Below are 54698 nucleotides of genomic sequence, written 5' to 3' on the forward strand. Positions count from 1 at the left end.
TGATGCCGCGCAATGTCTTCCCGCGCCTCGCCCATCCCCTTTGCTTCGCGCGTTTCAAGAAGGGGCGGCGCGGTCTGGTCGGCTTTGCGCTGTACCACGAGGCCGCAGCGGTGGCGCGCCTGCAGTTGCGATACCGGGCGCTCCTTGCTCAAGGAGAGAGATCCGTCTGGGCGGCGGTCACGCGCGCGGCGGTGGAAGCGTTGGGCGGCGAGGCGAGCCTGACTGAAATCTACCGAGAGATAGAGGGCGCGCGGCCGACCGCCAATCGCTACTGGCGCGAAAAGGTGCGGCAGCAGCTGCAGCGCGTCGGCCGCCGCGTAGGGCCGGCCCGATGGGCCCTGTGCGCCGCCCCGCAGTGATTCTAGATATGGAGAAATTCCGATGAGCCGTCGATACGGACGAAACCAGCGACGCCACGCCCGTGAGCGCATCGCCGAGCTGGAGCAGCAGGGCGCCGATTTGCATCGCGCCCGCGCCATGGATCAAGGCCTTCTGGCCAGGATGACCGAGCGCAACCGCGGCCTGGCCGAAATTGTCGACCTGGTGCGAAAGGAACTGCCCAACCATCCCATGCTGCCTGTGGATGAGCGCGCGCGAGACTTTTCCGGCATGGAACATTCCCTCCGACGTGGTCTGCCTGCGCGCGCGGCCATGCAGACGCCCACGCCTATGCCTACGCTCGCGCAGGCTCCGGCGACTGTAATGGACGTTGAGTGCCTGCATTCCGAGGTGGTCGCATTGTTGGCCGACACGGACCTTTCCTTCATGCGCGACAAGGTGCACATGCGCGTGCAACTGGGCCGCGAGGTGACCGCATACGCCATTTCGACCTCGGCGCTGCAGACGATGGATCCCGCGCGGCTGCAGGACCTCCTGCAGCGAGAAATCGCCGGCGCCCTGGCGCGATCGCTGGTTGAGGCCTGGCAGGGCTTCGGCCTGCGGCTTCGGCGGTCGTAGGAGGGCACGATATGCGCGATTACGCAAAGGTCGCCCCGCAGTTCTGGAGCGGACGCACAGGCCGAGCCTTGAAGACGGAAGGGCCCGAGGCGGTCATCGTGGCCATGTACCTGATGACCTGCCAGCACGCCAATATGCTGGGCCTGTACTACCTGAACCCGTCCTACATCACTGCCGACACCGGTCTGAGCTTGGAAGGGGCTATGAAGGGGCTTCGAAGCGCCTGCGAAGTAGGGTTTTGCAGGTTCGACGAGGACAGCATGGTGGTCTGGGTGGTCGAGATGGCCCGATACCAGATCGCCGGTCAGCTCGAGGCCAAGGACAACCGTTGCAAGGGCATCCAGCGCGAGTACGACGGACTGCCCGAAAACCCTTATCTGGCGCCGTTCTTCGGGAAATACGGGGCTGCTTTTCACATGACTTCGAAGCGGTCTAGCGACCGTCCGGAGGTAAGCCCCTTTCAAGCCCCTTCGAAGCCCCTCCGAAGCCAGGAGCAGGAACAGGAGCAGGAACAGGATAAAAATTCTTCTGCGGCGGCGGCTTTACATCCTCCCGCGCGTGATCCTGCGGACGACCTGCCGCCGCCGCTGGTCCTGGAGGGCAAGCCCGCGTCCGAACAGGCCATGGCCATTGCGGTTTGGCTTCGCCAGCGGGAGAAGGACCGCGGCAAACCGCCGCGCGGCGCGCAGGGCAACGACCCGCGCATCGTGCGATGGGTCCAAGCTGGCATCACGAGCCTGCAGCTCACCGATGCGTATTGCCTGGCGGTTGCAGACCGTGACGCCAACGGTGATCCGGGCACGGTAACCGCCGGTTTCCTCGACGTGTTCGTCGACAGGGTGCTGAACCCGCCAGTCGCCGCCAGCCGGCTCGACGGCAAGCCGCGCGTTGCGGCGCGGGCCGCCGATCCCCTCGCCTGGGTGACCAGCGCCAGCGGCATCACGGAGCAGGGCTCCAAGCTCGGCCTGGTCCAAAGCGATGGCGAGCCGTTCTGGCAGTTCAAGGGCCGCGTCATCGAGCGTTCAGGCCTGACCGACGACGACAAAGCGCGGCTGCGTGCCGACTACGGGGTGAACCTGTGACCACGGCCGTCCAGTGCGTCTACTGCGAGCGCTTCACCCTGCGCCACCACCACACCGCCATGGCCGCGCAAGGCCTGGGCCGCTGCGCGCTCATGACCGATCGTCCCGGCAGCTTCGTCAGCCCGTTGTGGCGCCGCAGCTGCGCGACCTATCAACCTGCGCCGGCGGCCAAGGCCGAGGCGCGCATCGAATGGCTGCGCGACGTGCGCGGCGAGGGAGTCTGATGATTGTCCAATCCCACACCCTGGTGCTGCCGTACCCGATCAGCGCGAACCGCTACTGGGCCAGCCGCACGATCACGTCGCGCGGCGGCCAGTCGTTCACCAGCACCTACGTCACGCCCGAGGCGAAAAGTTACAAGGCGAAGGTGCTGACGCTGGCGCGCCAGGCCGGCGTCGTCCAGCCTATCGCCGGCCGCGTTAAGGTCGAATTCACCCTGTTCCCGAACCGCCCGCTGGACTGGCAGAAGCGCATGCGCAAGGACGGCGCGGCATGGGATGACACCGTGCAGTGCCTGGACTTGGACAACGCGCAGAAAGTCGTCCTGGACAGCCTCAAGGAGGTGGCTTTCGAGGATGACGCCTGGGTGCGCGAGATCCACGCGCGGCGGGCCGAACCCGACGAGCATGGCGCGCGGCTGGTGGCGGTCATCACGCGGCTGCACACCTACGACCCGCAGTCCGTGCTGTTCGGCCTGGAGACTGCCGCATGAAGATCAGCGACCGCAACTTGGAAATCACCCGCAGGCGCGAGGCCGGTGAACTGCCCGCGGATCTGGCACGCGCCTATGGCGTCTCCCCGGAGCGGGTGTGGCAGATCGTCACTGCAGTCCAGCGCCACCAGCGTGGCGAACCGCCCAAGCAGCGCCGGCGATACCCAGCCAGCACCGCGGCGCCCGCGCGGCCTGTGGTGCGTCCGCGGCTGCGCCTCTGGCCCGATCGCCCGGCCGGCTCGGAGTGGTACGAATGCGTCGGCGCCGGCTGCATGGGCGTCGGTGCGACAAAGCTGGAGGCCTATGCGCGCTGGCTGTCCGCAAAGCCCGCCGAGCAGGCAGTGGCGGCCAGCGCGACCACCACCAGCACCACCGCCAGCATGCCCACCGGGACCGCCACCAATACGGCGACCGTCCGCGCGCCTGACCCGAAGCCGAAGCCGGCGCCCGAGGCAACCACGCTCACGCCGGTACATGCCAGCCAGGTGCAGGTGGTGCCGGGCGGGGCCACGCGCGCGCCGCTGCGCATGGCCGCCAGGCTGGGCCTGAACGCCGAACGTCTCGGCGCCCAGCCGCCCATGCACTCCATGCACGGCGGCAGCCGCGCGCGAACCGGCGGATTCCATGACCAGGAATGACCAGCTGGCCGGGCAGGCCGGCGCACAGAATTTTCACGATTGCCAGGAGCGCACAGTGTCCGAACCGCTTTTCAAGGGTGCCCACCAGGCGCTCACCTACGCCTTCAACTACTCAGCCGGCATCCTGGACCGGCCGGCCATGGTGAAGATGGCCGACCGCACGCCGCGCACCGGCCGCGGCCTGGCCGGCGTCGATGGCGCCGCCCAGGCTGGATTCATCCTGCGCGAGTTGCAGGCGTTGTCGCCGCTGCACCAGCGCATCCTGGAGGCTCGGTTCATGCCGCAGACGACGCCTTGTCCGTGTTGCCGCAGCAGCGTTTGGGATCAGGACTGGTTTGCCGCGGTGCGCGCTGTGTCAGACGGCGTCATGGCCAGCGGCGTCCTGTCCGGGCACATCGTGCACCGCGCAGTCCGCGACGGCATCGTCGCCCGGTACTTCGCCGCCAAGGCCAACCGCGGCCGCGTGCAGCTGGGCGAGCTGGCTGTGCATGCCGGCATCAGCGATCGCACCGTGACGGACCAGAACGGGAAAGTCACCATCTGGCTACGAGGCTCGCGCGTGGTGCGCAAAGGCGCCGGCGTGGTTGAGGAAGGGAAGAAGGGAGAAGAAGCCCGCGCCATGGAGCTGATTGAATCCGTCCTGCGCGGTGCCGGCATCGTAGGGGAGGATGGGGCTGCTGCTTGACATTTGCGGATCGCACCCGCAAAATCGGCCCCATTCTGTCACTGGTCATCAGTGCGCGTAGAAACCCCGCCGGGATGCCGGACGGGGTTTTTTTATTGATTGGTAATTTTCTCGGCAAGCCTGAAAACGAAATTAATCCGTGTCGCCAACGATTGTCGAATCTCGGCGGAAAACTTGGGATCTTGTTGCACTTGTTCGACGAAATTGTTCGAGATGGCCTCCATAAGTTCCAGTGGATTATTCGTGGCTTTGGACAACACACCCAAAAGCGTCGCGAGTACAACACCGTCGGCAACCGTATTTCCTACCAGTTGATCCTGAACTGAAATTTCGGAAGGTTTGTTGCTGGTCATATCAAATACCTTTGAAAATTGACGTAGGTCGGGGTTTGAGAATATGCGATTTTCTCGCCCAATAGCATCACTAATGCGACATTGCGACATCTGTAGTCAACCAGCCTTATGTCAGTACCAGCTGGCGAACAAACGGGAATGAATAGTAGAAAAGGCTCGCCACCAATTTGCACGCGCACACGATACTCGCGCCAATAGCAAGGAACCATGGGAACGACAGCTCGAGCAATTCCCACGAGGGCTTGTAGGCCTCTCGAAATGCTCTCCACTGGCACTTTAGATAAAAGCGACGAGTAAAGGCGTATTCGCCCTGCATTGTTTCTTTAGGGAAGGATGGCGTCGCATCTGATACTTCGCGGCGACCGTCGTCATCCGTGAGCTTCGAGAGTTGGAACCATGTGTAGTAGAAGGTTCCTCGGCGGCGGTTATCGACATCTATCTGCACGTTGAAGGTCATATTGATGTCGTGGCGCAGGTCGATCCAGGAAACGGTTACCTCGTGTTCGCAGCTCTCGGGTATTTGCCGGAAGACTGTGCCAACCGACTGATCGAGTTGGCTGGTGACGCTTTTTTTCCGCCTGACACTCCAAGGTGCCCATTCTTTGGCGGTAGCCGGAGCCAGGTAATGCCGCGCGGCGAAATACACCAGCACGCAGGACGCTGCGAGCCAGGCTCGCCAAGGCGCAACGGCACTCAGGTCTACGGCACCGACCAATTTGCCGTCGAGGGGAATACCCAAAGCCCAGACCGCCAGAATGCCTGTCGAGACGATCATCAAGTTCCGCCGCGCTTTCTCGGCCACATCATCCAAATCCATCCTCTTTCCCTCAGAGAGTTGCTATCGCTCATGCCATAGGGCGATATTTTCAATTTGTTACGCGTCCTATTATGCCCAAGTCCAAACCCAAAGCGCTCACGTCGGCGCGGAAGTCGCCTGCGCGCTCGAAACGCACGCTGTCGACCGCCGCCCGCCGCGTGGTGTCCGCGGATAGCCCGTTGACGCCCCAGCAGCGCCGGTTCGTGGACGAGTTCGCCGCGGGGGGGCTTCCTGAACCAGACGAAGGCCTACGAGGCGGCCTACCGAGCGCGCGGCGCAGCGGCCGTCAGCGGCGCGTCGCGCTTGCTGAACCAGGCTAACGTCGCGGCGGCGGTGCAGGGCCTGCGCGACAAGCTGTCGGCAAAGCTGGAAGTCACCGCCCAACGCGTCCTCGAGGAGTGGGTGGCGATGGGCTTCTACGATGCCGCCGACCTGGTGGTGCTGGACGCCGACACCGGTCAGCCGCGCAACATCACCAGCCCGCTGGACCTGCGCCTGCTGCCCGAGCGCGTGCGCCGCTGCGTGATCGGCTGGACCTACGACAAGGGCGGCAACTTCATCCTCAAGCTGGCGCCCAAGACGCCGAACCTGGAGCTGATCGCCCGCCACCTGGGCATGTTCGTGGAGCGCAAGGAGCTGCGGCTGGGCGACCTGGACAAGAAGTCCGACGCCGAGCTGGACGCCGCTATCGCGCAGGCCGCTCAAGAAATCGCCCAGGCCGAAGGCATCCCGGTGGAAAAGGTTCTTGCCCAGCTGCGCGCCGGCGGCGCTGGCGCCGGGACCACGATGCACTGATGTCCAATCCGCGCGTGATGCTGGCCAGGGCGCTGCAGGAGCGTGCCTGGCGCGCCAAGCGCAACCGGCTCAAGTACTACCGACCCTACGAGAAACAGAGGGAGTTCCACGCACAAGGCGCCGCATACCGCGAGCGCCTTTTTTCTGCCGGCAACCAGCTGGGCAAGACGTTCTCGGGCGCCTACGAGACGGCCATGCATCTGACCGGCCGCTACCCGGAATGGTGGGAAGGCAAGACTTTCCAGAAGCCGACGGCGGGCTGGGCGGCCTCGGTGTCGTCGGCGCTGACGCGCGACGGCATGCAGCGCCTGCTGCTGGGTCGGCCCGGCGTCGAAAGCGACCGCGGGACAGGCGCCATCCCCGGCGACGCCATCAAGGAGGTGGCGCCGCTGGCCGGGGTGCCGGGCGCGGTGTCCATGATCGTGGTGCGCCACGGCGGTGGCGGCGACGTCCAGGCCGGCGAGAGCGTGCTGGGATTCCGCAACTACGAGCAGGGCCGGGAGAAGTTCCAGGCCGAGACGCTGGATTTCGTCTGGCTGGACGAGGAGCCGCCCCACGACATCTACATGGAGGCCATCACCCGGACCAACACGACGCTGGGCCCGGTGTATCTGACCTTCACGCCCCTGATGGGCATGTCGGCGACGGTCAAGCGGTTCCTGATCGACAAGCACGCCGGCACCGTGGTGGTGTTCATGGGCATCTACGACGCCGAGCACTACACCCGCGAGCAGGCCGACGCGATCCTGGCCAGCTACCCGGACCATGAGCGCGAGGCCCGCGCCTACGGCAAGCCGGTGCTGGGTTCGGGCGCGGTGTTCCCGGTTCCCGAATCCAGCATCGTGGTGCCGCCGTTCAATATCCCGGACACCTGGCCGCGCATCTGCGGGCTGGATCTGGGATGGGATCACCCCACGGCCGGGGCCTGGCTGGCGCACAACCAGGACGCGGACATTGTCTATGTCTACGACGTCTACGCGGCCGCCAAGCAGCCGGTTTCCGTGCACGCGAGCGCCATCAAGGGCCGCGGCAGCTGGATCCCGGTGGCCTGGCCGCATGACGCCCTGCAGGCGCAGAAGGACACCGGCACGCCGATGCGCGACGCCTACCTGGCCGAGGGCGTGTCCATGCTGCCGGAGCGCACGCAGTTCGAGGATGGCTCGAATGGCGTCGAGGCCGGCATCCAGATCATGCTCAACCGCATGGTCACAGGCAGATTCAAGGTGTTCTCGCACCTGGAGCTGTGGCTTTCCGAGTACCGCACCTATCACCGCAAGGACGGCGCCATCGTGAAGATCGACGACGACGTCATTTCCGCATCGCGTTACGGCGTGATGTCCCTCCGCTTCGCACGCAACAACGTGCCCGCAAACTTCAAACGACACCGGGAATCCTGGCGCGCATGAATACCTCCGTTACCGGCTTCCGCCTCCTCGATGGCAGCGACAGCGCGACCGCGCACGCCCGCGATCAGGCGCCGGCCGACGCCGGCGCGCTGTCCGTGTCCCAGCTCGAGCGCTGGCTGGACGAGATCCGCAACCAGCCGAGCTGGCGCCGTGAGGCGGACAAGGCCTGCGACTACTGCGACGGCAACCAGCTGGACGCCGAGACCTTGGCGCGTCTCGAGGAAAAAGGCCTGGGGCCGCTGGTCACCAACTTGATCCAGCCGACGGTGAACGCGGTGCTGGGCATGGAGGCCAAGACCCGCACCGACTGGCGCGTTGGCGGCGACGACGAGCAGTATCAGGACGTGGCCGAGGCGTTGTCGGCCAAAATGCACGAGACGGAGCGGGAGGCCCAGGCGGATACCGCCACTTCGGACGCCTACGCCAGCCAGATCAAGGCCGGCTTCGGGGTCGTCGAGGTGTCCCGCAACAGCAACCCGTTCAACTATCCCTACCGCGTCACCAGCATTCCGCGCTCCGAGATCTACCGGGACTGGCGCAGCCGCGCCCTGGACTGGAGCGATGCCCGCTACGTGGTGCGTAAGAAGCGCTACGACGCCGACCACATCGCCGCTTTCTTCCCCCAGCACCGGGAGATGATCCTGGCCGCAGCAGGGTGGCGCGACTGGGCGGACTACCTGACGACCGAGGCCCGCATGTCGGCGGACTTCTTCAACGACATCGGGCAGGGCACGCGCACAACGTGGGATGACCTGGATTGGCGCGACGTCGAGCGCAGGGTGGTGACGTGCTTCGAGGTCTGGTATCGGGTATGGGTTCGCGGCCTGGTGCTGGCGCTGCCCGGTGGGCGTACTCTGGAGTTCAATGAGCAGAACCAGGTGCATCGCGCGCTGGTCGCGGCCGGCGCCGTCCAGCCCAAGGTCGCCATCTACGACAAGATCCGCTGCGCTTTCCACATTGGCCCCATCCGCGTGCAGGACCAGGCCACCAACCGCCGCCGCTTCCCCTACATCCCGTTCTTCGGCTACCGCGAGGACCTGACGGGCGTGCCCTACGGGATCATCCGGGCCATGCTGTCGCCGCAGGACGAGGTCAACGCCCGCGCCGCGCGCATGATGTGGCTGATGAACAGCAGGCGGACCTTCATCGACTCGGACGCGCTGGACGAGAAATACAACACGATGAGTGACGCCAACCGGGAGCTGGGCAGGTCGGACGCCTTTATTGTGACAAACCCCAACGCGCACCGCGTTGGCAGCAACATCAGGGTCGAATCCAATCTCGACCTGTCCCAGCAGCAGTTCCAGATCATGCAGGAGCGCAAGCAGGCCATCCAGGAGGCGGCAGGGGTGTACGCCGCCATGATGGGCCAGTCGTCGAGTGCCAGCTCCGGCCTGGCAATTCAGTCGCTGGTGGAGCAGGGCGTCACCACGCTGGCGAAGATCAACGACAACTACCGCGCCGCCCGCCGCGGCGTGGGCAATGCCTTGCTGGACCTCATCAAAGAGGACATGACCGACCAGGCCGAGATCCTGGTGGATAACGGCACGGTCAAGCGCAAGGTGATGGTGAACATCCCCCGCAAAGATCCGGTCACCGGCCAGGCCTACAAGGAAAACGACGTCCAGACGGCGCCGGTAAAGGTCGCGCTGTCGGACGTGCCCAGCACCCCGACCTACCGCGCGCAGCAGTTCGCGGCCTTCTCCGAAATCCTCAAGTCCATGCCGCCCAACATGCAGGCGCTGCTGATTCCCTTCGCGCTGGAAATGTCCGATTTCAGCAAGCGCAAGGACATGGCGGCGTTCCTGCGGGCGCAGCTGGGCATCCAGGCCGACCCGAACTCGCCCGAGGCCCAAGCGGCAAAAGAGCAGGCCAACCAGGCAGCGAACGCGCAGGCCGAGGCTGCGATGCAGGACGCCCAGTCCCGGATCCAGGAGCGCCAGGCCCGCACCCAGAAGCTGCTGGCCGAGGCCGAGCGCATCCGTAGCGAGGCCGGCGCCGCCGGCGACAGCGACACGGTCGGCGAGGTGGATGGCGCTCTGGCGCGCTACGAGGCAGAAATGCAGAAGCTGCGCCAGCAGCTGGCAGACCGCACGATCGAGTGGCAGACCCGGCTGCAGCAAACCGAGATGCACGAGGAGGCCGAGACGGTACGGGCCCGCATCCGCGCGGAAGCGCAGACCGGCGGCGCCCAGCTGCAGGAGCGGTTCCAGCAGCTCACCGACGAGGTCGACCAGGTGCTGGCGCGCCTGGGCACACGCCAGGCCACGGCCGCATAACGCGACGAAACAGATTCCCCGCCCTGGGACACGGGCAAAGCACAGGCCCCCGCCGAGAAATCGCCGGGGGCTCTTTTCGTTTCAACCCACGGACCTATCCGAAAACTAGGAGCAGGAAGACATGACCACGGAAACCACGACGGGAAACCCCATCGACAACCTCGATGCGGTCTTGCGCGACCCCCTCAGCATGACGGACGACGCGCTGGCAGCGCTGGTCGGTGGCGACGATGCCACCACCGCCGCCGGCCAGCAGTCGGCCGCCGATGACGCCGCGGCCAACGCCGCCGGCGCCAAACCCCAGGGCGATACCAGCGGTGCAGCGCCCGGCACCGGCGAGGGTGGCGCACAGCATCAGGGGGCGACCCAGGATGCTGCAGGCGCGCAAGGCGAAGCCGTTGTGCAGGCGAGGGACGGCAAGCACGTCATCCCCTACCAGGTGCTGCAGCAGGAGCGCGAGCGCGCAATCCGTGCCGAGCAGATGGTGCGGGACCTGACCACCAAGCTGGAGCAGGACCAGGCTGCCGCCCAACAAGGAAAGGCCACCAAGTCGCTCGATCTGGACCAGATCGTCGACCCGCAGTTGCTGGAGCAGCTGCGCGAAGAAGCTCCCGACGTGGCGCGCCGGATGGACAACCTGATCGACCTGGCCAAGAGCCTGAGCGAGCAGGTGGACGCCGGCCGGCCCGCCGCCGAGGAAGCGGAAACCGCGCGCCGCGAACAGCAGGTGCAGGCGCTGGTGTCCGTCGAGGATGCCATCCAGTCGATCCCCAAGCTCGCCCATCTCCGTGATTCCGCCCCGGAACAGTTCAGCGAAGTCGCTGCCATCGACACCATGCTGCGCGTCAATGCCGCGTGGAAGGACAAGCCGCTTCCCGAGCGGTTCGATGCGGCGCTGCGCATGTACGAAGCCGGGCACGGCGCGATCGAGCTGCCCAGCCAGGCCAACAAGGCCGCGGCGACGCAGCAGCCAGCCGATCCCGCCGCGCGCGTTGCGCAGGCCGTTGCGAAGGCGACGGCTGACGCATCGGGGCCTTCCACGCTTTCCGATATCCCTGGCGGCCAGCCGGCCGCCGTATCCGAGGCAGACGCCATTGCAGCGCTGTCGGGCAGTGCCCTGACCGATCGCTTCATGGAAATGTCGCCGGATGAAATCGAAGCGCAGCTGGCGCGCCTCACTTCGTAAATCCCACGAACTGGAGGCTATATGTCCCAAACTACCGTTCCCGTTGGCTCGCCGCTCGCGCGCAAGGTTTTCGGCGCGGCGCTGTTCGCCAACACCCAACGTCAGCCCTCGCTGATGAACAACCTGACCGGCGCGGCGCCCAAGCAGTCGGCCGCCGAGGCGAAGCTGAAAGGCCAGACCAGCCCGGACATGCCGCTCGTCCGCGTGACCGACCTGACGAAGTCGCAGGGCGACCAGGTCAGCGTCGACCTCATCAACCAGACCGGCGGCAAGCCGATCATGGGCGACAAGCAGGCCGAGGGCAAAGGCGATCGCCTGGATATGTCCAGCATGGACATCCGCATCGACCTGGCCACCAAGGTGGTCGACGCCGGCGGCAAGATGACCCAGCAGCGCACCGTGCACAACCTGCGCGGCCTGGCGATGGCCAACCTGCAGGGCTGGTTCCGCCGCTTCAACGACCAGTCCACCATCGTGCACCTGGCCGGCGCCCGTGGTTCCCAGGTCGGCACCGACTGGGTGGTGCCCATGGCGTCCGATCCGGACTTCGGCGAAATCATGATTAACCCGGTCAAGGCGCCGACCTTCAATCGTCACTGGGTGGCCGACGGCACGTCGCTGGTGCAGGGCGGCCAGGCGCTGAACGCGATCGACACCACCGACACGTTCAAGCTGGAACACCTGGACCACCTGGGCGCGATCATCGACGACATGGAGTTCAAGCTCCAGCCGATCAAGATTGCGGGCGATGCCGCCGCCGATGACGAGCCGCTGTACCTGCTGCTGGTGACCAACCGCATGTGGCAGAGCATCCTGACCAACACGGCGGCCAACAGCCTGCAGTGGCGCACCTTCCTGCAGAACGCCTGGAACCGTGCCTCGTCGTTCACCGGCCCGAAGAAGCACCCGCTGTTCACGGGCGAGGCCGGCATCTGGCACAACATCCTGGTGCGCAAGATGGACCGCGCCATCCGCCTGAACCCGGGCGATTCGGTCCAGTACTGCACCCAGGCCGGCCAGGCCACGGCCGCGGAGTCGGCTGCGACGATCCCGGCGCTGCAGGCCGGGTACGCCGTCGACCGCGGCATGCTGCTGGGCGCCCAGGCGCTGGCGCACGTCTACGGCAAGAACCAGGGTTCGGACACCTACGCCAACTGGATGGAGAACCGCTACAACTTCGAGCGCAATCTCGAGGTGGCGGGCGAAGTCATGTGCGGCAAGGCGAAGCTCCGCTTCTCGGTGCCGGACGCGCGCGGCAACAAGATTCCGACCGACCACGGCGTGATGGTGCTGGACACCGTCGTCAACCTCAACACCTGATCGGCGGCGGGCGGCCAGCCGGCCGCCTGCTCCGGTGGAACTGGAGAAATTCATGGATCGCTACTCTCCCGACTACAACTCGAAGCCCCTGCACACGCAGGCCTTCGGCAATGCCTGGGTCGAAACCTACGGCTACCGCGGCGCGGCCGGCGCCACGGACAAGGTCTACCTGGGTGTCATCCCGGCCGGCGTCGTCGTCACGGCCGTGCGCTTGGTCACCGACGCCGCGGGCGCCGGCGTCAAGGCCGATCTGGGCTTCGAACCCTACGACGCCAGCGACGGTCCGGTCGCCGATCCGGACGCCTGGCTGGCCGGCGCGGACATCGCCGCCGCGGGCAACGTCGATTCGACCGCCCATCCCATCCTGTTCAAGCGGCCGGTCAAGCTGGTTGCCACGATCAGCGGGGCCGCCTTCACGGGCACGCCGCAGCTGACGGCCGTGGTCAACGGCCAGATGGTGGGCGTCGCCTAAGCCTCTTTCGGGGTGTCCCGCCGCCTTGTGCGGCGTTTGGGGCCGGGTGGTTCTCCACCTGGCCCCGCCTTTTTTGGGGGTCTCATGGACCAAGACAATCTCATCCCGATCAAGTACATCGGGGCGAAGGATCAGAAGAAGGACACGGTCGCCGGCACCGGTCTGGTGTGGGAGCACGGGCAGATTCATTTCGTGCCGCCGCTGATCGCCATCAAGCTGACGCCCTACAAGGACGTCTGGTGCGAGGCGTGGGAGGAGGCGGAGGAGAGCCCGGGCGCCGTCGGCCTGGTCGTGACGACGCAACAGGTTGCCGGCGATGGCAAGCTGCCGGCGCAGAGCCAGCTGCCGCCCTTCAATATGCCCAACCTGCAGGGCATGAAGAAGGAAGACCTGGCGACGTTCGCCCGCGCCCAGTTCAACCATGAACTCGACGCGGCCCTCAAGAAGGACGAGATGATCCAGCAGATCGTCAGCCTGGCCAACTCGCGCGCCGCGGGCGAACCGACGTAATGGCCGCTCTCGCAGACTTCGAGCGGTTCGTCGCGCCGTTGATCGAGGGCGCGCCGGCGCCGGCGATCGAGGACGCCATCGTCGATGCTGCCGTGGAATTCTGCACCCGCACCCGCGTGCTGCGCGCCTTCCTTGATCCGGTCACCTTGGTGCCCGGCGCAACCGAGTACGAGCTGGATCCGCCTGAGGCTGATACGCAGATCGTCGACGTGCTGGCGGCCTGGCTGCCCGAGGGCAAGGTTGATTCGGCCACCCGTGCCGAACTCGAGGAGATGTTCTCCGACGGCTGGGCTTGGCGTCAGGTGGGGACGACCGCCGAAGTGCGGCGCTTCTACAGCCGACTGCCGGGCTTCGTGCAACTGGTGCCGGCCGTGACGGTCAAGGTGCCGCGGGCGCTGCGGCTCGAGGTTGCCTACGCGCCGACCCGGGCCGTGCGCGAGCTGCCCGACGTGCTGCTGAACCGCTACGCCGAGCAGCTCGCCAGCGGCGCGCTGGGGCGCCTGCATCAGCACAAGGCGGGCTATGCGGATCCGGGCCGTGCTGCTGGCTACCTGCAGGAATTCGATCAGGCCTGCACAGACTTGGCCGACGACGGCGCGCGCGGGTTCGCCAAGCGCCGGATGCGCACGGGTGGGGACGAGTTCAAATGAAAGTTGCCGAAGTCATCAGCCGGGCCCGGACCATCCTGCAGGACGCCGATGCGATCTACTGGGAAGCGGACGAGCTGCCCATGTGGGTGAGCGATGGTCGCCTCGAGGCGTACCGCCTGCGCCCCGATCTGTTCGAGGTCTCCGAGGATTTCGTCTGCGCCGAGGGCGCGCGCCAGACCCTGCCGGGCGGCGCGCGCATGCTGTTCGATGTGCCGCGGAACGTGTCCGCCGCGCGCCAGCGCGCCGTCACGGTGGCAGACGCCGGCGCACTGGGCCGCGTGCGGCCGAACTGGCGCAGCCAGTCCAAGGCCCAGGAGATTCGCCACTTCCTCTATGACGAGCGCAGCCCCGGCCAGTTCGATGTGTACCCCCCGGCGCGCGCCGGTGTGGTGATCGAGCTGTCCTACGCGAAGCTGCCGGCGCCGGTCACCAAGGACGACGGCGACAAGGAGCTGGCTGAGGAGGGCGCTTACGCGCCCGCCCTGGTGGACTACGTCCTCTATCGCGCGTTCCTCAAGGAGGCCGACACCGTGCCGGCCTTCCACCAGCGCGCTGCCCAGCACCTGGCCGCCTGCCAGGCCACCCTGACCAGCGACGTCACCGCCAAGGCGATGACCAGCCCCAACGAGCAGAAATAACGCATGGCAACAGACAAGATTCGCCTGGTGCAGGGTGACACCGCGCCGCAGCTGCAGCTGTCGCTGACTGACCAGCGCACCCGGCGCCCGCTCGACCTGTCCGCCCCGGGCACGACGTCGCGCCTACTGTTCCGCGAGGTGGGCGGCGACACCGTCAAGGCGACGATGCCGTGCTTCGCGATCGCCGGCTACGTCGACCCGGAAACGGGCGATGTCGACAGCCGGCCGCCCTATGACGTGGCGGGCCGCGGTGGCCGCCTGGCCATGGATTGGTCGGTAGATGCCCTGGACACCGCGGGCGAATTCGAGGGCGAGGTGGAGGTGACCTTCCCCGATGGCCGGATCCAGACGGCGTTCGCCATTCTGAAATTCCAGGTGCGGGAGCAGTTCTAGCGTGGCCGGCCCCATTCATCTCGAGTACGAGATTGTCGCCGCCACGGTCGACGCCTCGGGCACTCTGGTGGCGCGCGTGGATGCGGTGGCGGACCCGTTGGGCCTGAACCCCATCCTGGCTGACCTCGGCCTGGCCGTGGACTTCTTCCGCCTGGTGCGGATCCTCAACCGCCACGACCTGGCCGCATCGGTGGATTGGCATGCGGTCGGCGCAGTTGGTGCGCGCCGCGATGCTGCTGCGGGTACAGACCTGGTTGCCGCCGGCGTGGCGTTTGGCCAGCTCGACGCGGCCGGCGCGCGTGATCTGTTTGTCCTGGCCTTCGTGCAGCGATCGGCCGGCACAGCGCTGGACTGGACGCGGCAGCAGGTCACAGCCGTTCGATTCGACGCCGCGGTGGCGGTCGACGTTCTGGCACTGGCGGTTGCCCGCGAGCGCAGGGACGCCGCCGCGTCCCATGACTCCGGCCAGGTGGTGCTGGAGAACTACGCCCTGGACTATGCCGACGACTACGTCGGCGATGCCACTACCTTCTGAAAGGAATTTCCCCATGAGCAGCATGCTGAACAGCTCCGGCGCCATGAATCGCGGCGACCTGGAGATCATCGCCTATCGCGGCCGCACCGGGCAGACGGAGCGCTTCGTCATCAAGAACCTGTTCACCGATGACGGCCTGGCTTACCTCGCCGCGCGCGCCGCCGGCGAAGCGGTCGGGGTGATTTCCCACATGGCGCTGGGCACCAGCACGGCGCCGGCAGCGGGTGCCGACAAAACCCTGGGGGCCGAGATCCCCGGCAGCCGCGTGCCGGTCACCGTCTCCGGCACCGGCCCCCAGCGCCTGTACACCGCGACTTTCGGGGAGGGCGTGGGGTCCGGACCTGTGACCGAGGCAGGTCTGTTCAACGCTGCCACGGCCGGCACGATGACGAATCGCTCGGTGTTCGGGGTCAAGAACAAGGAGCCCGAGGACGTGTTTACGATCAACTGGACGCTGGCGCAGCAGCGCGGGTAAGCCATGCCGCGACTGCTCACCCTCCGCCGCAACCTCGCGCGCCTGCTGACCCGGAACGAGGTCGATGACAACTTCGTCAATGTCGCCTCGGACTTCTCCGGCTCCGTCGACCCGGCCAGCCTGCCGAGTGCCTACGTTCTGCCGTATATGCGCTGGGCCGACACCGGAACGGGCTGGCTCAAGCGTCGCAATGGCGCGAACGACGGCTGGGTATCGGAGCAGCGTTTGCTGCGGAAGACCGTCCAGCCGTTCGATGCTGCCGAGCTGCCCAGGGTGGACAGCGGCCCGATCTATGTGAAGGGGCAGGGGATGGCCGAGTGGGACGCGGCCACAGGGGCGTATCGGGTGCAGCAGTCGACGGTACCCGTCGGCTCGGTGGCATGGTGGCCCCTGCGGACGTCCATCCCCGCCGGCAGCATCCCCGCCGATGGGCAGACCGTCAGCCGCGCCACCTTCCCCGACCTGGCCGCCATGGTCACGGGTGGGAAGGTGCCGGTGGTGGCGGAGGCCGATTGGATTGCTGACCCTCTCAAGCGTGGGGCATACACCCTTGGAGACGGCAGTACCACCATTCGCATGCCCGACCTGAATGGCCAGGCATCCGGCTCACTCGGAGCTCTATTCCTGCGCGGTGACGGCTCCCAATCCTCGGGATCCAACGGCCTCATTCAGCGCGACGCCATGCAGCGAATGGTTGGCGAGTTTGGCAGCAGCGCCGACACGGGTTTTGTTAACCCCACCCGTTCCGGTGTTCTCACAAGGGGCATTGACGTTCCATTCAGCTTGGGATACGTGACGGGGACCGGCTCCCGCTTGGCCTTCGATTCTTCTCTGGGGGCCCGAACCGCCGCCGAAACGCGCCCGTCGAACGTTTCCGGAGTCTGGACCATCCAGGCGTTCGGCGCCGTCACCAACCCTGGCAGTGCCGACGCCGCACAGTTGGCCAGCGACTATGCGGCCCTGAATTCGGCCTTTCAAACCCTGCGCGCCCAAGTGTTTGGCGTGGGGCAGACGATGCAGAACGTCGCCCCTAACCGGGCAATCGGCGTCACCTATACCAACTCCACCGGCCGCCCAATCGTGGTTTATGTGGCCGGAGACACCAATACCAGCGCGGGCGGCAATATCGGCATCACCATTGGCGGCCTGTTTGTGACCAGGTCCATTTGGGCATCCACCGGCATAGCGCTGGCGGTGTCGGCCGTCATCCCTCCAGGGATTCCCTATGTTGTTAATGCCTCTGGGGTTGCGCTCTCACAGTGGCAGGAGTACCGATAGATGCAGACCTTCAAAGACACCGAGACTGGTAAGTTCTACCAATTCGAAGACGACGTTTTCGCGGATAATTCACCCGGCTACTACGTGTTCCGCTCGCCGTTCGGATTGATGGACGTGCCGACTACGTTGGCGCCGGCCTCGTTGGATGAGATGCCCGCACCGCCTCCGGTGGACCCCGCGGCAGTCTCGCGCTACCAGGGCCGCGAGGCTATGCGCTTGACCCTGTTCCCCAAGGAAGGGCAGCCCGATTGGACGCTGTTCGACGCCTTCGAGGAGCTGCTGAACGATCCGGCCACGCCGGCCTATTACCGGCGCGCCTGGGACGAGTTGCAGGCGTTCGAATGGGGCAGCGCCATGCTTCACGCGGCCGCGGACGTGCTGGGGCTGACGCGGGACCAGCGGCTGGACCTTTTCCGCCTCGCCGCGGCCATCAAGGCCTAGCTGGTAGACACACACAGGAGAAATAATGGCTGAACCTACCAGCGCGATCAGCGCGGCATTGCCCACGGCGTCCGCATTGCTTTTCGGCGCGATGCTGCCCGGGGTGGATGGCGGCGCGCTGATTGGCGCATTCGCCGGCGCGGCCCTGTTCATCGTCCACAGCAACGAGCTGGGCGTCGCCAAGCGTCTGGTCTATGGCTTGGTGTCCTGGCTGATCGGCTACTTCGCGGCGCCGGAGCTGGGCCGCCTGATCGGCGTACAGGAAACCGTCGTTACCGGCTTCGGCGCCGCCGCGGTGGCGGTGACCTTCGCTATCACCGCGATCAAGAAGATCGAGGCCGCGGATTTTTCGTTCTGGAAGCGGGGAGGCTGACATGCACCCTTCGGATATCGGCAACGCCGTCATGGGCCACCACCTGGTGGCCTTTCTTTTTGTGCTCGCCAATTTCGCCACCGCGCTGCGCCTGGCCTGCTACCAGCGCCGCGGCGCCCGGTACCGGCTGGGCATGTCCGTGGTGGCCTATCTGATGGTGGTGCTGACCGGCGGCCAGGCGCTCGACGTGCTGGCGCGGCAGGGCAGCGTCACCCATTGGCAGTTGGGCCTGGCGCTGCTGCTGGCCTTCCTCGTGTTCCGGGCCCGGGGCAACGTCGCCAACATCGCCAAGCCGGCGCGCGCGAGGTAGGCATGCGGGAAGCGGAAAAGGCGTTCACGGGCATGCTGCCCCGGATCGAACCGCGTCTGCTGCCTGCTGGCGCCAGCCAGGACGTGCTGAATGCGACCCTGCAGCGTGGCTCGCTGGTGCCCTACAAGACGCCGGCCAAGGTGGCCGACCTGGCCAAGGTGGGCACCAAGCTGGCGATCTACCGCTTCGGCCGCTCGATCGACGACGATGCCCGCTACTGGTTCCACTGGCTGAACGACACCGACGTGGCGCGCGGCGCCATCCCCGACGATGCCCAGGAGCGCACATACTTCACGGAGGCCGGGCAGCCGCCGCGGGTGACGGATTCGACGATGGCCACGACGAACGAGGATATGCCGTCCGCCTGGTACCGGCTGGGAATCCCCGCGCCGACTTCGCGGGCGACGGTGACGGTCGCCCTGCAGCCCGATCCACCCTCGGGCCTGGAGAGGCAGTCGTGCCTGCTGGCCTACACCTTCGTGTCTGCCTGGGGCGAGGAGGGGCCGCCCAACCAGGTGAGCGATCCGTTCAACGCGGCCACCGATGACACGCTGAACGTCATCAACATGGAGGGGCCGCCGGCCGGCGAGTACAACATCACGCTCAAGCGGCTGTACCTGTCGACCACGGATGCCACCGGCACTGCCGTCCTGCGCTTCTGGAAAGAGGTGCCCGCCGGCGCGGTCACGTTCTCCGACAAGGTGGATTTCACGCTGCTGGGTGAGGCCTTGCCCGAGCGCGCGCTGGTGCCGCCGCCGGCGGACCTGTTTGGCCTGTTGGAGCACCCGGGCGGGTTCATGATCGGGTTTTCGGGCAAGCGGGTGTACCGGTCGGAGGTGTTCAAGCCCTTCGGCTGGCCGTACTACTCGCCGGTCGCGGACGAGATCGTGGGCGGCGCCATCATGGGCCAGGCCACGGTCGTATGCACCAAGGGCGACACCTATCTGGCGACTCAGGCGGATCCGGTCACCCTGACACCGGTGCGCCTGGACGGCAACCAGCCGTGTGTTGCGAAGCGCACCATCAGGGCGTTCAAGGGCGGCGTGGTCTATGCCTCTCCCGATGGCCTGGTCATGGTCGACCAGGCGGGCAGCGTGGGCGTGGTGACCGAGGACCTGCTGACCCGGGCGCAGTGGCAGGCCTACCGGCCGGCGTCGATGCACGGCAACGTGCACGACAACCGGTACTTCTGCTGGTTCGACACGGGCGCCGCGCGCGGCGGGTTGATCTTGGACCTGACGCGCGGCGCCATGTCGCTGACCCGGACGGACGTGTATGCGACGGCCTCCTATTCGGACGGCCGCCGGGACGAGCTTTTCCTGGCGCTGCCCGATGGCAACGTGCACAAGTGGGACGGCGGCGACGTGCCGCTGGCAATGCGCCGGGTGAGCAAGAGGTTTATCCTCGAGCGCGCGCAGAACATCGGCGCCGCCCAGGTTGTGGCCGCGGCCTACCCGGTTACGTTCCGGCTTCGGGCCACGATCGAGGCGGCCGGCGGCCCGATCGAGGTGGAGCTGCAGCACCAGGTGGCAAACGGCCGGCCGTTCCGGCTGCGCGGCAACTACCGCGCGCGCAGCTACGAGTTCACGGTGGAGGGGAGCGCCGCCATCTCCGAGGTGACTGTTGCCTCTACCTTGGGCAACGTCACGGCGGTCTGACGATGGCGACCTCTGCACGATCCGGCCTGCGCTACGCGGACCTGCCGGTGATCGAGTCCGCCCGGCTGCCGGACAACCCGGCCGCGACACGCGCGCTCGAGCAGATGCGGCTGACGCTGGCGACCCGCTTCGGGCAGGGCGGACAGCCGGTCGACCGCGCCGTGACCTGGGGCGACCTGGTCGAAAGCGGCATCGTCACGATGCGCGGCGCCGACGGCAAGCCGATCCTGATAAAGAACCCCGGGGGCACCTTCCAACCCAGCACGCCGCCCGTCATCGACGGCATCCCGCCCGCGCCTACCGGCTTCAAGGCGACGCCGGGCCTGGGCACCGTGGTGCTGGAGTGGGACAAGCCCAACTTCGCGTACTTCGGCTACGCGGAGATCTTCCGTGGTACGACCGACAACCAGGCACAGGCGCAGAGCGTCGGCCAGACCACCGGCTGGGTGTACGCGGATCCCGTGGGCGGCGCCACCGCCACGACCTATTTCTACTGGGTGCGCTTCGTCTCTGTGGGCGGGAAGGTCGGGCCGTTCAATGGTATCGGTGGCACGACCGGCGCTGTCTCCCTGGACCCGGCCTACCTGATCGACGTGCTGTCCGCCGCCGGCGACCCCAAGGCGCTGCTGTTCGAGATCCCCGAGCCGACGGAAATCAATGGCGTGCCGGTGCCGGCCGGCATCTACATCCGTGACCTGTACGTCGCCAACGGCTCCATCTCCAACGCGAAGCTGGGCAACGCCTCGATCACGGACGCCAAGATCGCCAACCTGTCGGCGGCGAAGGTCACGTTCGGGGAGATGAGCGGCGATCGCATCGCGGTGGACAGCCTGAACGCGGACCGGCTGACGGTCGCGTCGCTGTCCGCGCGCCTGGCCGTCATCACGACCGCCTACGTCAAGACGGCGAACATCGAGGACGCGGCGATCACCAACGCGAAGATCGCCAACCTGAGCGCCGACAAGATCACGGCCGGCGTGCTGAACGCTGCCCGGATCGCCGGCGGCTCGATCACGGCCGACAAGCTCAACGTGACGGCGCTGTCGGCAATCACCGCCACGATCGGCCTGCTGCGCACCGCGGTGAGCGGCGCGCGCCTGGAGATCCGCGACAACTTGCTGATGGTGTTCGACGCCAACAACGTGCTGCGCGTGCGCCTGGGGATCTGGTAATGCCCATCGGGATCGAGACCTACGCGGGAAATGGTGCTGTTCTGACCTCCTACCTGAGCAAGATCGGCCGTCAGTATGGGCAGGTTTCCACCGGATCGTCCAATGGCTCGCACAGTGACGCGCGCCTGGCCGAGGGTGGGGAGCGCTGGCTGGCGACGCTGCCGCAGGGAAGCCCGGCCGGCATGAACGCGCCCTTCGTGTGGTTCAGCGGCAGCACCACCATCAGCTGGCAGTTCCTGGATGGCATGCCCGGTGACCGGGCTACGGCCACGATCATCTACGGGGTGCGCTGATGCCGGCCGGCTTTCAACTGCTGTCAGGCGCCAGCGAGCTGATCGTGGACAGCGCGTCGATCAACATGTTCCTGCGCCACGCGGGGGTGGCCAGCAACTCGGCGACGGTCGCGGCTATCAACCCGGTGCTTTTCTTTCGACCGCTGGGCGAGCCGTGCTTTCTGACGTGGGCGAATCACTCGGGCAGCGTTCTGGATTTCGCCTTCAACCGGCCCGCCGAGTATTACGTGTTCGACCGGCCCGCGGAGTCGAGCTACCTGGACGCCTTCAACGAGTCCGGGGTGCAGATATTCACCGCAGCGCAGCGGCCGCTGAACGTCATCGGCAGCGTGATCGTCCCGGACTACTACACGGCATACCGCACGGCGTTCCAGGACGGCTGGACCTATAGCGGCCTGGTGTCTGGCAAATACGCCTACAACCAGGCCTTCGTGCGCCAGGGCTACAACTCGCTGACTGCCGTCGGCGGGTGGGAGACCTATCTGATGCCTGAGGCACTGCAGGCCACTGCGAACGGCTTCTGGGCTGGGTTCCCTGCCTATGGCACCCGGTTTCTGGGCTGGAGCCCGACCCGCACCAACACCTTTATTTCATATGCCCCCAGCCCGCAGGTGTCGATCATCGACGTGGCTGGAATCCTCTAACCCTTGCCGGCAAGGACGACATGCAAAAGGAAATTGAAAACGCGATCTTCTCCAACGTGGGGAACCGCCTCACCGCGGAGCTGGCCATGGGCCTGGTCATGACCGTGCTGCAGGTGGCGCAGCGCTCGGTGGAGGAGGCGCGAGCGGCCGGCCTGTCGGCAGCGGCCGCCATGGCGCCGCCGTCCGCCGCCGCGGCTGGGCCCGACAGCGCCGGCAACATCGACCCCCGTTATGCCCGCGACGCCGCTCCCGCCAAGCCGCCGGCGGCGCGTCCGCGGCGGGCGGCCGCGGCTCCCCGGACTTCGAAGGCGCGCCGATGAGCGCGCCTTTTTTTGACCAAGGCACGGCCATGCGCTGGATGCGCAACAACGCCGGCGCCGTCGACTTCCTGCGCACGGCGTTCGACGTGGCGCATTTCTGGGACGACCTGATCGACCGGGACAAGGTCATCGGCGACGCCGACATCAACCGGGCCATGTTCCAGGCGCTGGTGCTGCTGCCGCGCAATGCGTTCTACCAGGCGAATTTCGCCAGCCTGAATGCGGTGCTGGCGAATGCCGCGACCAATTGGAACATCGCCACCGACCTGGAGCGCGCTGGCGGCGTGGCGGGCAAGCGGACGGCCTATGTCCTGCGCGCCTCCTACGTCGACCTGGTGACTCACTGCGCGCTGCTGGTGGGCGGCATGGACTGGGCGCGCGCGGTGGGCGTGGAGCTGCGCGGGCTGGCTGAACCCTACGCCGAGTACTTGACCAACCTGGAGGCCGAGAAGGCCGCACGAGGTGACTGAAATGGGCTGCATGTCCACGGAAGTGAAACAGGATCCGGCCGTCGGCCGGGCCCAGGAAGCCAATGCCCAGATCGGCATGCGCGCCCAGGATCTCGCCGAGCGAAATTTCGAGTGGAACCGCCAGCTGACCGAGCAGTTCGCACCGATCTACCAGGGGCTGATGAACAACGCCCTGGGCGAGGCGACGAAGAACTCGCAGCGCGGTGACGATCAGTGGAACCAGTACAAGAGCGTGTTCCAGCCGATCGAGAACAAGATGGCCGAGGAGGCCATGAGCTACGACAGCCCGGAGGAGGTCGCGCGGCGCGAAGGTCTGGCCGCGGCCACGGTCGGCCGGCAGTTCGACAACACGCAAGCGCAGACGTCGCGCGAGATGGCGCGCATGGGGGTGTCGCCCACCAGCAGCCTGGGCAGCGACGCGATGACCGACCAGGCCAACACCCGGGCCCTGGCGACGGCCGGCGCCATCAATAAGGAGCGCAACGACACCAAGCTGCTGGGCATGAGCCTGCGCGAGAACGCGGCGAAGTTCGGCCGGAACCAGACCGGTACTGGCATTGCGGCGTCGCAGGCGGCGCTGCAGGCGGGGAACTCGGCCACCGGCGTCATGGGCGCGCAGTCGGCCCAAGGCAACGCCGCCGGCACCGGGCAGGGACTGCTGGGGGCGGCCAGCGGAGCCTACGGCGCTGCCGGCCAGATGGGTCTGGCCCAGATGAACATGCAGCAGCAGGCGAGCCAGGCTGGCCAGGCTGGCCTTGGCTCGCTGCTGGGCACGGGGCTGATGGCTGGCGCAATGATGTTCTCGTCCTCGAAAGCCCTCAAAGAAGAAGGTGAACCAGTCGATGACGAGGAGGCCTTGAGCGGGCTGACCAAGGTGCCGGTTGAAAGCTGGAAATACCGCCAAGGGGTAGAAGACGGAGGGCGTCACATCGGCCCCTACGCCGAGGATATGCAGGCTCAGTTCGGTGACGACGTTGCACCCGGAGGCGTCGGGCTCGATATGGTCAGCGTCAGCGGCCAGCACCACGCGGCGATACGAGCCTTGGCGAAGAAGGTCAAGCGGTTGGAGCGGGGGCGGGCGGCTGTCGGCCTGGCAGACGTCGCGGATGGAAATGCCGCAGAGACACATGATGAAGAGGGAGCCGGCGTATTGCCGCCGGCATTGGCCGGCGATCTGTCGGCGGGCCTGGTTGGACTGGAGAGGATCTGATGGCGATGAACGGAAGCTTTGCGGGCGGCCTGGCCGACGGGCTGCGCAACGGGATGGCGATTGCCCAATCCTATGAGCAACAGCAGGACCGCCAACGAGCGCGGGCGGAGTACGAGAAGAAGCAGCGCATCGACAAGCAACTGGCGGACGCGATGGCCGGACGGGATACCTCTTTGCCGCAGGGCGCGGGCGCGATGGCCTCGCAGCCTGTTCAAGCGGGTGATGCCGTGTCCACCGGACCCGCGCTGGGCGATGCTTCTGGACTGCAACCCGTAGCGACGAGTTACCCCGTTACAGAATCGCCGATTGGTGCCCAGCAGCTCGGCCTGGCTGATGTGGCCGGAAACAGTCAAGCCTGGGCTGCAGTGCGGCCTGGCGCCGGAGGGCGTGTGGCACAGCCTGCGGCGGAAAAAAAAGCCCGGAATCCGCTGATTTCCTCGGTGGCGGGGAATTCGGCCAGATCGCCGACGGACTGACGCGGGCCTACCGCAAGGCCTTGGAGCTGGGGGAGCCCGGACGTGCAATGCAGATGCTGGCTGACCGGGAGCGCTTCGTGGGCCAGCACCGCGAGCAGGCCTTCGCCGCCGCGCAGGGCCGGTACCAGCTGACGGGAGATGCCAATTCGTTCGTGCCCTTCGTGAACCGCTTCATGCCTGGTGGCATCGAGGTGAAGGCGATCAACCGGCGCGCGGAGCAGGCCGGCGGCGCGCCGCTGTATGACTTCGTGGGGGTGGACACGGCGACGGGCAAGCCGGTGCAGCAGCCTATCAGCGAAAGCATGCTGCAGACGTTCGTGCGCAGCATCAGCGATCCGAAGGCGCAGCAGGCCATGGTGGCCCAGCAGGCCAAGCTGCTTTTCGATGCCGAACAGAAGCGCCGCGAGCAGGTGCTGGCGAGCCAATTGCGAAGCGACGAGGAACTGCGCAAACCGCGCGTCCTGGGCAAGGACCAGACGTTGTACCTGCCCGACGGGAAGGGGGGCATGCACGTTGGCGCCCAGGGCACCGAGGCTGGCAAGCCCAAGATGACCACGTCCGACAAGGATTTCGCCAACCACGTCATGCGCCTGTTCAAGGTCGACAGCATGGAGGGGCTGGGCGAGGACGAGCGAAAGCGCGTTGGCGGAATCATTGCCACTGGCGAGAACATCAACCGGCTGAACGCTGGCACGCCCGCCGGCGAGGTTCTGACCGCGGGGAACCTGGCGGCCCTGGCCCAGCAGGTGCAGGCCGGCACCGCCGAGATCATGCCCATTCAGCTGGGCGATCGCCAGTTCGGCTTTGGCGTTGAACACGAGGGGCGACTGGTTCGCCTGCCCGTGTCGGTCGTTCCCAAGGACGTGCAGGACAAGATCCGCGCGCGGCTGCAAGAGAGCCCCGCACCCGGCGGCGGCCAAGCGGCGCCATCCGCGCCCGCGACCCCGACCCGGCCTGTGCAGGGACCGGCTGGCAGCCCGACGCCGGCGACGCCCGCGCGCGCGTCGGCCGCGCCGTCCACTGCCGCGACGACGCCACCTGACAGCGCCGAGGGCGCTCAACTCGATGCGGCCCGCGCTGACCTGCGCCAGGCCGAGGCGCTTGTCCGTCAGCTGCGCACGAAGCCTCCCGGCTTGAAGGCTGGCCAGGACGCGCGCGCCAGGCATGCCGCCCAGTTGCAGCAGGCGGAGCGCGATGTCGAGCTGGCCCGCGTGGCCGAGCGCGCAGCTGCCGAGCGCTGGGCCCGGGCTACCGAAGGATCCGAAATCACGCGCGCCGCAATGGGCCGCACCACCGCTGAATAGAGGGAACAGATGGAAAACTTTGAAAATCCCGCTGACGGGATCGAGTTCAAAGACAACGTGGCGGCGCGTCGCGATCAGGTCCGCGCCGACCTGGATGTCCAGTTTTCGGACGCCGGCGCGCCGGCGGGCGCCGCCGGCAAGCCCTTGCCGTTCACTTTCCGCGTCGCCGATTACACGCGACCGCAGCAGGATGGCGGCGGCATTGAGTTCGTCGACTTCCCGAAGACGCTCGCGGGCGGCGCGATCAAGGGCGCCGGCAGCGCCGTGCGCGGTGTGGGGAAGGTCGCCGAAGGCCTGGGCCGTGTCGGCGTGACGGCGGTGAATCAGGCCTTCGATGCCGGCCTGGAAGTCCCCACGAACCCCCTGGAGGGCGCAGCCGATGCTACCCACCGGCTGGGTGAGCGCGTGCTGGATTCTCGGACGGCCGAGGCGAAGCGGCGTGAGGCGGATTCGCAGCCGGCTGGCGATCTGGACAAGCCGGACACCTGGACGCTGGGGCGCGACCCGTCCGCGTCGGGCCTGGCGCTGCAGGCGCTGAATGCCGGCGGCTCGAGTGCGCTGCCGGTGCTCGCGTCGATGGCCGCAGGCCCTGCTGGGATCGGTGCACGCATGGCCGCGGGCGCGGCTGCCGGCGGGGCCATGGGCGGCGGCAACGCGATCGAGCAGGCGCGCGAAACCATCGACGGGTTGGACGATCAGCAGCTGGCCGCGGCGTCGTCTGCGTATCGGGATCTCATCGCGCAGGGTGTCGCTCCGCAGGAGGCACGGGCGCGGGTGCGCGCCGACGCCGAAAATGCCGCCTTCGTGCGCACGCTGCCTGTGTCCGCTGTTGGCGGCGCGGCTACCGGCCGGATCCTGTCGCCGGCCGGCCGCGTGCTGGGCGACCGCGGCGTCGTGGCGCAGACGTTGGGCAAGGCGGCCTTGGCGGGCACCGAGGAGGCCATCCAGGAAGTGGGCGAAGGGTATGCCACCCAGAAGGGGATCAACGCAGGCGCGGGTATGCAGCTCGATCCGCTCGCGGGGTCGTTCGGCAACGCGGCGCTGGGCTTCGTTGCCGGCATGGGGCCGGGCGCGGTGCACGGCGCGACCGAAGGCGTGCGTCATCGCAGCATGCCGACGGCGTCGAGCCTCGAGGCGGGCGACGTGCTGCACGCCAGCGGCAAGCCCTATGTGACGGCCAGCGCCGCGCGCCAGCGCGCCGAGGAGCTGGGAGAGGGGGGCGCAGGTGCTGCGCTACGAAAACGGCTTCATCGTGCGGCCTGCCGCCGCGGCGGACCCGCAGGTCGCTGGCGCCGCGCCGGCGGCTGTCGAGGGCGCCAGCAGCGCCGAGGGCGCGCCGGCCACCGCGGACGCGGTGAGTGCTGATGGCCAGGCCTCGGGCTTTGCGCCGCGCCAGCAGGTCTACCTGCGGCAGAACGGCCGCGAGCTGCCCGTCGAGTTCCTGGGCGTGGAGAGCAACGCCGCGACGGCGCGCCCCGGTGGCGAGCAGCTGGCCCGGATCCGAACTGCCGACGGCCGCGGGCGTTTCGTGCGGCTGGGCGAACTGTACGCGGAGCCCATGGCGGGCAACTCGCTGCGCCAGGCAATGGACGGCCCGGCGGCGCTCGAGGGGCCGGAAGCCTTGCCCGTCTTGGACGGCCCCATCCAGCGCGAGGCATTGCCGGCGCCGGACGGGTACGCCGCTGGCGAGGGCTTCGTCGCCCGTGAGTCGTGGCGCATGCCGGCCAATGCGCCGCGCGGGATCCGCAACAACAACCCGGGCAACATCCAGAAGGGCGTCGGGTTCGCCGGCGAAATTGAGGGTAACGATCCGCGTTTTGCCACGTTCGACTCGCCCGAGGCTGGCATCCGCGCCACGGCGGTCAACTTGCTCACCTATCAGCGCCAGCACGGCCTGGACACTGTGCAGGGCATCCTGAATCGCTGGGCACCGCCGTCCGAGAACCAGACGGGCGAGTATGTGCGCGAGGTGGCGCGCGCCATCGGCGTGGATCCCAACCAGCAGCTGGACCTGAGCGACCCCCAGACGTTGACCCAGCTGACGGCCGCGATCATCCGTCACGAGAACGGCATGCAGCCGTACACGGCGGCTCAGGTAGAGGAAGGGGTGGGCGCCGCACTGGCAGGGGCGCCAGCGCGCCGGGCGCTGCCGGCGCCGGTGTACCAGGTCGACGGCGAGGGCGTGGCGGCCACCGCCGGCCAGCGTGACGCCGAGCTGGCGCGCCAGGCCGCTATGGGCATGACGCCGGACGTGATCGCCGCCGGTGAGCGCCACCCCGGTGCCGCAACCGATGCCGCCGCTCACGAGGCTGCCACGTCCCCAGCGAACGACAGGCCGGAGCCGACCGACGCCCAGAAAGAGGCCGGCAATTACAAGGTCGGACACACGCGCATCGCAGGGCTCGATATCTCGATCGAGAACCCCGAGGGATCGGAGCGCCGCGGCACGTCCCCCGACGGCAGCGCCTGGGCCAACAAGATGGCCGGGCACTACGGATACATCCGCCGCACGAAAGGCGCCGATGGGGACCAGGTCGATGTGTTCGTTCGGCCCGGCACCACGCCCGATTTCTCGGGGCCGGTGTTCGTCATCGACCAGGTTGATCCTGCCGGTGGTCGGTTCGACGAGTCCAAGGTGATGCTGGGCTACGACACCCGCGAGGACGCCGAGCGCGCCTACCGCGACAGCTACACGCCGGACTGGCGTGGTATGGGCAAGGTCACCCAGATGGACGTGCCCACCTTCAAGCGCTGGATCGACGAAGGCGATACGACGCGGCCGGCCGCCGATTCCGGTCTGGGTACGCTGGTGGCCGAGCCCGACATTACCGCCAAGGGTGGCCGGCCCTTCCTGACCCGTGGCGCGGCCCAGCGCGCCGCCACGCTGCACGGAAATGCTGACGTCGAACCGGCGGAGGGTGGCTTTGTGGCGCGCCCGCGCACCGGCGAGCCCCCGCGCGAGGCGCCGGCACCGTCCGCGGCCGACTTCGCCCGTGGCGCGCGGCGCGACTTCCTGCAGATGGTGCGCCAGGCCGGCGGCATCCGTCCCGAGTTGGCCGCCGATATCTACGGCGATCGCGCCCACCTGGCGAATCGCCGGGTGCCGGGCCTGTTCCGGCAGGGTGGGATGGACGCCGATCGCCTGGTGGAGGCGATGCAGCAATCGGGTTACCTGCCGATGGATGGCGACACCGTCGACCTGGCGGGCACCGCGATGGATCGCGTGCGCGAGGCGATGGAAGGTGAGGCCGTCTATTCGCTCGAGCAGATGGACGAGGCCGCCCGCCGCGCGTATGCTGAACAGCAGGCCGAGCGGTTCAGCGATGCCAAGGATAAAAACAAGCTGGCCGAGGATCTTTTTGGCGCGATCGACGCCATGCCGGCCGACACGACCATGCAGGAGCTGGCGGCGCAGTTCGATGCCGCGGTCTACCTGAGCGAGCAAGGAATTACCGATGTCCCTACCCAAGAAGCCATCATCGAGCGAGCCTCAATCCAGGCCGACGGAGACCCCGGCGTCTTCGAAACCGCAGTTAAGTCCCAAGCAGCAGCGCTTGGTCGACGGGACGATGGCAATTCTCAACGCCCTGCGCAACAGTCAGGAGCGGGAGGCAATGGAGCAGGCGCAGGTAGTGATAGCCAAGGCAGCCCGCAAGGACTGACCCTCGAAAGCCCGACGCCTGACGGGCTACGGGCGGCGGCCAACGAGCAGGCCGCCCAGCAGCAACAAGCCACCATTGAGGCCCGCGAGGCCGACCGGCGCGCTACGGCCGATGCCGCGCGCGACGACTTCGCCCTGACCGGCAGCGACCGGGCCGCCGACCAGGCGGCAGCGCGGGGTCAGCAGGAACTGGTGCCGGCGGCCGCGGTGCCCGCCACCGCCGCGCAGGAGCAAGGCGCGCCCGCAGCCGGCGATGCGCCGACTGCCCGCCCCGGTGGCCGCATCGAAGATTTCGGCGAAACGTTGCAGGGCGCCCGCAAGCACCACGCCGAGCAGTACGCCGAGCGCATGCGCCAGGCCGAGGCGCTGCCGATCCGCGATCATGCGCTGGCCGAGACCTGGCCGGAGCCGAACTACGCGAAGCTCCTCGAGGACGGCGCCGATCCGTTCCTGGTGGCGCTGGTGCACGCCAGCCGCGACGAGGTGCCCAGCAAGCCGCGCAAGGGGTGGAAGCTCAAGGGCTGGGCCGACCAGGTGCAACGGCTGCGAGAATTCTCCGGCGAGCTGCTGGGGGGGCGGGATCAAGGGCGCCGACGTGCGCGCCATCCTGGACAAGTCGCAGGATCTGCGCGACGTCTACGGGCGGGCCCAGCTGTACGAGGCCGTGGGCCATGACAGGTCCCTGCGTGGCGTTTCCCTGCGGTCGGCCGACTACAGCGTGTTCGCCGGCGAGAGGTTCGACTCGCCGCGCCGGATCTGGACGGTAGAGCGCAAGGCGTCCACCGGCATGGGCAACTGGCCGGAGATCACCGCCAAGGGCGACAGCGCCGCGGCGGCGATCGCCGACTTCAAGCGCGCGATGGATGAGCTGGCGGGCGAGCCCGCGCCGGCGCGCGAGGTGCGCTTCGATATCTACTCGCGTCCGCGCATGCCAGGCTTCTACATCGGCAAGAAGGTGGGCCGGACCTACATCGACTTGCAGCACTTCGACGACGTCAAGGCCGCTCGCGCCTATCTGGCCGACAACAAGGAGCAGCTGACCCAGCGGCTGGACGAGTTGAAAGACGTTCCTGCGCATCGGCGCGAGACGAACGCGCCCCGGGTGGGCGTGGACCACCGTGATGGCGGTGACGTGACGCCGGCGCAGTTCAGCGACGCCTTCGGTTTTCGAGGAGTGCAGTTCGGCAACTATGTCGAGGGCGGCCGCCGCCAGGCGGATCTGAACGAAGCCTACGATGCCCTGATGGATCTGGCTGGTGTCATCGGTGTGCCGGCGCGCGCGCTGTCGCTGAACGGCGAGCTGGGCCTGGCCTTCGGCGCGCGCGGCGCCGGCGGCAAGGATGCGCCCATGGCCCACTACGAGCCCGGCCAGGTGGTCATCAACTTGACGAAGAAGCGCGGCGCCGGTTCGCTGGCGCATGAATGGTGGCACGGCCTGGACAATTATTTCTCCCGTCGCGGCGGCACGTCGGCCGGCTACGCCTCGGAGTCAGGGAGCGCAACCACCGGGATCCGGCCGGCGATGGCCGAGGCCTTCGGCGCGCTCAAGCAGACGATCGGCCTGATCGGTATGCGGGAGCGGTCGCGCAAGCTGGACGAGCGCAAGGCGAAAGACTACTGGTCCACCGGCCGGGAACTGTCCGCGCGGGCCTTCGAGAGCTACGTCATTGCCAAGCTGGCCGACCAGGGCGCCGCCAACGACTACCTGGCCAACGTGGTGCCGGAGAAGGCATTCGGCGACGAGCTGGCCTACCCGTACCCGACCGCAGCCGAGATCCCGCAGATCCGGGCGGCGTTCGATCGCTTTTTCCAGACCGTGGAGCAGGTGCCCGGTGACGGCGGGCGGATTGGCCTCGAGAGTCGGGGCGACGGCGGGCAGGGTGTCGACCCTGCCGAGGCGCGGCGCCAGGCGGCCGACTTCATGGGCAAGCTGCCGGGCGCGGCCGCCCTGCGCGTGTCTGTGGTGGAGCGCGTCGATCAGATCCCCGAGGGGGCGAAGCCGTCGGCGCTGGCAGAGGGGGCGTACTATCCGGCTGGCGACGGCGGCCGGATCTACCTGGTCGCGGAGAACCTGCCCACGGCGGAACGCCTGCAGCAGGTGCTGGCGCATGAGGTTGTCGGCCACTTCGGGGTCGAGGCGCTGCTGGGCGACCGCTTCCGTGACGTGCTGGCCGACGTGCGCCGCCTGGCTCGCGCGCCGGATGGCGCGCACATCCCGCGTGACGCGGGCCCGGACCATGCGCACTATGCCACCTTCGAGGCGGTGACGGCACGCTATCCGGACTACTCGGCCGCCAACCGCGCGCGGGAAGTCCTGGCGCGCATGGCGGAGCAGGGCAAGCGCCCGGTGTTCCTGGAACGTTTCTACGGCATGATCCGCGCCGCGCTGCGGCGGCTGGGCTTGAATCTGCAGCTGAACAACGCCAACATCCGCAAGATGGTCGTCGACGCCGGCCGGTTCCTGCAGCGTGCGCCGGCGGCGCGCGTGAGCGCCGGCATGCAGGAGGCGGCGGCTTCGATGGCGGCAAGCCGCGGGAGCGATGCGGGCGGGGCCGGCGTGACCGTGCTGACAGGACAGGAGCTGGGCGCGCCCAATCAGGATGCCAAGGAGCTGCGCGACGCGGCGCGGGCCTGGGCGACGGACAATTTGAAGGGGAAGGATTTCGTGAACCGGGCGACCGGTTGGAAGGTGCAGGTCAGCCAGCGCGGCATCAAGGAGTCGCTGTCGCGCAGCGCCCGCATCAGCAAGATCCAGTCCATGGCGGCACTTCCTGGCCTGATCGAGCAGGGCATCCTGGGCCATTCTGAGGCCAACCGCAACAAGCAGCGCGACCCGTTCACCAGCCAGGTGCATACGCTCTATGCCCCGGTCGAAATCGCAGGCCAGGACTACCTGGCGCGCCTGGTCGTGAAAGAAAGCGCCAACGGCCACCTGTTCTACGATCACGACCTGTCCGACGTGGTGGAAGCAAAGCGCCCCGACAACACGTCCGCCGTAAGCATTCCCGCTTCCAAAGCGGGCGCAGACCGGACGCCGTCAGGGCGAACCTTTACGGTAGAAGATATCGCGGCGATCGTCAACAGGGAGGGGCGCGCCGGCTGGGTGTTCGACCCCGGGGCCATGGAGTCCCGCCGTCGCCAGGAAGAAGCCCCGCCCGCCGCGGGGCTTCGTTCTTCTGGCCCTGTGGAATCCCGCGCAGCTGCGGCGACTGCCGGCGCGCCGCCGGCGCAGCCGGGCGCGGCCCGCGAGCCCAAGCGCGGCGCCAAGGTCGAGCGCCCTGGCGAGACGCTGTCGGACATTGAGCGGCGCCAGCGCAACAAGTTCCTGGGGAAAATCGGTGCCTGGGCGGAACAGGAGCCCATCAAGGCGCGCCTGGCCAAGGCGTCCGATCGCTGGCAGGCCAAGCTGGTGCAAGGCATCTTCGATCAGTTCGCGCCGCTCAAAGGGATCAGCGCCACTGCCTACATGCAGGCGCGGCTGTCCAAGGGCGCCGATGGTGCCGCCGAGTATCTGGTGCGCCATGGCGCGGTCAAGCTGCAGGATGGCGCGCTGGACACCGCCGGCGGCAAGGGGCTGGCCGAGATCCTGGCCGACTTGAATGGCGAGCACGATCATTTCATGGCCTGGATCGCCGCCAACCGCGCGGAGCGCCTGGCCGCCGAATGGCAGGTGCGGTTCGACAATGGCGTGACCGAGCGCTTCTCCAGCGAGGCCGCGGCGCGCGCCGAGGCGGCGAAGTGGCCCGGCGCCAAGGCCGAGCCCGCGTCGCGCGAGCGGCTTTTCTCGCCCGAGGATATCGAGGCCGGCAAGCGTCTGGAACAGGGCAAGATGGCAGACGGCCGCGACCGCGCCACCGTCTACCGGGAAGCCCTGGGCCAGTTCAACGAGCTGCAGCGTTCCGTCCTCGACGTGGCGCAGGAGGCGGACCTGGTCGATCCCAGCTCGCGCAAGCTGTGGGAGAGCGAGTTCTATGTGCCGTTCTACCGAGTGATGGAGGATGACGCCACCGGTACCATGGGGCCCGGCCAGATCGGCGGCCTGGTGGGCCAGCACGCATACAAGCGCCTCAAGGGCGGCACGGACAAGCTGGGCGACCTGGTCGCCAACACAGTTTCCAATTGGTCGCATCTGCTGTCCGCCAGCATGAAGAACCTGGCCGCGCAGGGCGCGCTGCAGGAGGCGGAAAAGCTGGGTGTCGCCACGCGGGTGCGCCAGGCCGAGCGCGGCAGTGTGCGCGCCATGTTCGCCGGCCAGGAACGCCACTACCAGGTGTCCGATCCGATGGTGCTGAACGCGCTGACGTCGCTGCATTACGTTGGCTCCAATGACCCATTCACCAAGGCGGCGCGCAAGTTCAAGCACGCGCTGACGGTGGGGGTGACCATCAGCCCGACCTTCCGCGTGCGCAACTTGCTGCGCGACACGATCCAGGCCATGGCGATCGACAACAACCTGTCCACCAATCCGCTGCGCAACCTGGTGGACGGGTGGAAGGCGACCGGCGCCGAGAGCGACACCTGGCGCCGGCTCATGGCTGGGGGCGGGGCAGTGCGCTTCGGATCCTTCAACGACGGCAACGCCCGCAACGTGAAGCGCCTGGTCGACGAACTGGGCGCTCATCCCGACGACGTCATCACGTCGCCGGCCGGCATGGGCCGGGCGCTGCGCAAGGCCTTCGACTGGTACCAGGAAACCGGCGACCGGTCCGAGACGATCAACCGCGCGGCGATCTACCAGCAGGCGCGCAAGGCTGGCCGCAGCCACCTGGAGGCCAGCTACGCCGCGCGCGACCTGATGGACTTCACCGCCGGCGGCACGTTCTCGGCGGTGCGGATGTTGTCCCAGGTGGTGCCGTTCTTCAACGCCCGCCTGCAGGGCATGTACAAGCTGGGGCGCGGCGCAGCCGCAGACCCTGCCCGGTTCGCCGCGGTGACGGGTGCTGTAGCGATGGCGTCGGCGCTGCTGTACTTGGGCATGAAGGACGACGACGACTACAAGCAGCTGCCGGACTGGGCGCGCAATTCGTTCTGGATCACGAAACTGCCGGGCACCGATCATTTCGTCTACATCCCCAAGCCGTTCGAAATCGGCGCCCTGGGCAGCGTCGTCGAGCGCGGTACCGAGCTGGCTTTCGGCGGCGAGGATTTCCGCCTGCGCGACTTCGGCCGGACGGTGGGCGCCATCCTGAGCGAGCAGCTGTCGATGAACCCGGTTCCGCAGCTGGTCAAGCCGGCCATGGAAGCCGCGTTCAACTACGACTCTTTCCGCGAACGCGACATCGACAGCGTCGGGCAGCAGCGCCTGCCGGCCGGCGATCGCTTCACGGCGTCGACCTCGGCCGGGGCGGTGGCGCTGGGCAAGGCATTGGGCCTGTCGCCGCAGCGCTTGGAGCACCTGGTGCGCGGCTACTTCGGCTGGCTGGGCACGCAGGCGCTGAACGTGTCCGACCACCTGGCGCGGCCGCTGTCCGGCCTGCCGGAAAACCCGCGTCGCGACCTGAGCCGCCTGGATAACTGGTTCGTCGTGGGCGACTTCGTCAAGGAGTCGGACCCGCGCTCGAGCAAGTACATCCAGCGGTTCTACGACGAGCAGCGCGAGGTCAACCAGGTCTACGCCGCCTTCTCGCAGGCGCGCGAACTGGGCGACCTCGATCGCGCCCGCGAGCTGGCCGGCGACGACCGGATGCGTCTGCGCGCGTTGTTCAAGGCTGCCGACAGCCAGCTGCGAGACGTCAACCTCAAGATCAAGGCGCTCGAGCGGGCCAGCATCCCGGCTGACGAGAAGCGCACGCAGCTGGACCTGCTGTACCGCGCCCGCAACCGCCTGGCCGCGCTGGCCGACCAGCACGCCCGCAGCGCGCGCCCCTGACGCCAGCCTTTCCGATTCACCTGCCGCGCGCCCTTGGGCGCGCTTTTTCATTGAGGAGCAACCATGCCCGGATTCAACCTATCGGCGCGCAGTCTGCAGCGCCTGGATGGGGTGCACCCCCGACTTGTCGAAATCGTCAAACTGGCGATTCAGCGAACGACGGTGGATTTCACTGTCGTGGAAGGGGTGCGCACGGCGGAGCGCCAGCGCGAGCTGGTCGCCCAAGGCGCCAGCCAGACGCAGAACAGCCTGCACCTCAAGCAGCAGGATGGCTTTGGTCACGCCGTCGACCTGGCGCCTCTCGTCGGCGGCACGATCCCGTGGAACGACTGGGAGCAATTCCGCCGCCTGGCCGACGTGGTCAAGGCCTGCGCGGCCGAGCTGGGCGCGCCGGTGGAGTGGGGCGGGGACTGGAAATCGCTCAAGGACGGTCCGCACTTTCAGCTGCCGCGCGGCTGGAAGGCAGCAGCATGATGAACGCCGGCGCGAAAGTGGCCGGCCTGCTGCTGGGCTGGCGGGGATACGCCGCCGCAGTGGTGGTGGGCGCAATTGCCGCCGGTGGCGCGGCTTGGACTGTGCAGGCTTGGCGCTACACGGCACAGCTGGCGGAAATGCGCGCCGACCACGCCGAGAAACAAGCCGCGCAAGCCACGACTACGGTTGCAGCCCTAGAGGCCGTCAGAAATGAAGAAAGGCGGCGCATGGCCGCCTTGGAGATTGCCCGTGATGATGCCCAGAAACAGGCCGCTGCCGCGGCTGCTGACGCTGCTGGCGCTCGTGATGAGCGCGACCGGCTGCGCGCCCGCGCAAACACGTTGGCTCGCGCCGCAGTCGCCCGTGACCCCACCCTTGCCGACGGAAGCCCGTCAGGAGCCGCTGCCGTCGATCTGCTCGCCTACATGCTCGGACGGGTTAGCGAACGAGCTGCGGAGCTTGCGGGAATTGCAGACCGTGCCCGCATCACAGGACTGACCTGCGAGCGGGCGTACGATTCACTGGGCGTCCGGCCTTAGGTGGCTTGCGCCTCGTAGGCGCGCTGGGTCTGGCGCAGGTCTTCGGTGTACCAACCGGTGAGCCATGCCGCAGTCCGCGCCGGATGCCCGAAATCTTGCTGGTCCGGTCGGATGTTCAGGTTGTCACGCCGCGCTTGACGGCCCATCACCTGGAACGCGGTGCATTCGTCCATCAGGGTCGGCTCGTGATGCCCGATATCGGTGATCTGGCCCATGGCATGGCGTACCACGTTCAGATCTTCCGCAGGCAGTTCCAAGCTGGCAACAAGATGGAACAGCGTGTTGTACGTCATCTGGCGGCTATTCTCGCCGTCGGTGGTGTACTTGCGCCAGTGCTGCTCGCTGACGTGGGCCAGTTTGGCCATCTGCTTGCCAGACAGGCCGAGTTTCTGCTGCAGTTGCCGGAGGGCCGCCGGGGTGGGCGGGGTGTAGGTGCTCTGGATGTTCATGAGAAAAGCCTCGCAATGTGATTGTTGACCGCCCGGGCGGCCTCGAGAGCGGCCTGGGCGTGATTTGCGCGGGACTGCTTGCGCGGAGCCATCATAACAAATGGGATCATGAAAAGTCAAGATCGCGCATTTGGGATCATGCGAGGACCGTATCTGTGCCGTTGTTGCCCTGGCCTGCGGCACCGTGGGCGAGGCGCGAAGTTGGTCGAGGAGGCGTGGCCGAAATGAAAAAGCCACCCGAGGGTGGCTTGATCAAGACGCCTACTGGATCTGCTAGAACCGCGTTTCCTTCGCGTGCAGGCGGCTATACGCGCTGGGGCTGGTCGGTTGAACCTTGTAGGTCTCCAGAGAAACTACACCTGCGCGGACCAGTCGATCAAAATTCTCACTTACTTGGGCCAGTCTTTCCCGATCTTCGGGGGTGCGTGTGGCGAGTTCTTTGAGCATGACTTCGGTAGTCTTTTCGCTGAGATGCATGGCGTTCCTCAAATTTTCCGGTAGTGAAGAAAAAAGGGGCCGGATTGCTTTTCGGCAAATTCGATCAGCAGCTCGGAGTACTGCCGCATCGATCCCCTCAATTTATCATCACTGCCGTAATTTTCAATCCGTAATTTAAGGCCGTTTTGTAGCCTGTTGATGCCGATCATTCGGCCGTGCGAGTGCCAGATCCTGTTGTCGCTCAGGTCTCTGGCGATCTGCTCCGCCCGTTCCTGCTTCTGTTCCACGGTGACTTGCGAGCCCGGGTTCGTCGTGGTGTGAGTGTCCCAGTCCTTGAACTTGTACTTGACCAGCCACTCTTTAAGCAGACTGACGGAAAGATCTCTAGCTTGTTCGTAACGTCTAAGTGTAGCGAGGTCCAATCGTTGCAACATCATGAGCTCGGCGTCAGTGAGCCTGCTTGCCGCCGATTTATCGATGAATTCTTGGACCTTGTCGATGTAGCCGAGAGCAGGAACTAGATCTCCATTCTGAAGGCTGACCTGGGGGTCAATCGGACCGAGCGAAGATGTGTAGTCCATGAAGATCTTGTCGCCCGACATGCAGAAAATGGTGCCTGCCGACATGGCTGAGCGGGGTACCGCAAAAAATACCTCATCGAAGTGATGGCGGACAACGTCGACCATCTTTTCGACAGCTTCGACGATACCTCCTGGGGTATCCAAGACGATCGTCAAACGCCTCGGGAATTCGTACTTACCCATGTCTCGCGCTGCAACCACGTTCTCAACGCTTTCGATGAATAGTCCCAGTACAGCGGGATGAATCGGGCCGAGGTAGGCGAGAATCGGGCACTTGAAGTGCTCCTCTAGTTGGCCGCAATAAAAGTCAAGCCCGTACCCAATGTGAGTGTCTAAGTTTGCCATTTGTCTCGTATCTATTTGTCTATAGGAGCGAGCCTTGTGCGGCTTTTCCTTACGTAGGGATACTGTCACAACCAGACAAAATTTATCACGTAATGCCGAATGACATCCTGCGCCCATGTTGCATCCCCAGTTCGCAATGGCTAACTCGTCCATTGCATCCACCAGCCCTGGTAGTAGCGCACGCCGGCGATCTCCTCGAACCCAGCAACCATCATGCCGCGGTCAGACCCGAAGGTGAGGAGCTGGGGTTCGAGCAGGTCAGGGATGGCGCTCGGAACGGTGGCACCGAATTTGGCCAGGGCCTCCATGGTCATGCGCGGGACATGCCTGTTTAGACCCTGGTGGAGCATGGAGTACATCCGGACCGTGCCCACTACGGGTTGGCCTGGGTCGTTGTCGTGGCGGCGTTCGCCGAGGTGGTGTGTCCGGAGGACGGTGCATTGGAGTCGCACGGTCTTGCTCTAAAAATACTGTATGGACATACAGTGTAAACAGTCCTAGAATTCGCGCAATTCGGCCCCGATTTCGGCCGAAAGGGGACGGAGCATGGCCGACGCAGCAGACTGGCAGCAGCGGGACGAGTACTACTGGGCAGGGCCTGGCGGGTGGACGATCTGTCGGGTGTTCGTCGACGGGTGCTGGCAGCATGAACTGTGGGCTGCGAACGGCATGCGCCAGGGGATGGAGTTGACGCTGGCCAAGGCCATCTTGCTCTACGACAAGGTCAAGCCGGCGGCATAGGCTGGACGGGGTCGATGGCGTCGGGCAACTGGTACTTGGAGCTGCCCACTTCCTGGCGCACGGGGTGCCAGGTGAAGGCCGCTTCGGGTAAGCCCTGCTCGAGCAGCGCAAGCGCCTGCGCGGTGGGGAATTCTGGGTCCATCCAGTGGATGGCCAGGTCAGGCGGCAGTGCCAGCGGCCGGCGGTCATGGACATCGATCATGCCGCCCGCGGCGTCATTGGTGACGATGGCGAAACCGTGGGCCTCGTCCTTCTCGGCGTCCGGCCTCCAGTTGCTCAGGCCGGCGAAGAACAGGGGCGCATTGTCGGTGGCGTGGATGTAGTACGGCTGCTTGGGCGGCTTCGGCCCTTCGGCGAGGGGCTTCCATTCGTACCAGCCATCCGCCGGCACCAGGATGCGGCCGCGCGCGGTGAGCATCTTCCACGGCCAGGCGCCGGCGAGGATCTTGTCCAGCCTCGCGTTTGACATGAGGTACTTCGAATTGTGCGGGCGCCAGCCCCAGTGCAGGCGCTCCAGTTCGAAGTCGCCGGCCAGGCGATGCATTGCCATCGGCCGCGTACCGGGCGGGATGTTGTAGCGCGGGCCGGCCGGGTCGGCGAACACCCGGCGCGGGTTGGGGAACATGCGCTCGACGTAATCGAGCGGCCCGGACTTCTGGACGATGCGACCGCACATGATGTGCTCCTGGCCAGCACAGTGGCCGGTAAGGGGCGCGATGAGCCGCCCTTTGGTCTGGTCTACTGGGTTAGTGCGACAGGCGAAGGTAGGGCAGCGTTAGATTGTCCCATTTGGCGGCATGCTCCGACAACCACACTATAGATCGCAACCAGGGATTTTCGCGCTCCTGCTGGTCGCGTGTTTTTGGCTCCCCAACAAGGTCGCCAAAGCGCCATTCCATCAGTTTGGCGTGGCGGTCCAGTTCCATGCTGCCCGCTGCTTCGGAGCCTGGGTGGAGCATGGCCTCGAGAGGCGGCGACAGCACATACAAGCGGCTGTTCGCTTCATGCAGGAACTTATCGATCTCCGCGTCGGAGAACAGGAACTTCGCTTGAGCTTGCGACTGCCTGAAGGCCTCCTGCGATTCGACCGTAAACCAACCGCTCTGCGTCGCTTCCGATAGCAGCTTAGAGACATCGCGATACGTTTGAAGGCGCTTTTCGAACATGTCGTACTTCAACTTGTTCCGTGCGGTGCGCGCGCTCTGATGTGCGATGTACGCGGCTACAAGGCCTATAAGGGGCGTTCCGAAAGCTTGCACCAATGCTGCCGGCGGTGAGGATGTTAGCCAAGTGCCAAAGTCCAAGTGAACCCTCGCGAAGAAGTGGTACCTACAGTGTGTGCCTGTGAAGGCACTGTGCGGCCTACTGGATATTAGATGCTGTCTAATATTCCATCCAAAACGCGCCAATGAAAAAAGCCCCCGCTTACGCGGAGGCCTTTGAATTCTTTGGTGGCGCATCCCTGATTCGAACAGGGGACCTGCGGATTATGATTCCGTCGCTCTAACCGGCTGAGCTAATGCGCCATCCCTATCGCCGCCGGTTTCAATGAAAGCCAAGCAACGAAGAACGAAATTCTAGCACGGAAAATTTTAGGATTGCAAGTAGGGGACGGGCTTTTTTGTTTGGGCCCGCGTGCCGTCCCGCGCAGGCCCCCCTGACGCGCCCTCAGGCATCCCGCGCCAGGCGGATGCCGGAGAACTGCCAACGCGCTTCCGGCGGGAAGAAATTACGGTAGCTTGGCCGGATGTGGCCGCGCGGCGTGGCGCAGGAGCCGCCGCGCAGCACGTACTGGTTGCACATGAACTTGCCGTTGTACTCGCCCACCGCGCCGCCATCGGGCTTGAAGCCCGGGTAGGCATCGTAGGCGCTGGCGGTCCATTCCCAGGCATCGCCGAACAGCTGCGCCGGGCCGCCGCTGCTCAATCGGGCGGGCGCGGGACGCGGATCCAGGTGGCCGTTTTCCAGCAGGTTGGCGCGGTTCGACCAGGCGCCGTCGGGCAACTGCCGCGCGGCATGCTCCCACTCGGCCTCGCGCGGCAGGCGCACCCGGGCCCAATGCGCATAGGCATCGGCTTCGTAGTAGCTGATGTGCGTGACCGGCGCCTGCAATTCCAGCTCCTGCATGCCGCGCAGCGTGAAGACGCGCCAGTCGTCGCGCTGGCCTTCCCAGTACAGCGGCGCGCGCCAGCCTTCCGCGCAGACCCGTTCCCAGCCCAGCGACAGCCACAGTTCGGGCCGCTTGTAGCCGCCGTCGCGGATGAAGGCCAGGTATTCGTGCTGCGTCACCAGGCGGTCGGCCAGGTGGAAGGGCGCCAGCAGCACGTCGTGCGCGGGGCCTTCGTTGTCGAAGGCGAAGCCCTGTCCGTCGTGGCCGATGCGGACCACGCCGCCGTTGTAGCGGGTCCAGCCGGCGGGCGTGCCCGGCGGCAGCGCCGGCGAACCCGAGGCCACGTAGGCCGGCTTGAGCGGGTTGGCGGACAACAGGTGCTTGAGGTCGGTCAGGATCAGCTCCTGGTGCTGTTGCTCGTGGTTCAGCCCCAGCTCCAGCAAGGCGTCGAAGGCCGGATCGTTGCCGCCCAGCCGCGCGATCAGGTCGTGCATGGCCTGGTCGACATGCTGGCGATAGCGCATCACGTCGGCCAGCGGCGGCCGCGTCAGCAGGCCGCGCTGCGGCCGAGGGTGCTTGGCGCCGATGGCGTTGTAGTAGGAGTTGAACAGCATCCGGTACTGCGGGTGGAACACGGGGCAGGGCGGATGGAAGTGCGTTAGCAGGAAGGTCTCGAAGAACCAGGTGGTGTGCGCCAGGTGCCATTTGACCGGGCTGCAGTCCGGCATGGACTGCACCTGGCAGTCCTCGGGACTCAACGGGGCGGCCAGCGCCGTGGTGGTGGCGCGCACGGCATCGTACCGGTCGTGCTGGCCGGCCTGTCCGGCGGCGTAGGGGCCGTTGGCCGGGTGGGTCAGCAGGCAGGCAGGTTCCATGGCGATCCTCCAGGGGCGGGTTGAGGGGGCGCGACGTCAGGCACGGGCGCTGAACACCGAGAACCAGCCGCGGGTGTCCGACCAGTGGCGGATGTCGTGGTAGCCCGCGCGTTGCAGCAGCTCGGTAAACGTTTCGGGCGTGAATTTGTACGAATTCTCGGTATGGATGCGCTCTTGCGCGTCGAAGCGCCGCTGGCCGCCGGGCCAGGCCACGGTGACGGGCCGTCGCGCTTCCAGGTGCATCTCGATGCGCGACTGATCGCTGTTGAACAGCGCCACGTGGCGCCAGTCGTCGACGTCGAAGTCGCTGCCCAGCAGGTCGTTGACGTGGCGCAGCAGGTTCAGGTTGAAGGCCGCGGTCAGGTGCAGGGCGTCGTCGTAGGCCGGCTCCAGCACCTGCCTGGGCTTGACGCGATCGACCCCGACCAGCAGCCCGCCGCCGGCGCATTGGCGCTGGATCCGCCGCAACATGGCCAGCGCGGCGTCCGGGTCGAGATTGCCGATGCTGGAGCCAGGATAGAAGAACAGCCGCTGCTCGGCGCCGATGTCGGCGGGCAGCGCCAGCGCCTGGGAGAAGTCCAGGCCGATGGGCGTGATCCGCAGGTCGGGATACGACAGGCGCAGCCGCCGCGCCGCGGCTTGCAGGTAGTCGGCGGAAATGTCGATGGGGACGTAATGGCGCGGGCGCAGGCTGGCAAACAGCCGCTCGGCCTTGACGCAGTCGCCCGCGCCCAGGTCGATCATGGCCTGCACCGGACCGATGTGGCGCGCGATGTCCTGGCCGTGCCGCGCGAAGATCTCGGCCTCGCAGCGGGTCGGGTAGTACTCCGGCAATTGCGTGATGGCGGTGAACAGCGACGAGCCGAGCGCGTCGTAGAGAAACTTGGGATCGATATGGGCGGGATGATCCAGCAGTCCGTCGCGCAATTCCTGCTGCTCGGCGTTCAGGGGCTGGGGTTGCGGCGCCAGGAACCGCGGGGCGGCGCCGGCGAGCAGGGCGGAGGGAGAGACCATGCGTTCAGTTCCTTTTTGAGGCTGATGAAGCGCATTGCAAAAACACATTGTGGCCGCCAGAGGGGTTCCGGTGTCAAGTTAAGCCACTGAAATGCAATGGACTTTTACGAAATTGGCGGGGGCGGAAAGGCCGTCCGCACACGGGGACGGTACCTATGGCCGTCACCGCGCCTGCCGGGCTCAGCAAGCGCCGCGCCACTGAAATATCGGTTAACGGCTGGTTGCGAAAGCTCGGGCGCGCGGCGGCGGGAATGGCCACAATGGGTTCACGGCCTGGCGGCAAGCCGCAAGGCCCCCTGAGCAACCCGCGACAAGGAGCGACTATGAATCGAAAGCACCAACGCGCCGAAATGGCCCTGCACCGCGACCGCGTGAACGACAGCCTTCACGAGTTGCTTGCCGGTACGGAAGACCTGTTGCGTTCGACCGCCTCATATACCGGCTCTGAAATCGAGGCGGCGCGCGCGCGCCTGACGCGCCAGCTGGCCGAGGCGCGCGAATCCGCGGGCGACTGGGAAGGCGTGGCGCGCGAGCGCGCCCGCCGCGCCAAGGCCTACGCCGATGAATACGTGCACGAGCACGCCTGGAAATCGGTGGGCGTGGCGACGCTGGTGGGCGTATTGCTGGGCTGCTGCCTGCTGGCCAACCGGCGCTGAGTCCCCGTGCCATGAGGCCGCCTCCGGCCCCGCCGCCGGGCCCGCCCGCGCCGGCGGCGCAGGGGCGGACCGCATGGCGATGCGCCGTGCGCGCGGCCGCGCTGGCCTGTTGCGCGGCCCTGCTGGCCGCCTGCGCCAGCGTGCCCGATGCGCAGGAACGCGCTGCCCGCAAGGCGCAGGCCGGCCTGTCCGCCGATGCGTCGCAGGCCAGCTACCGCCGCGGCCACGACATCGCGGCGGATCCCCGCAATGCCAAGGATGACTTCCTCGCGCGCCACCTGGCCGTCGAGGAAGCGGTCAGCGGCGCGCCGCTGGTGGCCGGCAATCGCGTGCGACTGCTGGCCGATGGCCCGAGCACCCACCAGGCCATGTTGCGCTCGATCGCGCAGGCGCGGCGCTACGTGCACATGGAAACCTATATCTTCGACGATGACGAGGAGGGTGCGCGCTTTGCCGAGGCCCTGATCGCGGCGCGCAACCGCGGCGCCGACGTCGCGTTGATGGTGGACGCGGTCGGCACCCTCAAGACGCCCGATGCGCTGTTCCAGCGCCTGCGCGACGCGGGCGTGCAGGTCGCCGTCTTCAATCCGGTCAGCCCCGTCAGCGGCAGCCGCGCCGGCTGGTCGCCGAACCAGCGCAACCACCGCAAGGTCCTGGTGGTGGACGGCAAGGTGGGCTATCTGGGCGGCATCAACGTCAGCGCCGTGTACGCCTCATCGCCCGCCGGCGGCAGCGGCGCGTCGGGCGGCGTGGGCAGCGGACCCGACGCGAAGCGGACCGACGCCCAGGCCGCGCCCTGGCGCGATACGCACCTGCGGATCGAGGGGCCGGCGGTGGCCCAGCTGGAAGCGGTGATCCAGGATGGCTGGCAATCGCAGGCCAAGGAACCCCTGCGCGGCGGCGGCACGGACATCGCGCCGGCCACCGGGCCGACGCGGGTGCGGATCCTGGCCAACCAGCCCGATCGCAGCGACGGCTACACCGTCTACCTGACGCTGATGTCCGCGTTCGAGAGCGCGCAGCGCTCCATCCACATCACCATGGCGTACTTCGTGCCGGACCCCGCCTTCGTCGACGTGCTGGCGGCGGCCGCGCAGCGCGGCGTGGACGTGGTGCTGGTGCTGCCGGGCTTCAGTGATTCCTCGCTGGTGTTCAATGCCGGCCGCTCCCATTACGGCAAGCTGCTCAAGGCGGGCGTGAAGATCCACGAGCGGCGCGACGCGCTGCTGCACGCCAAGACCGCGGTGGTCGACGGCGTCTGGTCCACCGTGGGATCGAGCAACATGGACTGGCGCAGCTTCGCCCTGAACTACGAGGTCAACGCGGTGGTGCTGGGGCCGGAGTTCGCGGCCGAGATGGAGGCGCTGTTCCAGCGCGACGTGGCCGAGTCGGTGCGCATCACGCCCGAGGCCTGGCGGGCCCGGGGCGTGGATGACCGCTTCATGGAGTTCTTCTCGCGCATGTTCGAGCGCTGGCTGTAGGCCGGGCGACGCGTGCCGCGGCGGCCCATCCCGCGCTCAGGCCGGCGTGCCCTGGGGCGGATGCGCCATGACGTATTCCTGTGCCAGCGCGGTGCTGATGTCGTGGGTCGGCTGGAACGAGTCGGCGCGCGCCATCGACCAGCCGGCGCGGAACACCTGGTGGCGGAACTCGCCGCGCAGCAGTTCGCCCGGCGCCAGTTCCGGGAACAGCGCCGACAGCAGCCGGATCTCGCTGGACGAGATGCGGCGCGCGATATGGTGCGGGCGCAACTGGTTCGGATGCGTCAGGCCGGCGGCGGCCAGCAGTTCGGCCAGCGCGTGCAGCGTGTTCTTGTGGAAGTTGGCCACGCGCTGGGCCTTGTCCGGCACCACCAGGGCGCGCTGGCGCAGCGGATCCTGGGTGGTGACGCCGGTGGGGCATTTGCCGGTGTGGCAGGCCTGGGCCTGGATGCAGCCGATGGCGAACATGAAGCCGCGCGCGGCGTTGCACCAGTCGGCGCCCATGGCCATGACGCGGGCCATGTCGAACGCGGTGATGATCTTGCCCGAGGCGCCCAGCTTGATGCGGTCGCGCAGGTTCACGCCGATCAGCGTGTTGTGCACCAGGCGCAGCGCCTCGCGCAGCGGCGTGCCGACGTGGTCGACGAATTCGACCGGCGCCGCGCCGGTGCCGCCCTCGGCGCCATCGACCACGATGAAGTCGGGCGTGATGCCGGTTTCCAGCATGGCCTTGACGATGGCGAACCATTCCCACGGATGGCCGACGCAGAACTTGAAGCCGACCGGCTTGCCGCCGGACAGCTCGCGCAGGCGGGCGACGAACTTCATCAGGCCGATGGGCGAGTCGAAGGCCGAGTGGCTGGCGGGCGAGTTGCAGTCCTGCCAGGGGGCCACGCCGCGCGCCTCGGCGATCTCGGGCGTGACCTTGCCGGCTGGCAGGATGCCGCCGTGGCCCGGCTTGGCGCCCTGCGACAGCTTGATCTCGATCATCTTCACCTGCGGCGTACAGGCGTTCTTGACGAAGGCCTCCTCGGAGAAGGCGCCGTGCTCGTCGCGGCAGCCGAAGTAGCCCGAGCCGATGTTCCACACCAGGCTGCCGCCCGGCTGGCGATGGTAGCGGCTGATGCCGCCCTCGCCGGTGTCATGGGCGAGGTTGCCCTGGCGCGCGCCTTCGTTCAGCGCCAGCACGGCGTTGGCCGACAGGGCGCCGAAGCTCATGGCCGAGACGTTGAAGGCCGACATCGAATACGGCTGGGTGCAGTCGGGGCCGCCGACCGCCACGCGGAAGTCGGTGTCGCCGATGTGGGTGGGCGACATGGAATGGTTGATCCATTCGTAGCGGTCGCCGTACACGTCTTCCTGGGTGCCGAAGGGCCGCTTGTCGATCTCGCGCTTGGCGCGCTGGTACACGATCGAACGCTGCGCGCGCGAGAACGGCGAGGCCTGCGTGTCATCCTCCAGGAAATACTGGCGGATCTCGGGCCGGATGAACTCGAACAGGAAGCGCAGGTTGCCCAGCACCGGATAGTTGCGGCGGATGGCGTGGCGCGTCTGGATCAGGTCGTACACGCCCAGCAGGCCCAGCAGCACCAGCGGCACGGCGGCCCACAGCCACCAGTACGAGTCCGTGAACACCAGGATGGTGGTCGCGGCGGCGGCCACCAGGGTCAAGATAAAGGCCGTGAAGCGGCCGGTGATCCATTGCATGTCCTGTCTCCGTAGGGCGGAATGCAGCAACCATACACCACGGCGGCTGTAAAACCGGTGAACGGGCAGGCGCGTGCCGGCATGGTGCCGAGATCCCGAACCCGTCCGCAAGCCGCGCCAGTGCTGGCGCTGCGGGGCGAGGACGTAAAAAAGCCCCCTTTCGGGGGCCGTTGCTGGAACAGTGTTTCTCAGCAGCTGGATGCCGACGGCGTCTTTTCCACCGCCAGGCCAAAAAGCGGACGCAGCCGCACGCCTAGCGCGCTGCCGGCAAAGGCCGCCGGCAACCACAGCCAGGCATGCAGGCTGCCCGACAGGATGCCGCTGAAGTAGGCGCCGATGTTGCAGCCGAAGGCCAGGCGCGCGCCGTAGCCCAGCAGCAGGCCGCCGATGACCGCGCCGGCCAGCGAGCGAGCGGGCACCTTCCAGACCGGCGCGAACTTGCCGGCGGCGCTGGCCGCGGCCAGCGCGCCCAGCATCAGGCCGATATCCATTACCGTGGTCACGTCCTGGCGCAGCGGCGCGCCGAGCGCGGCCTGCTTGCTCCAGTAGGCCCAGGTGGCCACGTCGCCGCCCATCGCGTCCAGCGCCTTGGCGCCCCACAGCGCGAACGCCGAGGTGATGCCCCAGGGCCGGCCGGCCAGCGCCAGCGTGGCGAAGTTCAGCACCACCAGCGCCACGCCGCCCCAGATCAGCGGCCACGGGCCTTGCAGCAGCGAGGCCGGGCGCGCGGTGCGCGAAGCGAACGAGATCACGTGGCCGTGGCGGCGCTTTTCCAGCACGGTGGCGATCCAGGCGATCAGCGCGAACACCGCCAGGTTGGCGATGATGGCGGGCGCCAGGCCCCAGGTCTTGATGAGCGAGGTCGGCGCCAGCGCGGGCAGGGTCGACCACCAGCCGAAGTTGGCGGTGGCGATGACCGAACCGATGATGAAGAACAGCAGCGTGACCAGCATGCGGGTATTGCCGCCGCCCACCGCGAACAGCGTGCCCGAGGCGCAGCCGCCGCCCAGCTGCATGCCGATGCCGAACAGGAACGCGCCCAGCAGCACCGACACGCCCGGGGGCGAGACCAGGCCGTTGACCGGCTGGCCGAACAGCGAGCCTTGCGCCAGGAACGGGAAGAACAGCAGCACGCCGATCGCCAGCATGAACATCTGCGCGCGCAGGCCGGCGCCGCGGCGGTCCGACACGAACACGCGCCAGGCCTGGGTGAAGCCGAACGAGGCGTGGTACAGCGCCACGCCCAGCAGCGCGCCGACGATCCACAGCGCGCCCTGGCGCCAGCTGACGGTCTGGTTCAGGTACAGGGCGCCGGCCAGCACCAGCAGCAGCGCGATCCAGAGCGGCTTGCGGTTGATCTGGATGGGCGGCAGCGCCGAAGGCAGGGGCAGGGCGGAAGTGTTGGTGCTCATGGGAGAGTCCCGGGGATTCGATAAGGGAAAAGCAAACGGGCGCGTCGCCGCACCCGTCATCGTGGATAAAAGTCTAAAGCTAGCAGGTCATTTCTCAAAGCATCTATTTGTGCTTCTTTAATAACCAAAAATTATATAAAACTGCGCGGCTCAGGAGATCGGGTGCGCGCTGATCCAGGCCACCAGCAGGCTCACGGTCAGGACGGACAGCACCGTGGACACCAGGATGGCGCGCGAGGTGACGCGGGCATCGCGGCCGTACATCTGGGCCAGCATGAAAGGGCCGGTGCCGATCGGCAGGGCGCTCATCAGCACCGCGGTCCAGGCCCACAGCGGCGGCATGGAAAACACCTGGAACGCCAGCAGCGCGGTCACGGCCGGCTGCAGCAGCAGCTTGCCGGCCACCAGCCGCAGCACGCCCGGCCCCGGGCTGGCGGTCTCGGTCTGCGCCAGGAACAGGCCGATGGTGACCAGCGCGCAGGGGCTGGCGGACGCGCCCAGCAACGACACGTAGCGATCCAGTCCCTCGGGCAGCGCCAGCCCGGTGCCGGCCCACGCCAGGCCCAGCACCGGCGCGGCCAGCAGCGGATTGCGCATCAGCGCGCGGCCGACCTTGACCAGCGTGGCGCCCAGGCCGGGCGCCTGCTGGCGGTCGAATTCGATCAGGGCGATGGCGAAGCCGAACAGCACGCTGGCCGTCATCAGCGTGGTGAACGCGGCCGGCGCCAGGCTTTCGGCGCCGAACAGCGCCAGGCACAGCGGGATGCCCATATAGCCGGCGTTGGCGTAGGCCGCCGCCAGCCCCTCGATGCTGCGGTCCGTCAGCCCGCGCGGGCCGCGCTTGCGCGGCAGGAACGACAGCGCGAATGTGACGGCGATACCGCCGGCGAAGGCGCCGACGAAGCCCCAGTGCGCCATGTGCGCCAGATCCACCTGCGTCATGGCGCGGAACAGCAGCGCCGGCAGCGACAGGTAGACCACGTAGCGGTTCAGCGCGTCGGTGGCGGCCGGCCCCAGGATGCGCCAGCGCGCCGCCAGCCATCCGGTCAGGATCAGTGCGAAGACCGGCAGGGCGGCGGTGATGACGGCATTCATGGCGGCGGGCGAAGTGGGCGCGAAAGGGCGCTCATTCTACTTGCCGCGCCGGCGCGGGCGTGCGCGCCGAGCGCGTCACCAGCAGGATGCCCAGCGCCGCGAGCGCCATGCCGGGCCAGGCCAGCGGCGGGATCGGCTCGTCCAGCACCAGCAGCGCGATGACGGCGGTCGAGGGCGGCACCAGGAAGAACAGCGCCGACACGCGCGACGCTTCGCCGTGGCGCAGCATGGCCAGCAGCAACGTGATGGCGACCAGCGAATTGCCAATCACCAGGTACGCCAGCGATCCGAACAGCGGGCCGGTCCAGTCGATGTGCATCGGCTCCAGCCAGAAGGCCAGCGGCGCCGTGACCGCCAGGCCCACGGCGTATTGGACGGTGTTGGACGTGACGGGGTGGGTCTGCACGCCGAAGCGCTTTTCATACAGCGTGCCGCTGGTGATGCAGAGCAGGGCGGCCACCGCGAACACCAGGCCGAGCGTCGAAGCCAGGTCGACCGAGGCCTTGGCGATGATGACCAGCGCGGCGCCCGACACGCCCAGTCCCAGCCCCGCCCAGCGCCGCGCGTCGACGCGTTCGTGCGCGATCACCGGCGCCAGCAGCCCGATCAGGATGGGCTGCAGCGACGTGATCAGCGCCAGTCCGCCGGCGGACATGCCCTGCTTGAGAGACAGGTAGGTGAAGCAGAAGTAGCCCGCCTGCAGCAGCAGGCCGACCATGGCCAGGTGGCCCCAGGCGCTGGCGCCTCGCGGCAGCGGCGGCCGCAGCGCCAGCAGGAAGGGCGCCAGCAGCGCCACCACACAGGCGTAGCGCAGCGCCAGGAACGTCATCGGGTCGGCATAGGCCAGGCCCACTTTCAGCACGACGAAGCCGCTGGACCACAGCAGCAGGAAAAGCGCGGGCGCGAATTTCAACCAGGCGGGCGTTGCGGCTTGCGGCATGATGGAGGTCAGCTGCGGATTGGGCCAGCCGCGATGGTACGCCTGTTTCGCCAATGCGCCATCCCTGCGAAAATGCCGGCAAAGGATTCATGTTCAGCGGCAACGCGAAGGAAAACAAATGGCTAGCGAAAAACCGGCGGTACGTATCGCCCTGGGAACCTGGGACCGCCTGCGCGACGACGCGTCGTCGGTGCGCTATGACGTGTTCGTGGTCGAGCAGAACGTGCCGCCCGAGGTCGAGATGGATGACGACGATGCGGTCTCGGTGCACGCCGTGGCCTATGCCGCCGACGGCACGCCGCTCGGCACCGGTCGCCTGCTGCCCGATGGCCACATCGGCCGCATGGCCGTGCACAAGCGCGCGCGCGGCCTGGGCGTGGGCGGCCAGTTGCTCGACGCCCTGATCGGCCAGGGCCACGGCGACGGCCACCGCATGCTGGTGCTGCACGCGCAGACCCACGCCAAGGGCTTCTACGAGGCCCATGGATTCCAGGTGGAAGGCGAGGAGTTCATGGAAGCCGGCATTGCGCACGTCGTCATGACGCGGGTACTGGCCTAGGCGCGGCAAGCGATCGGCCGGCCGGCCGTCGCGGCTGGCCTGCGGTGGCTGGCTTGTCATGGCCAGCCAGCCGCGGCGGGCTTGTATCCGGCCCGGAAAAGAAAAAACCCCGAACGCTTTCGCGAACGGGGTTTTTCTTGGCGCATCACGACAGGTACCTCGTGATGTAATAATTGGTGCCCAGGAGAGGACTCGAACCTCCACACCTTGCGGCACATGGACCTGAACCATGCGCGTCTACCAATTCCGCCACCTGGGCGCTGATGTCTTACCTTCCGCGTCGCTTTCCGATTTGCTTGTTGTCTTTCGACTTCTTGCTACCGGCTGCGTTTCGTTTCGTGTTCAACAGCAGAGGAACGAGATTATGCATACTTTTTTGGAAGTGTGCAAGTCATGCAGCATTTTTTTCACTTTTTTTTCGATGCGGCCGGCTTCGCTATAGTGTCGCCCTATGTCACGCCCCCTCTGCCTGCGCTGCAAGCGCCCTGAATCCCACTGTCTGTGCGCCTTGATCCCGGCGTTGACGCCGCGCGCCCGCGTGGTGGTATTGCAGCATCCCAGCGAGGCGCGCCACGCGCTGAACACGGCGCGGCTGGCGGTGCTGGGATTGGGCGGCGCGCGGCGCCTGGTGGGCGAGCGCTTCCAATATGAGCAGTGGGCCGAGCCTGGCTATGCGCCGCACGTGCTGTTTCCCGGCGAGGGCGCCGAGGTGCTGGCGCCGGGCTGCGCCGCCGCGACGGGCGCGCCGGTGCAATTGATCGTGCCGGACGGCACCTGGACCCATGCGCGCAAGCTGCTGCACATCAATCCGCAGCTGGCCGCGTTGCCGCGCGTGATGCTGCCGCCCGGCCTGACCACGCGCTATCGGGTGCGGCACGCGGATATTCCGGGTGCGCTGTCCACCATCGAGGCGGTGACGCACGCGCTCAATGCGCTCGAGGCGCCTCGCAATTTCGATGAGCTGCTGCGACCCTTCGAGGCATTGATCGATGGCCAGATCGCGGGGATGGGAGCGGATCTGTATGCGCGCCATCACCTGAATCGCAAGGTGCCGTGGCGCTGATTTGGCGCTGAGGTGGCTCTGAAGGCTGTCCCGGCTCGGCAGGCGAAAGGGGAGGTTCCGCCCGAGGCTCGCCGCGGCGCGGGTATTTAGACCGTGTAATTTGGACTGTATAGGACGAAGCGTGGAACGAAGCGTGGAACGAAGCCGCGCGGCGCGGGGCCGCTCACGCTGCGCAAAGAAAAACTGCACGAGCAAAAAAGCGCATGAGCAAAAAGCGTGCGAGCAAGAAGTACGAGTAAAAAGCGCACGAGCAAAAATCCCGCACAAAGCAAAAACCCCGGAAATCTTGTGATTTCCGGGGTTTTCAACTTTTTTGCCAACGCTGCCTGTTTGATTTCACGGCGACTTCAACATCGTCGCGAACCAAAGCAGCCTCAGCTGAAATTCCGTGGTGCCCAGGAGAGGACTCGAACCTCCACACCTTGCGGCACATGGACCTGAACCATGCGCGTCTACCAATTCCGCCACCTGGGCACTGAGACATTCCAGTCAGAACTTTGTGATACGCTGCCACTTCGATTGCATGAGGTTTTTCTCATGTATTCAAAGCGCAATTGCAAAACCACTTTACAATCCGTCTGACCATTTCTGCTTCAGTGTTCAGCCTTGGGCGAACCACAGAAGCTGCGCATTATATACGGAAAAATTAGCTTTGGCAAAACGATCGAATAACGAATCGAACAACAACAGATCCACTCCGTTGCCGGAAGCGCCGCCAGACTTCGACCCCGATGTCCCGTCCCGTGAAGCCATCCTGAAAGCGCTGCGATCCGCGGGGGCGCCGTTGTCCCCGGTGGAACTGGCCGAGCGCATGGGCGTGGAGCGTCCCGCGACGATGGTGGGATTCGAACGCCGCCTGGGCGCCATGGAGCGCGACGGCCAGCTGATGCCCAACCGCAAGGGCGTGCTGCTGCTGGCCACCAAGCTGGATTTCGTGGCCGGCAAGGTGCTGGGCCACCGTGATGGCTTCGGTTTCCTGTTGCGCGATGACGGCGGTCCGGACCTGTTCCTGTCGCCGCGCGAAATGCTCAAGGTGCTGCATGGCGACCGCGTGCTGGTCAAGCCGTCGGGCGAATACCGCGGCAAGCCGGAAGGCACCATCGTCGAAGTCATCGAGCGCCGCACCAACAAACTGGTGGGCCGCTTCCTGCACGAGCATGGCCTGTCCATCGTGGTGCCGGAAGACCAGCGCATCAAGCACGACATCCTGATCCCGCCCAGCGACACCAACGGCGCCCAGCACGGGCAGGTGGTGGCAGTCGAGATCATGGCGCAGCCCACCCGCCACACGCAGCCGCTGGGCCGCGTTGCCGAGGTGCTGGGCGAGATCGACGATCCCGGCATGGAAATCGAGATCGCGGTGCGCAAGTTCGACGTGCCCGTCGAATTCTCCGAGGGCGCGCGCAAGCAGGCCGCCCGCCTGCCCGACGTCGTCCGCAAGGGCGACCTGAAAGACCGCGTCGACCTGCGCGACGTGCCGCTGATCACCATCGACGGCGAAGACGCGCGCGACTTCGACGACGCCGTCTACTGTGAGGCGGTCGAACTGGGCACGGGCCAGCGCAAGCGTCCGGGCTGGCGCCTGCTGGTGGCCATCGCCGACGTCAGCCACTACGTGCGTCCCGGCGACGCGCTGGACGAAGACGCGCTCGAGCGCGGCACCAGCGTGTACTTCCCGCGCCGCGTCATTCCGATGCTGCCCGAGTCGCTGTCCAACGGCCTGTGTTCGCTGAACCCGGACGTCGACCGCCTGGTGCTGGTGTGCGACATGGTGATCCCGGCCTCGGGCGCCAAGGCCGGCACGGTCACGGCCTACCAGTTCTACAACGCGGTGATGCACTCGCATGCCCGCACCACCTATACCAATATCTGGGCGGCGCTGCAGCAGCCCGGCGGCCCGGCGGCCCACGCCATGCGCGCCGTCATGCCGCAGGTGCAGAGCCTGTACGAGCTTTACCACCTGCTGTCGCAGAGCCGCAAGAAGCGCGGCGCGATCGATTTCGACACGGTCGAGACCAAGATCGTCTGCAATGAGCTGGGCCGCATCGAGCAGATCGTGCCGTCGGTGCGCAACGATGCCCACAAGCTGATCGAAGAATGCATGCTGGCCGCCAACACCTGCGCGGCCGACTTCATGACGCGCAGCAAGCATCCCGGCCTGTACCGCATCCACGAAGGTCCGACGCCCGAGCGCCTGCAGTCGCTGCGCGAATTCCTGCGCACCATGGGCCTGTCGCTGGGCGGGGGCGAGACGCCCACGGCCAAGGACTACGGCGACTTCCTCGACTCCGTGCGCGGCCGTCCCGATTACCAGCTGCTGCAGACCATGTGCCTGCGCTCGATGCAGCAGGCCATCTACAGCCCGGACAACATGGGCCACTTCGGCCTGGCGTATCCCGGCTACAGCCATTTCACCTCGCCGATCCGGCGCTATCCCGACCTGCTCACGCACCGCGTCATCAAGGCCCTGCTGGCCGGCCAGCGCTATGTGCCGAGCCTGGACGACCAGCCGGTCGTCATTGGCCGCACCCAGCGCGAGCACGAACACGCCATCTGGGAAAAGATGGGCCTGGTGCTGTCGGCCAGCGAACGCCGCGCCGATGAAGCCTCGCGCGACGTCGAGGCCTGGCTCAAGTGCTGGTTCGTCAAGGAACGCGTGGGCGAGGACTTCAGCGGCACCGTCACCGGCGTCGCCAGCTTCGGCATCTTCGTCACGCTGGATACGCTGCACGTCGAAGGGCTGGTGCACGTGTCCGAGCTGGGCGGCGAGTACTTCCAGTTCAACGATGCGCTGCACGAGCTGCGCGGCGAGCGCACCGGCATGCGTTACCGCCTGA

The 54698-nt window shown here is 67.0% G+C and carries 55 protein-coding genes, 3 tRNA genes and 2 pseudogenes (1 of these 60 cut by a window edge); 44 read left to right on the forward strand and 16 right to left on the reverse strand.

Annotation, left to right across the window (positions count from 1 at the left end):
- The 8 genes and pseudogenes from AOZ49_RS01200 to AOZ49_RS32285 all read left to right on the forward strand — a co-directional run.
- A pseudogene (locus AOZ49_RS01200) lies at positions 1–359 on the forward strand (class I SAM-dependent methyltransferase); the annotation flags it as partial.
- A 22-nt stretch (positions 360–381) separates the two neighbouring features.
- Complete coding sequence (locus AOZ49_RS01205) at positions 382–957, forward strand: hypothetical protein (protein WP_054473983.1); 576 nt, start codon at positions 382–384, stop codon at positions 955–957.
- A gap of 11 nt (positions 958–968) precedes the next feature.
- The gene (locus tag AOZ49_RS01210) at positions 969–2039 is read left to right on the forward strand and encodes a hypothetical protein (RefSeq protein WP_054473984.1); all 1071 of its coding nucleotides are present in this window, start codon (positions 969–971) and stop codon (positions 2037–2039) included.
- Complete coding sequence (locus AOZ49_RS01215) at positions 2036–2263, forward strand: hypothetical protein (protein ID WP_054473985.1); 228 nt, start codon at positions 2036–2038, stop codon at positions 2261–2263. Before AOZ49_RS01210 ends, AOZ49_RS01215 begins: the two co-directional genes overlap by 4 nt.
- Entirely contained in the window at positions 2263–2751 is a 489-nt protein-coding gene (locus AOZ49_RS01220) for a RusA family crossover junction endodeoxyribonuclease (protein WP_029954126.1), read from the forward strand. The genes AOZ49_RS01215 and AOZ49_RS01220 overlap by 1 nt, the downstream gene beginning before the upstream one ends.
- Positions 2748–3389: a hypothetical protein gene (locus AOZ49_RS01225; protein WP_054473986.1), complete on the forward strand. Its 642-nt coding sequence runs from the start codon at positions 2748–2750 to the stop codon at positions 3387–3389. The genes AOZ49_RS01220 and AOZ49_RS01225 overlap by 4 nt, the downstream gene beginning before the upstream one ends.
- A complete protein-coding gene (locus AOZ49_RS01230) occupies positions 3376–4074 on the forward strand; it encodes a hypothetical protein (protein ID WP_156355550.1) in 699 nt (232 codons plus the stop codon). The genes AOZ49_RS01225 and AOZ49_RS01230 overlap by 14 nt, the downstream gene beginning before the upstream one ends.
- Positions 4071–4400 (forward strand): hypothetical protein, encoded by a 330-nt coding sequence (locus tag AOZ49_RS32285; protein ID WP_156355551.1) that lies wholly within the window; start codon positions 4071–4073, stop codon positions 4398–4400. Before AOZ49_RS01230 ends, AOZ49_RS32285 begins: the two co-directional genes overlap by 4 nt.
- Before the next feature lie 133 nt (positions 4401–4533).
- On the opposite strand, the gene AOZ49_RS01235 is transcribed toward AOZ49_RS32285, so the two are convergent.
- On the reverse strand, positions 4534–5244 hold the full coding sequence (locus AOZ49_RS01235; RefSeq protein ID WP_054473988.1) for a hypothetical protein: 711 nt from the start codon (positions 5242–5244) through the stop codon (positions 4534–4536).
- 231 nt (positions 5245–5475) lie between these two features.
- Between AOZ49_RS01235 and AOZ49_RS01240 the strand changes: the two genes are divergently transcribed.
- From AOZ49_RS01240 to AOZ49_RS01385, 30 genes and pseudogenes are all read left to right on the forward strand, one after another.
- The gene (locus AOZ49_RS01240; RefSeq protein WP_082380265.1) at positions 5476–6039 is read left to right on the forward strand and encodes a terminase small subunit; all 564 of its coding nucleotides are present in this window, start codon (positions 5476–5478) and stop codon (positions 6037–6039) included.
- On the forward strand, positions 6039–7445 hold the full coding sequence (locus tag AOZ49_RS01245) for a terminase large subunit domain-containing protein (protein WP_054473990.1): 1407 nt from the start codon (positions 6039–6041) through the stop codon (positions 7443–7445). The genes AOZ49_RS01240 and AOZ49_RS01245 overlap by 1 nt, the downstream gene beginning before the upstream one ends.
- Positions 7442–9724, forward strand: coding sequence for a portal protein (locus AOZ49_RS01250; protein WP_054473991.1), 2283 nt, complete (start codon positions 7442–7444; stop codon positions 9722–9724). The genes AOZ49_RS01245 and AOZ49_RS01250 overlap by 4 nt, the downstream gene beginning before the upstream one ends.
- 121 nt (positions 9725–9845) lie before the next feature.
- Entirely contained in the window at positions 9846–10910 is a 1065-nt protein-coding gene (locus AOZ49_RS01255; protein ID WP_054473992.1) for a hypothetical protein, read from the forward strand.
- A 21-nt stretch (positions 10911–10931) separates the two neighbouring features.
- Positions 10932–12230, forward strand: a complete 1299-nt coding sequence (locus tag AOZ49_RS01260) for a phage capsid family protein (RefSeq protein WP_054473993.1) — start codon at positions 10932–10934, stop codon at positions 12228–12230.
- A 52-nt stretch (positions 12231–12282) separates the two neighbouring features.
- On the forward strand, positions 12283–12702 hold the full coding sequence (locus tag AOZ49_RS01265; protein WP_054473994.1) for a hypothetical protein: 420 nt from the start codon (positions 12283–12285) through the stop codon (positions 12700–12702).
- A gap of 84 nt (positions 12703–12786) precedes the next feature.
- Entirely contained in the window at positions 12787–13212 is a 426-nt protein-coding gene (locus AOZ49_RS01270) for a hypothetical protein (RefSeq protein ID WP_054473995.1), read from the forward strand.
- Positions 13212–13862 carry a phage adaptor protein gene (locus AOZ49_RS01275; RefSeq protein ID WP_054473996.1) on the forward strand — a complete coding sequence of 217 codons (651 nt, stop codon included), beginning with the start codon at positions 13212–13214 and terminating at the stop codon, positions 13860–13862. Before AOZ49_RS01270 ends, AOZ49_RS01275 begins: the two co-directional genes overlap by 1 nt.
- Entirely contained in the window at positions 13859–14500 is a 642-nt protein-coding gene (locus AOZ49_RS01280) for a phage adaptor protein (protein WP_054473997.1), read from the forward strand. The genes AOZ49_RS01275 and AOZ49_RS01280 overlap by 4 nt, the downstream gene beginning before the upstream one ends.
- 3 nt (positions 14501–14503) lie before the next feature.
- Complete coding sequence (locus AOZ49_RS01285) at positions 14504–14893, forward strand: hypothetical protein (RefSeq protein ID WP_054473998.1); 390 nt, start codon at positions 14504–14506, stop codon at positions 14891–14893.
- 1 nt (position 14894) lies between these two features.
- Positions 14895–15428 carry a hypothetical protein gene (locus AOZ49_RS01290; RefSeq protein ID WP_054473999.1) on the forward strand — a complete coding sequence of 178 codons (534 nt, stop codon included), beginning with the start codon at positions 14895–14897 and terminating at the stop codon, positions 15426–15428.
- A gap of 13 nt (positions 15429–15441) precedes the next feature.
- Positions 15442–15903: a hypothetical protein gene (locus tag AOZ49_RS01295; protein WP_054474000.1), complete on the forward strand. Its 462-nt coding sequence runs from the start codon at positions 15442–15444 to the stop codon at positions 15901–15903.
- Positions 15904–15906: 3 nt separating this feature from the next.
- Positions 15907–17181 carry a phage tail protein gene (locus AOZ49_RS01300; RefSeq protein ID WP_054474001.1) on the forward strand — a complete coding sequence of 425 codons (1275 nt, stop codon included), beginning with the start codon at positions 15907–15909 and terminating at the stop codon, positions 17179–17181.
- On the forward strand, positions 17182–17622 hold the full coding sequence (locus AOZ49_RS01305) for a hypothetical protein (RefSeq protein ID WP_054474002.1): 441 nt from the start codon (positions 17182–17184) through the stop codon (positions 17620–17622).
- 25 nt (positions 17623–17647) lie between these two features.
- Entirely contained in the window at positions 17648–17995 is a 348-nt protein-coding gene (locus AOZ49_RS01310; RefSeq protein ID WP_082380266.1) for a putative holin, read from the forward strand.
- Position 17996: 1 nt separating this feature from the next.
- Entirely contained in the window at positions 17997–18305 is a 309-nt protein-coding gene (locus tag AOZ49_RS01315) for a phage holin family protein (protein ID WP_054474004.1), read from the forward strand.
- Positions 18306–18307: 2 nt separating this feature from the next.
- Positions 18308–19963, forward strand: a complete 1656-nt coding sequence (locus AOZ49_RS01320) for a hypothetical protein (RefSeq protein WP_054474005.1) — start codon at positions 18308–18310, stop codon at positions 19961–19963.
- A 2-nt stretch (positions 19964–19965) separates the two neighbouring features.
- Positions 19966–21135, forward strand: a complete 1170-nt coding sequence (locus AOZ49_RS01325; RefSeq protein WP_054474006.1) for a phage tail protein — start codon at positions 19966–19968, stop codon at positions 21133–21135.
- A complete protein-coding gene (locus tag AOZ49_RS01330) occupies positions 21135–21428 on the forward strand; it encodes a hypothetical protein (protein WP_054474007.1) in 294 nt (97 codons plus the stop codon). Before AOZ49_RS01325 ends, AOZ49_RS01330 begins: the two co-directional genes overlap by 1 nt.
- Positions 21428–22072, forward strand: a complete 645-nt coding sequence (locus AOZ49_RS01335; RefSeq protein ID WP_054474008.1) for a hypothetical protein — start codon at positions 21428–21430, stop codon at positions 22070–22072. The genes AOZ49_RS01330 and AOZ49_RS01335 overlap by 1 nt, the downstream gene beginning before the upstream one ends.
- Positions 22073–22092: 20 nt before the next feature.
- Complete coding sequence (locus AOZ49_RS01340; protein WP_054474009.1) at positions 22093–22392, forward strand: hypothetical protein; 300 nt, start codon at positions 22093–22095, stop codon at positions 22390–22392.
- Positions 22389–22862: a hypothetical protein gene (locus AOZ49_RS01345; protein WP_054474010.1), complete on the forward strand. Its 474-nt coding sequence runs from the start codon at positions 22389–22391 to the stop codon at positions 22860–22862. Before AOZ49_RS01340 ends, AOZ49_RS01345 begins: the two co-directional genes overlap by 4 nt.
- Before the next feature lie 10 nt (positions 22863–22872).
- Positions 22873–24072: a tail fiber domain-containing protein gene (locus tag AOZ49_RS01350; protein WP_156355552.1), complete on the forward strand. Its 1200-nt coding sequence runs from the start codon at positions 22873–22875 to the stop codon at positions 24070–24072.
- The gene (locus AOZ49_RS01355) at positions 24072–24548 is read left to right on the forward strand and encodes a hypothetical protein (protein WP_054474012.1); all 477 of its coding nucleotides are present in this window, start codon (positions 24072–24074) and stop codon (positions 24546–24548) included. Before AOZ49_RS01350 ends, AOZ49_RS01355 begins: the two co-directional genes overlap by 1 nt.
- Positions 24549–24595: 47 nt before the next feature.
- A complete protein-coding gene (locus AOZ49_RS01360) occupies positions 24596–25852 on the forward strand; it encodes a hypothetical protein (protein WP_054474013.1) in 1257 nt (418 codons plus the stop codon).
- A gap of 9 nt (positions 25853–25861) precedes the next feature.
- A complete protein-coding gene (locus AOZ49_RS01365; RefSeq protein ID WP_054474014.1) occupies positions 25862–27217 on the forward strand; it encodes a hypothetical protein in 1356 nt (451 codons plus the stop codon).
- A gap of 874 nt (positions 27218–28091) precedes the next feature.
- Positions 28092–28598: pseudogene (locus tag AOZ49_RS33265) on the forward strand (hypothetical protein); the annotation flags it as partial.
- A 1297-nt stretch (positions 28599–29895) separates the two neighbouring features.
- Positions 29896–35382 (forward strand): LPD5 domain-containing protein, encoded by a 5487-nt coding sequence (locus AOZ49_RS01375; RefSeq protein ID WP_197286681.1) that lies wholly within the window; start codon positions 29896–29898, stop codon positions 35380–35382.
- 63 nt (positions 35383–35445) lie between these two features.
- Entirely contained in the window at positions 35446–35856 is a 411-nt protein-coding gene (locus AOZ49_RS01380) for a M15 family metallopeptidase (RefSeq protein WP_054474017.1), read from the forward strand.
- Complete coding sequence (locus AOZ49_RS01385; RefSeq protein WP_231690210.1) at positions 35853–36395, forward strand: DUF2514 family protein; 543 nt, start codon at positions 35853–35855, stop codon at positions 36393–36395. The genes AOZ49_RS01380 and AOZ49_RS01385 overlap by 4 nt, the downstream gene beginning before the upstream one ends.
- Here the strand turns inward: AOZ49_RS01385 and AOZ49_RS32855 are convergent.
- From AOZ49_RS32855 to AOZ49_RS01400, 4 genes are all read right to left on the reverse strand, one after another.
- Positions 36392–36844 carry a helix-turn-helix domain-containing protein gene (locus tag AOZ49_RS32855; RefSeq protein WP_197286682.1) on the reverse strand — a complete coding sequence of 151 codons (453 nt, stop codon included), beginning with the start codon at positions 36842–36844 and terminating at the stop codon, positions 36392–36394. The two genes, AOZ49_RS01385 and AOZ49_RS32855, sit on opposite strands and share 4 nt — an antisense overlap.
- Before the next feature lie 273 nt (positions 36845–37117).
- On the reverse strand, positions 37118–37321 hold the full coding sequence (locus tag AOZ49_RS32290) for a hypothetical protein (RefSeq protein ID WP_156355553.1): 204 nt from the start codon (positions 37319–37321) through the stop codon (positions 37118–37120).
- 8 nt (positions 37322–37329) lie between these two features.
- Positions 37330–38361, reverse strand: a complete 1032-nt coding sequence (locus AOZ49_RS01395) for an SDH family Clp fold serine proteinase (protein WP_197286683.1) — start codon at positions 38359–38361, stop codon at positions 37330–37332.
- Positions 38349–38522: a hypothetical protein gene (locus AOZ49_RS01400; protein ID WP_231690211.1), complete on the reverse strand. Its 174-nt coding sequence runs from the start codon at positions 38520–38522 to the stop codon at positions 38349–38351. Before AOZ49_RS01400 ends, AOZ49_RS01395 begins: the two co-directional genes overlap by 13 nt.
- A 232-nt stretch (positions 38523–38754) precedes the next feature.
- On the opposite strand from AOZ49_RS01400, the gene AOZ49_RS01405 reads away from it, so the two are divergent.
- A complete protein-coding gene (locus AOZ49_RS01405; RefSeq protein ID WP_054474019.1) occupies positions 38755–38949 on the forward strand; it encodes a hypothetical protein in 195 nt (64 codons plus the stop codon).
- Here the strand turns inward: AOZ49_RS01405 and AOZ49_RS01410 are convergent.
- The 5 genes from AOZ49_RS01410 to egtD all read right to left on the reverse strand — a co-directional run bounded on the left by AOZ49_RS01410 (position 38933) and on the right by egtD (position 42948).
- Complete coding sequence (locus tag AOZ49_RS01410) at positions 38933–39625, reverse strand: SOS response-associated peptidase (RefSeq protein ID WP_054474020.1); 693 nt, start codon at positions 39623–39625, stop codon at positions 38933–38935. The genes AOZ49_RS01405 and AOZ49_RS01410 overlap by 17 nt on opposite strands.
- Before the next feature lie 70 nt (positions 39626–39695).
- Positions 39696–40115, reverse strand: a complete 420-nt coding sequence (locus AOZ49_RS01415) for a hypothetical protein (RefSeq protein WP_156355554.1) — start codon at positions 40113–40115, stop codon at positions 39696–39698.
- Positions 40116–40398: 283 nt separating this feature from the next.
- Positions 40399–40475 (reverse strand) — tRNA-Met (locus tag AOZ49_RS01420).
- 142 nt (positions 40476–40617) lie between these two features.
- A complete protein-coding gene (egtB, locus tag AOZ49_RS01425) occupies positions 40618–41934 on the reverse strand; it encodes an ergothioneine biosynthesis protein EgtB (RefSeq protein ID WP_054474022.1) in 1317 nt (438 codons plus the stop codon).
- Between the two features lie 36 nt (positions 41935–41970).
- The gene (gene egtD / locus AOZ49_RS01430) at positions 41971–42948 is read right to left on the reverse strand and encodes an L-histidine N(alpha)-methyltransferase (protein ID WP_054433272.1); all 978 of its coding nucleotides are present in this window, start codon (positions 42946–42948) and stop codon (positions 41971–41973) included.
- 323 nt (positions 42949–43271) lie between these two features.
- Between egtD and AOZ49_RS01435 the strand changes: the two genes are divergently transcribed.
- Together AOZ49_RS01435 and AOZ49_RS01440 are read left to right on the forward strand one after the other, a co-directional pair.
- Positions 43272–43604 (forward strand): ElaB/YgaM/YqjD family protein, encoded by a 333-nt coding sequence (locus AOZ49_RS01435; protein ID WP_054433273.1) that lies wholly within the window; start codon positions 43272–43274, stop codon positions 43602–43604.
- Positions 43605–43615: 11 nt separating this feature from the next.
- Positions 43616–45085, forward strand: coding sequence for a phospholipase D-like domain-containing protein (locus AOZ49_RS01440; protein ID WP_369815761.1), 1470 nt, complete (start codon positions 43616–43618; stop codon positions 45083–45085).
- A gap of 36 nt (positions 45086–45121) precedes the next feature.
- On the opposite strand, the gene AOZ49_RS01445 is transcribed toward AOZ49_RS01440, so the two are convergent.
- The 4 genes from AOZ49_RS01445 to AOZ49_RS01460 all read right to left on the reverse strand — a co-directional run bounded on the left by AOZ49_RS01445 (position 45122) and on the right by AOZ49_RS01460 (position 50239).
- The gene (locus AOZ49_RS01445) at positions 45122–46792 is read right to left on the reverse strand and encodes an FMN-binding glutamate synthase family protein (protein WP_054474023.1); all 1671 of its coding nucleotides are present in this window, start codon (positions 46790–46792) and stop codon (positions 45122–45124) included.
- Between the two features lie 188 nt (positions 46793–46980).
- Positions 46981–48204, reverse strand: a complete 1224-nt coding sequence (locus AOZ49_RS01450; protein ID WP_054433275.1) for a YeeE/YedE family protein — start codon at positions 48202–48204, stop codon at positions 46981–46983.
- Positions 48205–48354: 150 nt separating this feature from the next.
- Positions 48355–49299, reverse strand: coding sequence for an AEC family transporter (locus AOZ49_RS01455; protein WP_054433276.1), 945 nt, complete (start codon positions 49297–49299; stop codon positions 48355–48357).
- A 31-nt stretch (positions 49300–49330) separates the two neighbouring features.
- Complete coding sequence (locus AOZ49_RS01460) at positions 49331–50239, reverse strand: DMT family transporter (protein ID WP_054474077.1); 909 nt, start codon at positions 50237–50239, stop codon at positions 49331–49333.
- A gap of 118 nt (positions 50240–50357) precedes the next feature.
- Here AOZ49_RS01460 and AOZ49_RS01465 point away from each other — a divergent pair, with 118 nt between their 5' ends.
- Positions 50358–50798: a GNAT family N-acetyltransferase gene (locus tag AOZ49_RS01465; protein WP_054474024.1), complete on the forward strand. Its 441-nt coding sequence runs from the start codon at positions 50358–50360 to the stop codon at positions 50796–50798.
- A 174-nt stretch (positions 50799–50972) separates the two neighbouring features.
- On the opposite strand, the gene AOZ49_RS01470 is transcribed toward AOZ49_RS01465, so the two are convergent.
- Positions 50973–51057, reverse strand: a tRNA-Leu gene (locus AOZ49_RS01470).
- A 192-nt stretch (positions 51058–51249) separates the two neighbouring features.
- Between AOZ49_RS01470 and AOZ49_RS01475 the strand changes: the two genes are divergently transcribed.
- Positions 51250–51861, forward strand: a complete 612-nt coding sequence (locus AOZ49_RS01475; protein WP_054474025.1) for a tRNA-uridine aminocarboxypropyltransferase — start codon at positions 51250–51252, stop codon at positions 51859–51861.
- Between the two features lie 389 nt (positions 51862–52250).
- Here AOZ49_RS01475 and AOZ49_RS01480 read toward each other — a convergent pair.
- Positions 52251–52335, reverse strand: a tRNA-Leu gene (locus tag AOZ49_RS01480).
- Between the two features lie 178 nt (positions 52336–52513).
- On the opposite strand from AOZ49_RS01480, the gene rnr reads away from it, so the two are divergent.
- Positions 52514–54698 carry the 5' portion of a ribonuclease R gene (gene rnr / locus AOZ49_RS01485; RefSeq protein WP_054474026.1) on the forward strand. Its footprint extends 281 nt past the window's final position, so the window shows 2185 of its 2466 coding nt (coding positions 1–2185); it begins with the start codon at positions 52514–52516; its stop codon lies off the right edge, out of view.

The organism is Achromobacter sp. 2789STDY5608615 (assembly GCF_001298995.1).
GTDB classification, from domain to species: Bacteria; Pseudomonadota; Gammaproteobacteria; order Burkholderiales; family Burkholderiaceae_B; genus Achromobacter; species Achromobacter insuavis.

What these genes read in the sequence shown, in the direction of transcription:
- AOZ49_RS01205 (WP_054473983.1), top strand. Translation starts at nt 382, where the DNA reads ATGAGCCGTCGATACGGACGAAACCAGCGACGCCACGCCCGTGAGCGC.
- AOZ49_RS01210 (WP_054473984.1), top strand. Translation starts at nt 969, where the DNA reads ATGCGCGATTACGCAAAGGTCGCCCCGCAGTTCTGGAGCGGACGCACA.
- AOZ49_RS01220 (WP_029954126.1), top strand. Translation starts at nt 2,263, where the DNA reads ATGATTGTCCAATCCCACACCCTGGTGCTGCCGTACCCGATCAGCGCG.
- AOZ49_RS01225 (WP_054473986.1), top strand. Translation starts at nt 2,748, where the DNA reads ATGAAGATCAGCGACCGCAACTTGGAAATCACCCGCAGGCGCGAGGCC.
- AOZ49_RS01230 (WP_156355550.1), top strand. Translation starts at nt 3,376, where the DNA reads ATGACCAGGAATGACCAGCTGGCCGGGCAGGCCGGCGCACAGAATTTT.
- AOZ49_RS01235 (WP_054473988.1), bottom strand. Translation starts at nt 5,244, where the DNA reads ATGGATTTGGATGATGTGGCCGAGAAAGCGCGGCGGAACTTGATGATC.
- AOZ49_RS01245 (WP_054473990.1), top strand. Translation starts at nt 6,039, where the DNA reads ATGTCCAATCCGCGCGTGATGCTGGCCAGGGCGCTGCAGGAGCGTGCC.
- AOZ49_RS01250 (WP_054473991.1), top strand. Translation starts at nt 7,442, where the DNA reads ATGAATACCTCCGTTACCGGCTTCCGCCTCCTCGATGGCAGCGACAGC.
- AOZ49_RS01255 (WP_054473992.1), top strand. Translation starts at nt 9,846, where the DNA reads ATGACCACGGAAACCACGACGGGAAACCCCATCGACAACCTCGATGCG.
- AOZ49_RS01260 (WP_054473993.1), top strand. Translation starts at nt 10,932, where the DNA reads ATGTCCCAAACTACCGTTCCCGTTGGCTCGCCGCTCGCGCGCAAGGTT.
- AOZ49_RS01265 (WP_054473994.1), top strand. Translation starts at nt 12,283, where the DNA reads ATGGATCGCTACTCTCCCGACTACAACTCGAAGCCCCTGCACACGCAG.
- AOZ49_RS01270 (WP_054473995.1), top strand. Translation starts at nt 12,787, where the DNA reads ATGGACCAAGACAATCTCATCCCGATCAAGTACATCGGGGCGAAGGAT.
- AOZ49_RS01275 (WP_054473996.1), top strand. Translation starts at nt 13,212, where the DNA reads ATGGCCGCTCTCGCAGACTTCGAGCGGTTCGTCGCGCCGTTGATCGAG.
- AOZ49_RS01280 (WP_054473997.1), top strand. Translation starts at nt 13,859, where the DNA reads ATGAAAGTTGCCGAAGTCATCAGCCGGGCCCGGACCATCCTGCAGGAC.
- AOZ49_RS01285 (WP_054473998.1), top strand. Translation starts at nt 14,504, where the DNA reads ATGGCAACAGACAAGATTCGCCTGGTGCAGGGTGACACCGCGCCGCAG.
- AOZ49_RS01295 (WP_054474000.1), top strand. Translation starts at nt 15,442, where the DNA reads ATGAGCAGCATGCTGAACAGCTCCGGCGCCATGAATCGCGGCGACCTG.
- AOZ49_RS01300 (WP_054474001.1), top strand. Translation starts at nt 15,907, where the DNA reads ATGCCGCGACTGCTCACCCTCCGCCGCAACCTCGCGCGCCTGCTGACC.
- AOZ49_RS01305 (WP_054474002.1), top strand. Translation starts at nt 17,182, where the DNA reads ATGCAGACCTTCAAAGACACCGAGACTGGTAAGTTCTACCAATTCGAA.
- AOZ49_RS01310 (WP_082380266.1), top strand. Translation starts at nt 17,648, where the DNA reads ATGGCTGAACCTACCAGCGCGATCAGCGCGGCATTGCCCACGGCGTCC.
- AOZ49_RS01315 (WP_054474004.1), top strand. Translation starts at nt 17,997, where the DNA reads ATGCACCCTTCGGATATCGGCAACGCCGTCATGGGCCACCACCTGGTG.
- AOZ49_RS01320 (WP_054474005.1), top strand. Translation starts at nt 18,308, where the DNA reads ATGCGGGAAGCGGAAAAGGCGTTCACGGGCATGCTGCCCCGGATCGAA.
- AOZ49_RS01325 (WP_054474006.1), top strand. Translation starts at nt 19,966, where the DNA reads ATGGCGACCTCTGCACGATCCGGCCTGCGCTACGCGGACCTGCCGGTG.
- AOZ49_RS01330 (WP_054474007.1), top strand. Translation starts at nt 21,135, where the DNA reads ATGCCCATCGGGATCGAGACCTACGCGGGAAATGGTGCTGTTCTGACC.
- AOZ49_RS01335 (WP_054474008.1), top strand. Translation starts at nt 21,428, where the DNA reads ATGCCGGCCGGCTTTCAACTGCTGTCAGGCGCCAGCGAGCTGATCGTG.
- AOZ49_RS01340 (WP_054474009.1), top strand. Translation starts at nt 22,093, where the DNA reads ATGCAAAAGGAAATTGAAAACGCGATCTTCTCCAACGTGGGGAACCGC.
- AOZ49_RS01345 (WP_054474010.1), top strand. Translation starts at nt 22,389, where the DNA reads ATGAGCGCGCCTTTTTTTGACCAAGGCACGGCCATGCGCTGGATGCGC.
- AOZ49_RS01350 (WP_156355552.1), top strand. Translation starts at nt 22,873, where the DNA reads ATGTCCACGGAAGTGAAACAGGATCCGGCCGTCGGCCGGGCCCAGGAA.
- AOZ49_RS01355 (WP_054474012.1), top strand. Translation starts at nt 24,072, where the DNA reads ATGGCGATGAACGGAAGCTTTGCGGGCGGCCTGGCCGACGGGCTGCGC.
- AOZ49_RS01360 (WP_054474013.1), top strand. Translation starts at nt 24,596, where the DNA reads ATGCAGATGCTGGCTGACCGGGAGCGCTTCGTGGGCCAGCACCGCGAG.
- AOZ49_RS01365 (WP_054474014.1), top strand. Translation starts at nt 25,862, where the DNA reads ATGGAAAACTTTGAAAATCCCGCTGACGGGATCGAGTTCAAAGACAAC.
- AOZ49_RS01375 (WP_197286681.1), top strand. Translation starts at nt 29,896, where the DNA reads ATGCGCTGGCCGAGACCTGGCCGGAGCCGAACTACGCGAAGCTCCTCG.
- AOZ49_RS01380 (WP_054474017.1), top strand. Translation starts at nt 35,446, where the DNA reads ATGCCCGGATTCAACCTATCGGCGCGCAGTCTGCAGCGCCTGGATGGG.
- AOZ49_RS01385 (WP_231690210.1), top strand. Translation starts at nt 35,853, where the DNA reads ATGATGAACGCCGGCGCGAAAGTGGCCGGCCTGCTGCTGGGCTGGCGG.
- AOZ49_RS32855 (WP_197286682.1), bottom strand. Translation starts at nt 36,844, where the DNA reads ATGAACATCCAGAGCACCTACACCCCGCCCACCCCGGCGGCCCTCCGG.
- AOZ49_RS32290 (WP_156355553.1), bottom strand. Translation starts at nt 37,321, where the DNA reads ATGCATCTCAGCGAAAAGACTACCGAAGTCATGCTCAAAGAACTCGCC.
- AOZ49_RS01395 (WP_197286683.1), bottom strand. Translation starts at nt 38,361, where the DNA reads ATGGACGAGTTAGCCATTGCGAACTGGGGATGCAACATGGGCGCAGGA.
- AOZ49_RS01400 (WP_231690211.1), bottom strand. Translation starts at nt 38,522, where the DNA reads ATGACCATGGAGGCCCTGGCCAAATTCGGTGCCACCGTTCCGAGCGCC.
- AOZ49_RS01405 (WP_054474019.1), top strand. Translation starts at nt 38,755, where the DNA reads ATGGCCGACGCAGCAGACTGGCAGCAGCGGGACGAGTACTACTGGGCA.
- AOZ49_RS01410 (WP_054474020.1), bottom strand. Translation starts at nt 39,625, where the DNA reads ATGTGCGGTCGCATCGTCCAGAAGTCCGGGCCGCTCGATTACGTCGAG.
- AOZ49_RS01415 (WP_156355554.1), bottom strand. Translation starts at nt 40,115, where the DNA reads ATGTTCGAAAAGCGCCTTCAAACGTATCGCGATGTCTCTAAGCTGCTA.
- egtB (WP_054474022.1), bottom strand. Translation starts at nt 41,934, where the DNA reads ATGGAACCTGCCTGCCTGCTGACCCACCCGGCCAACGGCCCCTACGCC.
- egtD (WP_054433272.1), bottom strand. Translation starts at nt 42,948, where the DNA reads ATGGTCTCTCCCTCCGCCCTGCTCGCCGGCGCCGCCCCGCGGTTCCTG.
- AOZ49_RS01435 (WP_054433273.1), top strand. Translation starts at nt 43,272, where the DNA reads ATGAATCGAAAGCACCAACGCGCCGAAATGGCCCTGCACCGCGACCGC.
- AOZ49_RS01440 (WP_369815761.1), top strand. Translation starts at nt 43,616, where the DNA reads ATGAGGCCGCCTCCGGCCCCGCCGCCGGGCCCGCCCGCGCCGGCGGCG.
- AOZ49_RS01445 (WP_054474023.1), bottom strand. Translation starts at nt 46,792, where the DNA reads ATGCAATGGATCACCGGCCGCTTCACGGCCTTTATCTTGACCCTGGTG.
- AOZ49_RS01450 (WP_054433275.1), bottom strand. Translation starts at nt 48,204, where the DNA reads ATGAGCACCAACACTTCCGCCCTGCCCCTGCCTTCGGCGCTGCCGCCC.
- AOZ49_RS01455 (WP_054433276.1), bottom strand. Translation starts at nt 49,299, where the DNA reads ATGAATGCCGTCATCACCGCCGCCCTGCCGGTCTTCGCACTGATCCTG.
- AOZ49_RS01460 (WP_054474077.1), bottom strand. Translation starts at nt 50,239, where the DNA reads ATGCCGCAAGCCGCAACGCCCGCCTGGTTGAAATTCGCGCCCGCGCTT.
- AOZ49_RS01465 (WP_054474024.1), top strand. Translation starts at nt 50,358, where the DNA reads ATGGCTAGCGAAAAACCGGCGGTACGTATCGCCCTGGGAACCTGGGAC.
- AOZ49_RS01475 (WP_054474025.1), top strand. Translation starts at nt 51,250, where the DNA reads ATGTCACGCCCCCTCTGCCTGCGCTGCAAGCGCCCTGAATCCCACTGT.